Raw genomic sequence first — 48,020 nt, 5'->3', positions numbered from 1 at the left:
ACTAAAGACCATCGAAACGCGACGCTTGCTTCACCGCAAATCCGCCGCATAATCACATGAACCAGATGCGCCAGACCCTCTCTTAGCTCACGCCGTCACCTGTCCCAAAATCCCTGACGACGGACAGAACAGGGTTCAATGTGATCGTTGGTCTTCCAAATGGAACCGAACTACGAGTTCACAGCTGCGAGCAGACCGGTGGCACTCGTTGGTGCCGCGTTTCATTGGAGCGTGCTCGTAAACTGAACCACTACCGACTGGCGTCGGTAGGATCGGCGATGTGATTTTCGAGGTATTGCAGGACGATGTTTTCGGTAATGGCACCGTTGGTGGTGGAGAAGTATCCTCTTCCCCAAAACCTGCGGCCCCAGAAGCGCCTGCGCAGCACGGGAAACTCCCGCTGCACTTTGTGAGACGAACGGCCCTTCATCCTGCGCACCAGATCGGAGATGGCGATCTTCGGTGGCACCGACACAAACATGTGGACGTGATCTGAGGACAGTACCCCGCGCAGGATATCGACCTCGTTCTCGCGGCAAACTTGACGAATAATGTCGCGCACCCGCAGGCGCACCCCGCCGGTCAACACCTTGTAGCGGTATTTCGTCGACCAGACGATATGATAACGGTGATAGAAAACGCAGTGCTTACCGCTGTCATACTGCATGACCTTACCCTCTGGAAAATGAGCCTTCCGAGCAGCTTCGGCTCATTTTCCAGAGGGTAAGGTCATAACACGATTCTTTCACGCTGAAGCAGATCCGACTGGAAGTCGGAGGGTTTCCTCCAATACGTGGAAACTAAAGGGGTATGTCTCTTGGGCATACTTGCGGAAAATCTAATACGACGATGATCAGCGATGCCATCTTACTGTAACAATAGAATGCTGGCAGAAAAGGCCGCAGTGAAGCTTTCTTGTTGCCGGTGATGGGATCAAGCGGGAAACCACGATCGTGTTTCCGGCCCAAAGCTGCCCTTCACCGACGTTCCTAGATGCTGCGGTCGCAGTCCGCGGTCCAGACATTCGCTGCACTAGCGAATTGCAATGGCCCTCAAATGTAAAGGGTTGTGACCTGAAAGTCGTTCGCGAGCCAGCATTCGTCAAACCTTGGACGGTTCCTGCGTCGACCGATACTCACTCGGTGACTTACCATACCTTTCACGAAACGCGCGGTTGAAAGGACCGAGGGACGCAAAGCCCACATCGTAGGCGATTGACAGGATCGGCGTGTCGGCGCGTTCAGGATCGGACAGGATCGCCCGAGCCGCTTCGACCCTGCGTTCGTTGACAAACTGCGCGAAGTTTCTGTACCCGAGCCCCTTGTTGATCGCTCGCCGAACGCGATGCTCCGGTGCATCCACACTGGCCGCAAGTTGGGCGATCGAAAGCCCTTCCTGCTTCCAGATGTCCTTCGCCATCGCTGCCTCGATCCTTTGCAGGACCGCGGCATCGGCGGACGAAAGGTCTGCAGCCAGTCTCGCCTTGATTGCCGGTTGCCGCGGCCAGAGATCATCCGTGATCCGGGTCGCCCAGTTGAGAAACAGGATCGTCAGAAGCAAAAATACCGAGGCATGCAGCGGGTAGACCACAGGGGGCAGGTCGGCATCGAGTCGCAGCAACTCGACCAGCGAAATCCCCAGACCGGTCAGTGCCATCAAAGCCACGAACCAACGTCGGAACCGCCGACGGCTTTCGACGAGGTCATCGGCGGCGGTAGAGAGCGCAATGTAAAGCAGGCCCATGTAGAGCAGGACGACAAGGACGCCCCTGACGGTTGCTACGAAAAGATGAGCGGGAGCAAACCACGCGCTTGCTGCGACAAGCGTGGCTACCACGCCGTGCCAGGGACGGTAATCGGGCTGGTCAAAGAACAGCTCCGCACCGGCCCAAACCGCCAGGATCGGCACTACTCCAGCCATCATGACGAGGATTACTGCCGGCGAGGTCCCAGAGAGCCCTATGCTTGGTGTTGAGACGAGCAAGTAGGCACCTAACCCCACGCACAGTGTGGGCACCGAGAGGCTTCTTGGCCACTGGGTACGGTCGGCCAGGAAGATGACCGCGCAGATGGCGAGCGCGGTCACCGCACCGCCTCTCAAAACGAGGTCCAGTCTTACCAGCAGGTCATCCATGAGCCCAGCGAACCCCAGACAGGCAATTCGGTCAACGAAGTCGACGCACCGATTTCCGAGAATTCGCGCCGATTCCGGAAACTTCGCGGTGCATTTCGAAAACGGCGCGAGTTCGTGCTCCGGTTCCGCAATGTGGCCTGAAGCAACTCAGATCAGGAGCAGACCATGCCGGAGCCATGCCTTTTCACTCACCTCGCCGGGGTCTTTTCCGGCGTCCTCGCTACAGATTTCCTGCGTTATGCGATTGGCGCAGGCGGCGTGTACCTGATCGTCAACCTCCTTCTCGCTGCCCGGCTCAGGGCCTGGAAGATCAGGGCCGGCGATCCGCCCGGCGGTCAGATTCGGCGCGAGGTCCTGGCCAGCCTGCGCACGGTTCTTGTCTTCTCGCTGAACGGGACGCTGATCGTGTTGGGGGCCGAAGCAGGGATCGTCCCGATCTATACGGAGATCGGTGCTTATGGCTGGGCTTATTTGGCCTTCAGTACTGCCGTTCTTATCGTCGCGCACGATGCCTGGTTCTACTGGTCGCACCGGCTGCTGCATTATCCGCCGCTATTCCGGCGCTTTCATCGGCTGCATCATCGCTCGCACAATCCGACGCCCTTCACATCCTACAGCTTCGATCTAGGCGAGGCGATTGCGAATGCCATCTTCCTGCCATTGATCCTGCTTCTACTGCCCGCCCATCCGGTCGCGATCCTCATATTCGTCACGCATATGATGCTGCGCAACGCGATCGGGCATTCGGGGTACGAGCTGTTCCCGGCCAACCGCCACGGCAGACCGCTGTTCAGATGGATGACAACCGTCACACATCACGACCTTCATCACGCCCATGCCGGATACAATCTCGGCCTCTACTTCACCTGGTGGGATCGCTGGATGGGGACCGAGCACCCGAGTTACCACGAAGAATTCCGGCGGGTCGCGCGGCCGCTTTCGACACCGGAGGCGCGCGCCATGCTTCTCGCCGCAGCCATTATCGTTGGTCTCGGCGCCAGTGAGGCTCGTGCCGACGCTCTAACCGGTGCATATGCCTCGCCGGGTCTCGGGATCGTCGTGGAATTCGCGCCCTGCGAGATCGAAACCGCGGCGACCTGTGGCCGGATGGTCTGGGCCTGGGACCCAGCCGATACCGCATACGCGCAACCGGGCGATGTCATCGTCACCGACCTGCGACGTTCTGGAGAAAGCTGGTCGGGACGACTCCTTAGCCCAGAGGACGGGCGCACCTATCGCGGTTCGATCACGCGGCAGGGACCGGATGCCATTTCCCTGAGGGGCTGCGCCGGCCCTTTCTGCACCACGCAACGCTGGCACTCGGTTCATGCGCTCCGACGCGTCTTGAGCAGCGTTGATTGATCCCGGATGTCGAAACGAGGAGCCTCACATGACCAAACCTGAATTCATTGCCCGCCAGGGGCGCCGCCCGACAGGACTGCTGGGTGCCATCGTTGCCCGCGTCATGGCCCGCGAAACGCGACCTGAGAATGACCGTGCCCTCGAATTGCTTGATCTCGAGTACGGCGACCGCCTGATCGACATCGGCTGCGGCCATGGCGAGACGCTTTTCAAGGCGGATCGAAAGGTGCGTTTGAGGGAAAGCGCCGGCGTGGATTTCTCCGAGGTCATGCTGAGGCGCGCGGGTGCACGCAACCGCGAGGCTGTCTGGGACATGCGGCTCACGCTGCATCATGCAGACACCGCGTCGCTGCCCTTTGACACCAACCGGTTCGACAAGGCGCTTTCGGTCCACACAATCTACTTCTGGCCGGATCCGGTTGCGCAACTCACCGAAGCGTTCCGCGTCCTGTGCACCGGTGGCCGGTTCGTGCTATGCTACCGGTCGACGGCGGATCAGCGAGCCGTGGACAGGTTCCCTGACACGATCTACCGCTTTCCGAGTGTGCCGGAGGTGGAAGACACGCTGCGGCTGGTCGGCTTTGATCCGCCCGAGACGTTGACCGCAAATCTTGCCGGGCGTTTGACGCATTGGACCATCGCCTTGAAACCCGTGGATGGGGTTCGTCAACCGACTGGCGATGACAGTGCGCCCTGTCGCGACCTCGAGATTACGAAGGAGCCTTGAGATGACCGGCTACAACTATGAAACGTTTTCGTCCGACGAGGTTGATTTTCATGCCCGCGGAGGTCCGGAGATTGGTGCGAAGGCCCCGGACGCCCGCGTGTTTGATACGACGGGCGAGCCTTGTCAGTTGCTGGATTTTGAGGGCGACTTTCTGGTCCTTGAGATCGGAAGCATCACGTGTCCTCTGTTCCAGAGCCGACGCAAATCCATGGGTGGACTTCGTGATGTTGCGAGCGTTGTTCTGTACGTCCGCGAGGCGCATCCCGGTGCGGACATTGCCGCGCACAGGACACTTGACCACAAGATCGCGAGTGCCCGCTGCCTTGTCTACGAAGATGGTGAAACGCGCCGCGTTCTGGTCGACGATCTGGATGGCACGGCTCATCGGGCCTATGGCGGGCTGCCCAACTCGGTCTTCATCATAAACCGCAACGGCTGTGTCGTGTTCAAATCAGACTGGAACGACCCGACAGCCACTGCGAAGGCCTTGCAGGCGTTGCGAGGAAGCCGGCCGATCCGCGCCAAAAGCTTCTTCCGCCCGGCAAGACCCTCGGTCGCAATTCATACGCTTGGTCGCGCGGGCAAGGGGTCAGTCCGCGACTTCCTCAGGAGCTTTCCCAACCTCGTCTGGAAGAATTTGATAAAGCGCAATCTGCGTGTGCTGCTTGGCCGTCCGTTGGACGTGGCGGGCGACATCATCTGTTAGGGGTGGATCGGGTTACGCCGATAGGCTGGTCGCCACCTCGCGCCCGTCCCCGCGCCAGTCCGGCAAACCGCCTTCCAGCCGTCGCGCGTTGAAGCCTCGGCTCCGAAGGGCTGCGACAGCCAGATGCGCGTAGACGCAATAGGGTCCACGGCAATAGGCGACAATCTCCTCGTCCAGCGAGAGCTTGGGGAGGATTTCCTCCAGCTGCGCCAACGGGACGTTCAGCGCGCCGGGAACGTGCCCCGCAGCGTATTCGTCCGTTGGTCTCACATCGAGCACGGTGACGGAGCCTTCGGCAAGCCGTTCGGCCAATTCGGCGCGGCTGACCAGTTCGGGGGCGTCTTCGCCGCCCGAAAGGCCCCGCAGGATGCGCGCGACCTGCGCGAGGTTCCGTTCCGCGACGATGCGCAGAAGGTCCATGAGCATGAGCGTCTTCGCGTCGGTCAGCCGATAGATCACCGCCTTGCCGTCGCGGCGGCTGGTGACGAGGCCCGCGCGGCGGAGTTGCTGGAGGTGCTGCGAGCAGTTGGCTATGTTGAGGTCGGTCTTTTCCGCCAGCGCCTCCACGCCACGCTCTCCTTGCGCGAGTTGTTCGAGGAGCGACAGCCGGGCCGGAGCCGACAGGGCGCGGGCGATGAGCGCGTATTCCTCGAGCAGAGCCAGCTTGGGGCTGATTGACACGGGACGTCTCCAGACGTTAGATCATTCAAGCAATTACTTGAATGATAGCGATTCCCTCGCACCCCACAAGCGCGAAGTCCGAGATTTATGTCCGAGACTATCCTCGCAGCCGAACCGACCATCCGCCTTGCTGCCTTTCTCGGTGTCCTGGCGGCCATGGCGCTGTGGGAGGTGGCGACGCCGCGGAGACGTCGGGACATCCCACGCGTGATCCGCTGGACGAACAACCTGGCACTTGTGGTGCTCGATACGGTGATCCTGCGGCTCAGCTTCCCGATCTTGGCCGTCGGCCTCGCGGTGATGTCCGAAGAGCGCAGCTGGGGCTTGTTCAACAACATCGACATTCCGGTCTGGCTGGCCATAGTCGTCTCCATGCTCTTCCTGGACCTCGCGATCTACCTGCAGCACGTGATGTTCCACGCGGTGCCGGGCCTCTGGCGCCTGCACAGAATGCACCACGCCGATCTCGATTTCGACGCTACCACGGGGCTGCGGTTCCACCCGGTCGAGATCCTGATCTCGATGGGGATCAAGCTGGCAGTGGTGGCCGCGCTCGGTCCACCGGCGATCGCGGTTCTGTTGTTCGAGGTCATCCTGAACGCCACCGCACTCTTCAACCATGCCAATGTCGATCTGCCTCGCCCAGTGGACCGAGTGCTGCGCCTCTTCGTCGTCACCCCCGACATGCACCGCGTCCACCATTCAGTCGATCCGCGCGAGACCAACTCGAACTACGGGTTCAACCTACCGTGGTGGGACCGGCTGCTCGGCACCTACATCGCCCAACCCGCCAAGGGACACGTGGAGATGGAGATCGGCATCGAGCAGTTCCGCACGCGTCGTGACCTCTGGCTAGACCGGATGCTGATCCAACCGCTGCGCGGTCCCGCCATAGGCGGGGCGCTGGACCAGAGACGCTTAGCAAGGAAAATATCCGAATAACCCAAGGCGACGTAAGCTCGGGATTGGCGCTACTCCGTGCGTTTGTAAAAAGAACCAATGGCTAATGCGGCTCCGGTCGGCCCATACCAGTCATCCAACCTGTCCTGCAACGACGCAGTGCAGCATCGCCAAAACGGACGTTGACCAGCGATCAGAAAATTGTCACGGCTTCGAAATCAGAGGCTGATGTTCTGCGCGATTATGGTTTCGGCTGATTACGATTCAACGTTCATTTTGCATCGTGGAAAATGATGCCAAGTGTGTGGCGATGCCCTTCCTCTAGGCGAGAAACCCCGTGTCGCGTCGTGACGCGATAATCCCCACGTGTGCCTTTGACTGGTCGCGTGTTTACCGCAAAAACCACCGCATCACCTTGGCCAAGTGAGACAACCTGCGGTCGGCTCTGCATTCGCGGCCGCTGTTCTGTCAAAACAAACTCACCGCCCCTGAAGTCACGCCCGGGCTCCGAAAGCAGGCAAGCGACTTGAAGAGGAAAGAACAGGTCCCCATACAGGTCTTGATGGAGGCAATTGAAGTCGCCTTCTACATATTGAAGGAGCAAGGGGGTCGGACGCTCCTGCCCACTTCTATGACACATATCCAGATAATCGGAGTGCATTTCTGGGTACTGAATGCCCGTCCCCATTCGCACAGCCCATGTGTTGGCGATCGGCGCGAGCCGCGCATAGAGCGTGCTTCTAAGCTGACTGACGACACCAGGCAACGGGTAGGAATAGTACTTGTACTCTCCTTGCCCAAAGCCGTGACGCTTCATGTGAATATGGCTGCGAAAGATGTCCTCTTCGTTGTATTGCCTAGCGATCGCCGTGCATTCATCTCTACTGAGCAGTGAAGACAGTACGGCGCATCCGTCACGGTCAAGCTGCTCGTGAATGGCCGCCCAGTTGTATTGGGCCACCCGCTGTTCCGGTCTATCAACCATTTGATCACCCAATTCATGAGTTTTGTGCTTGTTCATGCCGCAGCCCCCAACTGAAGGAGTTGCTTTTTACGGCCTAATCCCCATCTGAATCCTTTGGATGTACCGTCGGCACGTAAAACCCGGTGGCACGGCACCAGTACCGCAAAGCGGTTGGCGCCACAGGCCGCTCCGACGGCGCGGGCTGCGTTCGGCTTCCCTATGGCGTTGGCAATTTGGGCATAGGTCGCGGTCTGGCCAGCAGGAATTTTTCTGAGCGCATTCCAGACGTTCTTCTGGAAACGCGTGCCCTGAAAATCCAAGGGGATCGCATGAGATGATTTCGGGTTTTCGACGATCGCAACTACGTTCTTTATGATCCGCATAGCCGCGTGGTCGGTCCGTAACTCAACAGCATTGGTGTATTGGGCACAGAATGCTTCGCGCAGGGTGTCTGGACTGTCTCCGAGCTCGACCGACATCACGGCGCGTGGCCCAATTGCAACCAAGCAGTATCCGATTGCGGTCTTCTCAATCGCGTATCCGACAAGTTCTTCGTGTGGTTTTCGAGGCGCTTGAATACCACCGCAGCGCTTGCATGCCCTGAATCCGGCAGCTTCTGCCTGTTCCGGCCCATCGAAGAAAGCGGTGTTTTCCCGCTTTGGCAGTCTCGAGGGACAGGAAGGGCGGCAATAGACACCAGAAGCTCGGACCGCATAGACAAAACGACCGTCCAGAAAGGAGGTCGTTGTTTTTGACCGCGTTCCATCTGTCATCATCGCTCAATGCGGATTCAAATGACTGCGGATAATCTGATGTGTGCATCTTCATCGGGCAAATCTCCATTAGTTTCTGAATGGGGCGATGTTTGGGACCCAACGTTAGTCTCAGGTCAAACTCGCCTCGTCTGCCTTAGGGATATGTTTGCTCTTGGAGCCACACGACCCGTTTCTTGCGCTTCCTGAAGACTTCCCGCGCCGCACACTCAGCGCTTGAACGAGAGCTTTCGCCTCGGCTGGCGGCTCCTGTTCGACGCGTCGGTAATCGGTACCGTCGTTTCGGCGCGTAAGGAGCCCGGCAGAAATCATTGTGCGCCGCAGGGTTGCTGGGTCTTTGAACATGTGTTCGAGATTTAGACGCTCGTTGACTTCCTGCTCCATCATCGACTGTGCCGGTGGAAGTCTTGCCCAGAGCGCCCAGAGAGCAAGCGTTTGCACGTTGCGCTTGGACGGCCAGCGAACGAGCCAGCCATTGGCATCGAATTGATGCAAGGCGCGCTCTACCATCCGCGCGTCAACTGGTGGCCCGTCAGCTACGCGGGCAAGCCTTTGGCCTGCAGCGTGGACCGAGCGCATGTGTTGAACGTTTTGAAAACCTGCGGCACGCGCAGCCATATTCATAAGCACGAGGTGCGGTGGACTTGCGTCGCCGAGTTGCTTGGCGAGGGATCGCACAAACAAGGTCAAGTCGTCCGTGTGTAACGGCAAAGGGATTTTAGGCATGGGACTTCCACATCAAGCGCCGATGCTGGATCGTCGGTCGCTGGCTTAACGAAGCGGCGCTCTCAACTGTGTAAGTGAATGCTATGCCGTTCGATCTGTTTGGCAGGTTTAGCTCTCCCAGAGGAGCAGCGACGCCTCGGTGTCTGCCGACCGTGCGAAAGAAATAGCAAACGAAGCGACCAATACCAAGTCCATCTTTGTTTGGCCTGCCCAACGAGACGGCTGCCGTCATTCTTCTCTTCCTGGTTCGCTCTGACCGCTAGAGAATAGTGCAATCTTGTTGCCTTGAGGATCGCGTAGGTAGGCGACAAAAAAGTTCGGACCGTAGGCCTCTCTGAATCCTGGCGCTCCATCGTCTCTTCCACCCGCCTCAAGTGCGGCGGCATAAAGATCACGGACCTGTTTTTGGCTGCGCGCCTCGAACGCGACCATCGTGCCATTCCCCGTTGATGCGGGCTGCCCGTCAAAGGGCGATTTGACATAGAACTCAGGCGGGTTTGGTGCTTGCCCCGGCTTTGTTGGAAGCGCGTAACTCAGGTCACCGTGATAGTGTTCCAGCTGATATCCGAGATCCGGCAGAAACGCGGAATAGAAGCGCTCAGCGCGCACCATATCATCGGCACCGATTGTGATGTAGGCAATCATCGTTCAGCATCCTTGTTGCTTTTTCCTATTTGTCGCTTGGCGCATTTAGTCGCGGCAGTTCGCGCATGTGATTAGAGGAACCAGTATCGCCTCGCATGTTCGGCTTTGGCCTCTTCGATTGTCATGCGTTCTCCACCAGTCGGATCAATTGACCGAAGATCGTTGGGTCGTGCTGAACCGCGCAGACTACTGATGGCAAGAATGGCTGCGCCGCCAGCAAGTCCCGCAGAAAGTCCAAACATGGCACCCCAGGATATGCCAGCGGCAATCCCGGCCAGAGCCGCGCCAACTGCACCTATGCCGTCCAGCAAAGTGAAAGCGAAACCGAGGGTCGTGCTTTCATTGCGATCCGAGTGATCAACCGTCGCTGCGAGCATTACCGCTCGTACGGCGTCCAGCGAAGCGACCCCAAAAGCCATCGCCGCAATCATGAACCAAAACGGGGGTTCGAGAACCAGCATCCCAATGGCCAAAGTAGCAAGCCCGTTTCCTGTTGCGAGGACCGAAATGCGGCCGAGCTTGTCGGAAATTGCTCCGACCCAGGGCTGAGCCAGTGCCCCTACAATTAGCATGACGGCGAAGATGATCCCGATTTTCGCCGGGGACAGGGTGTGAACCTTCGCCAGATAGAGAGGAATCATGCTCAGGAGAGCGATCATTGCCATGTTGTAGAGTGAGACCATGGCAATCAGGCGGACGCCCTTTCGACCGCGCCATGCCTTCAGAAGCAGCACGAGGTCCTTACGATTGATACGTGGAGATTTGGATACGGGAACCGCTCGCACGACCCATAAGAAGCACACGCCAATCAAAACGGTTGGAAGCACCGACAGGGCCAAGGCACCGCGCCAATCGAGGGCCGACAGAAGCAACCCGACCGACAGTGGCGCGAAGACCTCCGCAAACGACCCTCCAACCGCATGCATTCCCAAAGCGCGGGCGCGGGTTGCCTTATTGGTACTCGTCAATATTCCAGTTGCGATCGGATGCCAGGCCGCGTTGCCCATCCCAGCGAGCGCTAGAAGGATAGCGAGGCTCCAAAACCCTGGCGCCACTGCTGCGAGCGCATATCCCACGACGACCCAGGAGAAAGTGCCGACAAAAAGACGACTGCGGTTCGAAACCCGATCTGCGATGAGGCCTGCTGGCAGATAGGCCAAAGCACCACCAACGCTGAACAGCGTGAACAGTAGACCGACCTCGGCGGGAGAAAGGCTCATGGATAGGCCAGCAGCCGGCACGATCAACCACAGCGCCGCAATTGGCCAGTCGATGGCGAAGTGTCCTGCGGCGAACCAGGCCATTAGGGATCGTTCTGTCATGGTGGCTGACCCATCGAGTACGAAACATTGGGCACGGTGCCCGGCTGATTGGCGATTGATAGCGAAGGGTGATATGTCTGTCTGTCGACAGGGAGACGACTGTTATCGAGGATTCGTCATTGACGGACAGCACACCGACTACATCTGACCGCCCCCGTTATCTTGGGGAAACGATTGAGCCAGCGTCAGGCGAAAGCTACGACTGGCATTCCCACGATTTTGGTCAACTCATCTCCGCAGCCTCAGGGTCGATGTACGTCGGTACACCAGACCGGGTCCTGCTGCTCAGTCCGGCCATGGCGATCTGGATTCCCCCGGACAAAGAGCACTGGATGCGCTATGGGGCGAACAACGTCATGCACTATGTCGATGTCAATCGCGATGAGGCAGAGTGGCTTGGGCCTGATTGCCGGGTCGTGGCCATGACACCGCTTCTGGATGCATTGTTTGTTGCAGCGATGCCAGAAGCTACAAGCACGCGAAAAACCAAGCACAACACAGCGCTGCATACCTTGCTTCGACAGGAGCTACTCGCCGCGAAGGACGTGCCGCTCTCACTTGTTTTGCCGAAAGATGTACGGCTTCTCGATGTCGCGCGTAGTGCGCTCGACGACCCAGGCAGCATTCGCTCGGTCGAAGCCTGGTTGTCAGACGTCTCTGCGAGCAGAAAGACCATCGAACGACGGTTCATCGCCGAAACGGGCATGCCGCCCTCGAAGTGGTTGCGACATGCACGGGTCTTGCATGCCGTAGCGCTGCTTGCGTCGGGTGAGAGCGTAACCTCGGTTGCCTTCGACATGGGATACGAGTCTACGAGTGCGTTCAGCTATATGTTTCGACAAACTCTGGGCGTCAGTCCGAGAGAGGTTTTGAGGAACCGGTAAGTTGTACCAAAAAAGGGTCAGATGTTTTCTGCGGCCCTTACCAGCCATTCGTCGTGTCAGACTGCGCCGCAGTGCAGCTTCACCGAACCCGCCATTCGCTGCGCCCGCGAAAATGCTGTGTGGCCGAGGCCAGAAGTGCGGGACTTCGCTGCCGTTGCTGTCTCACTTTTGAACGGCTGCTCTCATACACAGACCTGACACAAAGATCAGAAGATTTTGCCCTCAGATCAACAAACATAATTTGAAGCAAAAAACACTTCAGATTGCTTCGTCAGACATTAAATGGAAGTTCAACGAGCCGCGCGTCGATTAGAGTTTTACCTCTCCTGACTTGAACGATGTCACCAGCCTGCGCGTCAACGGATACCAGGGCGTAGCCGATCATTCGCTTCAAGCGGTAGGACCACGCCTTGTTTGTCATGTGCCCGACAATCCGGTTGTCCAGGTTAATGTCCAGCCAGATTGATTGATCCTCGTCCTCTTGGTCGCCTTCAAGAATGACGCCAAGTTGATGGCGCTTCACGCCGGTTTCCTTAATCTTCCGTAAGGCTGAGGCGCCTATGACGTCCCTGTCCAGATCAAGGTCGACAAACTTTTTCATCCGCACTTCAAACGGATTGGTCGCATCATCTGTATCTGTGCCGTAGTTCAAAAGACCGCTTTCCGTGCGCTCAGATGGGTTCGGGTATCCGGGACCGATGTCGAAGGGGCGTCCTGCCTCTTTGACGATCTGCCAAAGCCGGTCGCCCTTGGATTCATCCATCAAAAACAACTCGAAACCGCCCTGTTTCGACCAACCCGCACGGACCAGCTGAAGTGGTATACCTTCGACCTCTGCGCCCTGGAACCAGAAATAGCGCAGCTCACGCACCCAATCTCCGAATATCGACGCTACTACGTCTTCAGCCTTTGGTCCCTGCACAGCCATCGGGGACACGTCCGGCTCGCTGACTTCGACGTTGAGGCCTCGCTCGCCCGCGACGCACCGCGCCCAGAACCAGATGTCGGAATTGCTGATAGACAACCAGTAACAGTCATCCGCGACTTTCATCGCGATCGGGTCGTTGATCAGGATACCACGGTGATCGCAAACCGCCACGTATTTGCCTTGCCCGACTTTCTGATCGGAAAGGTCGCGGACACATAAAATCTGGGCCAGTTGGGCCGCATCAGGTCCTTTCAACTGAACCTGCCTTTGGACGGCCACGTCCCACATGGACACGCCGTTTATCAATCGCCAGTATTCTGCTTCGCGATCCCCATAACCACGCGGGACAAGCATGTTGTTGTAGGTCAGGAGTGTTTCGGCGCCTTCATCAATCGTTGACTGGTAATAGGGCGACTTTCTCAAACGCCCTGCGGATACGATACGCGCCATGATGCTGTCCTATCTGTTTTAAGCGCCACGACTGAGGATCGGGGTCGGGCCTTGACTTTCTAGCTTGAAAATTTGACCGGCCGAATTGAATTGATCTTAGTCAGGATTTAGCAAAACTAACTTCATGACAGATTGGATCCCTTCTTTGAATGCGCTTCGGGCCTTTGAGGCCGTAGCCCGGCATCTCAGCTACAAGGCAGCGGCAGAAGAGTTGAACGTGACCCCGCCCGCCGTAAAGCAAATGGTTGTTAAGCTTGAGACGGCCATTGGGCACAAGCTGATCGAACGCAACGGTCATCGCCTGATGCTATCGCACAGAGGGTCAGAGGGCTTAAATGACATGCAGCTGGCAATGCGCCATATCACTGATGCTGTTAGAAAAATGCGCACTGACACGCATGGCTCACGGCTTATCGTAAGCGTCGAGTCTTCGATTGCAACTACATGGTTGGTGCCCAGGCTCGAGCGGTTCAGAGCGGACAGCCCTGGCATCCAGATCCTGATCGATTCGTCTCAGCGCGTCGTCGACCTTCAACGCGAAGACGTGGACGTCGCCATCAGATATGGCGTCCCTTCCGCCGACGGGCTGATCTCGACCCGATTGTTTGAAGATCTGGTGTTGCCGACTTGCAGCCCCCGGATGCTGAAAGACTCAGTAAACCTTAGGTCCGTCGAAGACCTCTGCCATGTCCCCCTGATCCATTGGGAAATGTCGCAGATGCCCTGGGCCCGGAACGCACGTTCATGGTTCGACTGGCAGACCTGGCTTGAACGTCGACGTATCAAAGGGGTCAACACAAGTAACGGGCCCAGGTTCAGCGACTACGGACTGGCCGTTCAGGCGGCCATTTCCGGGCAAGGCGTTCTGTTGGGCGGTTGGCCGGCATTACAGGACCCCATGGCAGCTGGTCTCCTTGTCTGTCCGTTTCCTGACCAAATTCAGACCACCGACATCGGATTTGACGTCGTCACGACGCAGGACGCGGCGGCCAGAGACGAAGTTGGATTGTTTATCAATTGGCTCGTTCAGGCAGCGGCCGAAAGCTCCAGTTCAATGGTCTGTAGAACCTCGCGGTAAGCCCAATGAAAGAGGGCAACACTTCAGGTATCCGAGCATTCCTGGATTTTCTGTGTCAGGTAGGTAAGCGTTTGCGCCATCTCGTCCTTTTGGCGGTCGTTCAGACCTTCCATCAATTTTGCCAAATGATCATGCTGTATTTTTGCGGCACTACAAAACGTACTGTCGCCCACGGTGGTCAGCGAAACCAGAGTCGAGCGTCGGTCTGTCGGATGCGGGGTTCGGCTGACCAGACCGTCCTTTTCCAAGCCGTCCACAAGAGACGTGATGTTGCGCTTGGTGACTGTAAGTCGTTCCGCGAGTTCCACCATCGAAAGAGCGCCATCTAATTTCAGTGCCTCTAACACCTGAAACCGGGCAGGAGATATCGGCACCTGCGCCAGGCCCTCGCGTAGAAATCGCACAAAGGGCGGAACAAACTGACAAATTGCGCGTGCTGCGGACTGTGACATTTTCTATTTCCAATAGTGAATATATACACTATGTATGAATTCACGAACCTACCATTCCTGTCGAACAGGCGTAACAAATGATATCTGACGTTGCAAACTGGACCGTCATCACCGGGTCAACCGGCGGAATAGGAGGCGCAATAGCGCAAATTTTGGCGTCACGTGGCGACCCTCTTGTTTTGCTGAACCGAAGTGAACCCAAAGCTAGGGCGCAGCGCGAGCAGATACTTGCCGAGTTTCCGGACCAGAAAATCGAATTGATTACTGCAGACCTGATGGAGACGGAACAGGTCTTTGACGCGATCGGAAAAATCAACGCACTACCCGGCCGCGTTGCGACGCTTTACAACAACTCAGGCGTCTTGACCGGAGAAAAGGTCCTGAATGATCAGGGGATCGAGATGCATTTCGCCGTCAACGTCCTTGCCCCGTATCTTCTGACACTTGGCCTTCGGGAAAAAATGGCGCGACCATCCGGAGAGGTGCCGGCCATGGTGGTGAACATGTCGTCCAGCGCTGTTTCATCGGTCAAATCCCTGAACCTAGAAAATATCACAAACCCAGAGACCGTCAGCGGTCTGATGGGTACATATGCGCAGACGAAACTTGCCGTTACCGCGCTGGCTCCGGCAATGGCCGATGAGTTAAAGCAGCACAATATCCTGATCCGTGCCATCGATCCCGGCGCGACAAAAACCGCTATGACCACCACCGGGAACTCGGGGATGCCAACGTTTCTACGATGGCTTGCGCCCATCCTGTTCAGCCCCGCAGAAAAGCAAGCCGCAAAGGTCATTGCCGCTGCTGATCCGGCCGAGTTTGGCGGCGCGACCGGTATCTTTGTCGCCAACTTAAAAGAGAAAAAAGTGCCGAAATCCGCTGCTGATCCGAACATTCAGCGCGCACTTCTGGCCTTGCTCGAGGCATTTCGAAGCACGGCATAACGCCTTGACTTTGAAGCTTTCATTTGCGGCCAAAGTCTTTGAATACTTGGGGAAGGGACTGACATGAGGGATAGTGTTCTGCTTTCTACAAGACGTGTCGTGCATTTGGGTTCGCTTGCCCTGTTGCTTGCCGCGTGTCTGCCAGAAGAAGATACCGGGCAAACCCAGCAGCAGGAAACAGTACGGGGCCTGATCACGACGCTGGTGTCTGACGCAGAAGATGTCGCCGTACGCCGGTATCCGGGTGTTCTGGAACCTAGCGAGGTCAACCTGCTGTCTTTCGAAGTTGGCGGTCGACTGGGGCGCCTCAGTCTTGATGTGGGCGAACGCGTTGCAGAAGGTCAACTACTGGCACAATTGGAGACGGACCAATTCGAAACAACTATCGATAACCGCAAGGCTGTTGTCGAAGAGGTACGCGTCACCCTGGCGCAGGCGGAAAGGGATCTTGCACGTTCAGAGACGCTGTTGGAGCGTGGCGCTGTTACCGTGGTTCGACGGGACGAAGACGCCACAACGGTCGCTCAGGTCAGGGCGCAGTTGACTCAGGCGGAAAAGGATCTGGCTGCGGCCGAACAGGATCTGTCGGACAGCAAGCTGTTTGCCCCGTTCGACGGGATCGTTGATGCGCTGGAAGTGGACAGTTTCGCAACGGTGTCGTCCGGTCAGACGGTGCTTTCGCTATATCAGCAGGAAGAGTTCGAGGTTTCGTTTTCGGTCAGCTTCGATGTGGTTGGACAACTGGTTGTCGGCACCCCCGCCACCATCCGGCTTGCTGACGACCCCAGCATTTCCCTGAGCGGGGTTGTCAGCGAGTTGGGTGAACGCGCAGGCCAGGTTTCCTCTTTTCCAGTGGTGGTTCGCCTGAAGGAAATCGCTCCGATCATCAAGGCAGGGATGGCGGTCGAGGTCGCGCTGGAGTTTCCCCTGCTCGCTGCGCGTGGGCATCTGTTGCCGATGTCTGCGGTTATCCCGGGAACGGAAATTCCCAAGGACACCGGGCCAAACGATGCAATCAATCTGGAGGTCTATGTTTTCGAACCTGAAACCAACACGGTCCAGCGCAGAACCGTGACTATGGCGGGCATTCGCGAAAACAGCTTTCTGATCATCGATGGGTTGTCGCCGGGCGAGCGGGTGGCGACCAAGGGGGTCGCTTTCCTGCGCGACGGTATGGAGGTTGCGCTTCTACCCAACGACGGGGACGGTAAATGGAAGCCTTAACTCGCTTTGGTCTGCTCAAGAACCGCCTGACCCTGCTGATGATGGCGTTCATTCTGAGCCTGGGCGCGATATCCTATCTGGGCATTCCCAAACGCGAAAACCCCGAGATCACCATTCGCACCGCGGTCGTTGCGGCCAGCTTTGAGGGCATGGCCCCGGCGCGGATGGAACAGCTGATCGCCATTCCGATTGAACGTAAAATCCGCGAAATCGGTGATGTCGAGGATATCGAGACAATTATTTCCGATGGTCAGGTCCTGATTTACGTTGATCTCTTCGACACGGTTTTTGGCACGGATATCGAGGCCGCATGGGAAGACCTGCGCAACAAGATGCAGGAAGTTACAGGTGAATTGCCGGAGGGTACCAGCACACCCGCTGTGAACTCGGACTACGGTGATGTGGCTATTGCAACAGTGGCCGTCATAGGCGACGGGTTTTCGCTGGCCGAGATCGAGGACGTCACCGAAGACTTGCGCACAGAGCTTTTCCGCGTGGAAGGGATCACCAAAGTCAGCTTCTTTGGTGTGCAGGAAGAGCGTATTTGGCTTGAGGTCGATGTCAGAAAGCTCGCAGCTGTCGGTGTGCAATTGGACCAGTTGCTGGCAGACCTTCAGGCACAAAACGTCATTCTTCCGGCAGGCGAAATTGACGCGAACGGAAACAAGATCACGCTGGAGGCCAATGGCGATCTTCGGACGCTTGAGGAAATCGGCGCGGTGCTCACCAAAGTCAGCGGTCTGGCCGGATTTGTACGCCTATCTGACCTTGTTGACGTAAGGCGAGGCTACGAGGATCCCAAAAACGCCCCGGTGTTTTTTAATGGTGAGCCGGCGATTGTCGCGGCAATAGAGATGTCGCCCCAAACGGACATTCAGGACCTTGGGAAACGACTGGATATTGCCCTGCGCAGTTTCGAAGTCAGCCAGCCGATTGGCATTTCGCTCAGCGTGTCAACCTTTCAGGAAACGGTGGTTACGGACAGCGTGAACAACGCGCTGGAAAACGTCGGGCAGACCTTTGGGGTCGTTTTTCTGGTCATGCTCGTTTTTCTTGGTTTGCGGTCAGCCATCGTGATTGCCTGCATTGTTCCGTTCACCATTTGCTTCGCGCTTGTGGCGATGGCGGGTATCGGTGTTGACATCGAGCAGGTATCGATTGCTGCCGTTATCATTTCACTGGGATTGCTTGTCGACAATGGTCTGGTTGTGGTCGAAGACATCGGCAACCGCATTGATACCGGTATGGAGCCGCAGGAGGCGGCCCTCTCCGCTGGCTCGCAGTTTGTCGTCCCACTTGGTGTGGCATCGATCACAACGATTTCGGCATTCCTGCCGATGCTTATGATGAATGGCGTCGAAGGTGAATTCGCCTTTTCCCTCGGCGCGGTTGTCGCGTCGATGTTGCTGGGCTCATGGCTGACTGCGCTCTACATCCTGCCATATCTGTGCACCAAATTGCTCAGGCCAAACACGTCGTCCGGCGGGCCGGGGTTGTTGGCACGGTCCTATGCGCGGGTGATCCGGGTCTTGCTCCCTTTCGGCATCCCAATTACGGCTTTGGCCCTGGCTGCGGTGGTTTGGAGCGGTAGTCAGTTTTCCCTGTTGAAATCCGAGATGTTTCCCTTCAGCGAACGGGCCGATTTCCTGATCTACATGGACATGCCAAAAGACGCTGCAATATCAGAGACCGAGCGCATGGCACTGCGGGTGCAGGATTGGCTGACCGACGTTGAGACCAACCCTGAGGTCCACAATACAACGGCCTTTGTGGGTGACGGCGGGCCGCGGTTCAATCTGGGGCTCAATCCGAACAACCCTGATCCGACCAAGGCCTTCTTCCACGTCAACGCAACGGATCTTGAAGCCGCCGAAAAAGTTGTGAAACGCGCCCGGGATGCCTTTCTCGCCCAATTTCCCGAAGCACGGTTTCGCGTTACGCGTTTGCCGCAAGGCGGATCGGAATCCGGAATTGTGGACGTGGAAATCTTCGGACCTGATGCGGAGGTATTGTTGACTGCCGCCGAAGAGATTTCCGCCGCGTTTGCGGCCATGCCAAATGTGGTCAAGAATGAAACGGACTGGGGTCACAAGATCATCAAGATCGTCATCGACATCGCCCAGGACAAGGCACGCGAGTTCGGCGTCACCTCAGAAGACATTTCAGGTGTTATGGCAGCCTATTTTTCGGGCACCGAATATTCGACATTTCGCGAGGGTGACGCTCAGATTCCAATCGTGATGCGGGCGCAATCCGCCGGTCGGGACAGTGTGGAAGACCTTGCTAACATGACCATATCCGCCGAAGGGCAACTGATCGCCATCGATCAGGTCGCCACGTTCCGACCTTCGCTGGAATACTCTGAAATCCGGCGTGAAAATCAGGTTCGACGCATTGTGATCTCAGGTAAAAGTGCCTCTCAAAGCGCGCAGGAGACGTTGAGTGCCTTGCAACCAACACTGGCTGCGCTCGATCTCGGTCCGGAATATGAGATCTCAATTGCCGGCGAGCTAGAAGACAGCGCGGATGTAAACGACCAGATGGCGGCAAACTTGCCTTATGCGCTTGCGGTTATGCTTGCGGCGTTGGTCTTTCAATTCAACTCAATGCGGCGCGCGATGGCCACGTTCCTGACCATACCCCTTGTCGTGATTGGAGCACCGTTCGGCATGCTCCTGATGCACCAGCCGATGTCTTTCTTTGCCATGCTGGGGCTGATGTCGTTGATGGGCATTATTATCAACAACGCCATTGTTCTGATAAACCAGATCGACATCGAACTAAAGACGCGTCCACTTGCTGATGCAGTCGTAGTTGCTGCTCAGGCGCGAGCGAAACCGATTATGTTAACGTCGTTGACGACGGTCTTTGGCTTGATCCCCATGGCCCTGTCCGGAGGCGCCCTGTTCGAACCGATGGCCACCATGATGATCGGCGGTCTGCTCGTGGCTTCACCCCTAACTTTGTTGGTCGCCCCTCCGCTGTGTTTTTCCCTTTTGCGCGTTGGCAGGACCTTTGTATTCCCCGAGGTAAAAAGTAACGCGAAACGGCCGTCGTGATTTTTAGCGGCTAAGGACCTTTGGAGTAGGTTTGCAAAGCCAGCTATGCTGCGCTTTGCTGTCATTAGGGCAGCACGCAGAATCTTGCACTTTGGGCTCAGCGCTGACCTTGGAGAAAACGCAGCATAAGACCCTGCCGTGATTTCTACGACATACCCAACGGCCCAGAGCCGACTTTGAGCACAGCAGCCGAATTCTGCGTCTGAGGCTACTTAGCGGCCATTCGCTGCGCTGCCAAAATTTGTGTCTGTTCCAACTCCCAGTCTGCGGACAAACCGGACCTTCAATCTATGATTCTGAACGTCCGCCCTCCTATTCCTGAGCGTGTAAGTGTTTCGCCCATTCCTTACTGAAGTCTCCGAGCGGGCAGAGATGATCATAGAGGTGTTTTCCCAGATCAGTCGACGCATATCCTTCGGCAACGCGATGAACAAATCCCGCCGCTTGAAGCTCTTTCAGTCGGGTGTTGAGTGCCGCAGGTGAGATTGTTTCGCATTCTTCTTGCAGCTTTCGGAAAGTGCATGGGCCAGCCTCGCTCAGCGTCCAAAGGACTCCCATAGCCCAGTGCCGTCCAAGCAGGTCGAACAGAGCCATAATGGGCGCGCCGCTTTTTGAACCACGGACAGGCTGACCTGGTATCGGTATCTTAGTCACTTGCTATGCTTTCTGTAGCGTACTATATTGCTATGTAATTTGTAGCAACCCAAGCCAGTATTGCCAATGACCAAGACTGACACTTACGAAATCCGTGATGATCGGTTCAAACGCAGCATCAAACTGGATGAGCCGATCGACCAAATCTGGACAGGCGGCAAATGGACAGAAGGACCGGTGTATTCTCCAACGTTCAGATGCCTGATCTGGAGCGACATTCCCAATGATCGACGGCTCCGCTGGGACGAACTGACGGGAGCAATCGGAGACATCCGCTCAGGCCTCGGATACTACACGAATGGCTCAACGCTCGACCGGCAAGGGCGGATCGTGGCTTGCGAGCATGGGACGCGCAGTGTCACCCGGATTGAGCATGATGGGTCGGTTACGACTCTGGCCAGTCATTTCGAGGGAAAGCGGTTCAACAGCCCCAACGATGTTGTAGTGCGATCAGATGACACGATCTGGTTCAGTGACCCTGCCTACGGGATCGAGTCTGACTACGAAGGGTTTCAGGCAGACCCAGAGCTTGACGGTGAACATGTCTATCGTCTCGATCCAGCCACCGGCGATGTCACGCAAGTGACTACTGACTTCGCCTGTCCGAATGGACTTGCATTTTCGCTAGACGAGCAAACGCTGTATATCGCTGACAGTGGTGGCACGCGTTACGCAAGCGGAGAGCATCATATCCGCGCATTCTCCGTTAGCGCAGACGGCAAGCTCTCAGGCGGGGATGTCTTTGCTGAATGCGAAGAAGGCGTCTTTGACGGATTTCGACTCGATACCCAAGGCCGTATCTGGACAAGCGCAAAGGACGGCGTTCATTGTTACCACCCGGATGGCACGCTGCTGGGCAAGGTTTTCGTCCCAGAAGAGGTCTCGAATGTTTGCTTTGGCGGGCCGAAACGCAATCGCTTGTTCATCACCGCCTCCACAAGCGTATATGCGGTCCTCTTGCCGACAACTGGCGCTATGCTGTTCTGATGGCAGAGACTATTGTATTGAAGGCCCGCACGGGCCGCGCGTTTCGTCTTGTGCAAGGCGCACAATTGAGAGTTACCAATACCTTCGGGCCTCAGGTAATCGACGCGTGGGCGTTCATGGTGGATGACATCGCCGGGTTCATGTCGATGGAACATACCCGCGTCCATTCCGACACTCCGACGACGGTGAAGGGAACGATTTTTCGGTCTAACCGTCGGTGTCCCATGCCGGAGCAAAGTGGAACTGCGTTAAACTTGTACCAAAGTCAGATTTGAGATTTTTAACCCACTTGAGGATGCCGTTATAAACAATGGACTGCGAACCTTACGACCGAGCATCAAATCTGGACGACACAGCACAATGCGCCAGCTGCATCGCAAACCAGACCCTTCTCAATAGTGTTCTTAGTATTCTGATAACGAGCAAGCACGGAACCTGGGCCTGAGTTGATCTTGTTCAGTGCGTTTTCGAGAAAGTCGGCGCGAACACCGGGCACCCACGCCACGTTGTTGTTGGGAACTGCAGGTTCCGCTGCACATATCGCCAACACTTCGTCTTTTAGACTAATTTGTCTCTGTGACGCAGGTACGTTTCTAGCAGGTGAGAGATTCCACCCGAACATCTGGTGGTAGAAGTTGTCCGGGAATGCGCCGCTACGTGATAGGTAGTGTTCGTGCGTAAACTGACGAGCGGGGACAGGATAGTCGTGCCGCGAAACTGATACACCGAAGAATGCGCCAAGCGGATCACGCAAGAGGCAGTTCCGGCCAACCCCAGGAACTTCAAAGGGAGGTTTCACTACCGATCCTTTGAGATTGGCGGCCAGTTTGGCAGCCTGATCTACGTCTTCGACCTCAACATAAGGAATCCATCCTTCAAAGAGCACCTGATTTTGATAAACGAACCCGGCCCCTGCCTCTCCATCAAGAGCGGCCAGGACAATATCTTTATGGCCGCCGCCCCATGCGAAATCTGTGGCGTGCTCGACAATATAGCTCCAGCCCGCCACGCTTTCGTAAAATGACCTAGAAGCGGCCACATCAGGCGTGAAAAGATCGTGCCAGACTATTCGGCCCACTTTTTCTTTTGTCACTGCGACTTCTTCCAAACTGCTTCCGTTCGCCATATCTCGCGCTTGCGGCTCAAATATTGATGCAGATCAATTTGCGCGGTTTTCGCCTGTGTAGTCACTTCCATTAATGGCTCCGTTGGCGGTCAGCCACTCTGCAAACTCGCTCATAGCTTCCGTTGCGTGACGATCCGAAGGCCAAGCAATGTAGAATCTACCGGCGTTAAAGGCTTCATTGAAGGGTTTTATAAAGCGGCCTTGTTCGATGTAGCGTTCGAACATGGGCACGGGTAACAAGGCCGCCCCGTTCCAATGGTGGCCAACTCGGCAAGGGCCACGGAACTAGCCAGAATTGGTCCTTTAACAGACGAACAACTCGCTCCAACTGCACCGGACCAACCTTGCCATTCTGCACCCTGAAACACGACGGTACCGCGTCGGGTGCTTAAAGGTCTCGTCCATGTGCCATGATCTCAGCGTTGGACGTTTCTTCGATTGCGCACGTGCTGCGATCATCGGTGAATACTTCACAACCCACCTATTGAGAGTGGCGTGGTCAACTCGAACACCGCGTTCGGCCAGGATTTCTTCCAAATCCCGATACGACACTGTGTACCGCAGATAGAAGTGCTCGGCATACAAAACCGCATTCTTGGGGAAATGACAGTCCTTCAATGAGATCGTGCTCAATTAACCTGTTCGAAAACTACTCTACGAGTACAAACCTCAGATCACGCATGCTTATCAACTAGACCTCAGAGTTTGTGACATAACCGTGTTCCGGGCCAGCAAGGCAATACGGTTCCCGTCCCGTGCAAACCGGCGGGCAAGCGATGCTCCGGTTCTGTCACCGACACCTGTAATCAGACAGACTTGATCGTTCATGGCGGCTCTCCTTTGGGAAGGATCAGCTTGTATCAAGCTGCTCTAAATCAAAGATTTCATATCCGCGGCGAAGGTCGGAAACGCATAAAGCGAGGACTTGAGATCGCTGGCAGAGATGCCGTGACGTATGGCCATCGCAAAGAGATGAATCAGTTCGTCACCGTGATGGCCCAGAATATGAGCACCCAAGACTTGATCGGAACTCTTGTCGACCAAAACTTTGGACCAGGCTGCCGTTTCCGCGTAGGTCTTGGTGGAAAACCACGCGGACATATCAGAAACCGTAACTGAGACATCGAGAACCTTTTCCCGCGCTTCGGCTTCAGTCAGGCCCACGGTGCTGAGCGCTGGAACGGTGTAGACGGCGCTGGGGATCACGCTGTAATCCGGCCTTTTAGTTGGTCCATGCACGATGTTGTGGCCGACAATCTGACCCTCATACGTTGCGATGGGGGATAGTTGAGCGGAACTGGTGACAGCATCGCCCGCAACCCAGACTGAAGAGTTGGAGGTGGACCGCATCGTATCGTCGATCAGAATGCGAAGTCCGTCATGCCCGACACCGGCGGCATCGAGGTTAAGCCCGTCGATATTGGCGACGCGGCCTGCGCCGTTGACGACCCGCTCGGCTAAAAGACTTTGGTTTCTGCCGTCATGCTCGAATTCAACACGCAACCCGTCAGCAGTCTTCTCGATTGCCGTCACCGATACTCCGGTTTTGACCGCTACGCCCAGTCGTTCGGTTTCCACTTGCAGAGCCGATACGGCGTCACTGTCCATACGTGGCAGCAACTGTGGCAGCGCTTCAAGGATTGTCACCTGCACTCCGGCTCGCGCGTAGATATGACTGAACTCCATGGCAATGACGCCGCCGCCAATGAAGACAACTTCTTTCGGCAATGTCGCATCGGAAAGAACTTCGTCGGACGTGATCATGTGCTCGCTGCCGGGAATAGGCAGAGGCCTTGGCTTCGATCCTGTTGCGATAACGATGTCCTTGCCATGTATAATCTGACCGTCGACCTCAACCTCGTTCGGCCCGACAAATCGCGCAGTGCCTCGAAAGACATCCCCGCGTTTTTCGGCCAGCCCCTGCATGGCTTCAGGGATGAAACCAACCAAATTCTTCTCTCGCTCAATCAGTTTCGCCCAATTGAGCTTTGGCTTGCTGACTTCGATCCCGTGGATGGGCGCTTGTTCGATCTCGTGCATCGCATGGGCAGCTGCCACAAGAACTTTTTTTGGCGTGCAGCCGCGATTGGGGCAGGTCCCGCCAAAATCGCGCGCTTCGATAAAGGCAATGGATTTTCCGGCTTCATGTGCCATGGAGGAAACACCGAACCCTGCATTGCCCCCACCAATAATGATCACATCATATGACTCGCGCATATTGTTACTCCTCTCGTTCTAATTTCCGATTGCAGATCTTCGTCTATAGAGATCACATGGCGGAACCGAAACTTTCGGCGTGGATCTACTCGGCGGGAACGCCTTGGCTTTCCAGGTCAGCCTGCACGTCGCCCATGAAACTGACTGGTACGCACAAAAGTAATGCGCGTCAGGTTTTTCGATCAGTCGAGCAAGCAACGCTCCGGTGAAGCGTCCCCGGGAATTGTATTCGTGGCCATAGACATCTCCAGTTGCCGGTCTGCTAACGGTTAGGCAAGCTCACGCGCAATATGACGTGCCTGAGCCTGAGCTGTGGCAACCGAAGCTTTGTGACGCTCATCGGCAAATTCCTGATACTCGGCCGCAGCTTCGAACATGCGTTCTGCGCCCAGGTACTTGCGCAATGTGTTGATATGCGCAGAAAGGTGACCCGAGTCATTGCGAATCCCACCGTTCTCAAAGCCGAATTCGCCAGCCGATGTCAGCAGCACCAGTGTTTTTCCGGACATGATCGGTTCCAGAGGGAAGTCGCCGCGCGCCAAATCAAACGTAAATGTCTTGTTGATCCGGATGATCTGATCAAACCAAGCCTTCAGGGCTGCGGGCATGCCATAGTTGTACATGGGCGTCGATATCAGCAGGATGTCGGAGCGGTCAAGTTCATCAATCAGCGTGTCAGACAAGCTGACCAAAGCGCTCTGTTCAGGAGTGCGTTCTTCTTCTGCTGTAAAGACAGACGCGATCCAATCGTTGGAAATGAAATCTGGTGGTGCCATTCCGACGTCACGCAGAATAATTTCGACGTCCGGATCAACCGTTTTCCATTCTTCTACGAAACTGTCCGCCAAAGCACGGGAAATGGAGTTATAGGCCGCAACAGGGTTGTCGGTGCGGCGCACGCTGGCGTCAATTCTCAGGATTGTGGTCATCTTGTCACCTAGTCAGTTTGCAATGAACCATTCAAAGGTGAAGCCAGAGACGCCCAGGTACAAATGAAGAGAATTCTGAATAGAGTGAACTGACCTCAGCCATCTCTAACCGCTGAAAAAATCTTCTCCAGATGAGACGCCGTCGCAAGTACATCCGCGTCCCTGTTTGCGCCGCCGCTCAAGGATAGGCTGACCCCCGGTCTCCGATCCCCAAATGGAACGGAAATTGTTGGAGCATTGAGAAAAGCGGCTTTCATCGATACCGACAGGATAAGGGCGTTTTCCCGTGCAAAGACCCCTTTATCGCGGGTCACAGCCAGAACAGACGGCGGGTACGACGGCAATGTCGGATAAAGCAGCATCTTCCCAGCCAGTTCCCTGCCAAAGTCCAGGATGAGGGCCCGCCGGATTTCCAGCAATGCTTGCAGATCTGTGCCAAGGATTGAAGCCGCCTGAGCAAGGCGATCCTGCACATTTGGGTCCAGTCTGGCCTGCTGGTCTCCGACCAAACTTGGCAGAAGACGAAAGGCTTCGGCGCTCACCAGCGTTCCATAGGTTTGGAAGATCTCCGTGACACGAGTGAAACTACGGATATCAACCCTTTCCAATTCGACGCCATGATCGGGCAAATGCTGCTGGGCCTGTTCGTACATAGCCCTGATTTCCGGGGTAAATCCCACCAGGGCGTCTTCCCTCAGGCACAGAATATGACGGCAGGCGTGCCCGGTTTCTTTGCAATCCGACAAAACGCGATCTACAGCGCAAATCTGACTGACGTTAAAAGCGAGTGAGCCTGGCGTATCCAGAGAAGGCGCCAGTGGTAAAATCCCGGCGCTTTCATAGCGGCCCATAGTTGGGCGAAACCCCACCAAGCCCTGACAGGCGGCAGGAATGCGCACGGAGCCGGAGGTATCTGTGCCCAATGCGATGTCGGCCAAGCCCAAGGCAACGGCTGACGCCGATCCGCTCGAGGACCCTCCGGGCACCAGTGTGCTATCCAACGCATTCAGAGGGGTGCCGAAATGCGGATTAACTCCGAGCCCGGAGAAGGCGAACTCCGACATGTTCACATGACCCAGAACGATCGCGCCCGCAGAACGTAGCTTGGCCACGATCGGGGCGTCAGTGTCTGCTGGTTGAGGATCGATGGCCAAAGATCCCGCATTGCTGCGGAGTGCATGCACGTCGATATTGGCCTTCACCGCAAGAAACTGGCCGTCCAACGAGCCAAGCAGCCTCCCTGCGGCCTGCCGCGCGGTGGCGGATCGGGCATCCTGCAACACTCTATCTGGCGCAACGCCAAGGAATACCTCGCGCTGCGCGTCGAGCGAAGCCAGGAAGTCGCGCGCCCGTTGAAGGATATTCATGTCGTCAGGACCGGAGCCTGATAATAGGGCAGTTCTTCAACCCGTACGCTTTGCCGGTCTGCCTCATATTGAGTGCGCACGTGCTGCGCGATCTCTCCGAGAGTGGCGAACCAGACGTCACCCCTGTTCAAGACGGTTTCCATCCAGTCTTCCACCTGCCGCCACCGCGCCAAACGCCCGGTCAGGAAGGGATGCCAGATGCCGATCCAGAAGCCACCTTCTTCGTATTGGGCTTCGAATTCCTCCCAAAATGGGGTCAGCCCGGCGCGTGGCCCGGCGACGGGCATCATGTAGCCAATCTCCTCAAAATGTGCAAATTGCGGCCAGTCGTCGGTTCCCCAATGCGATGGTAGTTCGACCAAAGTCCGCCCGCCGGATCGCAAGAGATATGGCACATCATCCGCCATCAGCGAACTGTCATAGTCGAAGTCATGCTTGTTCAGCAGGTCGATGACGGTTTGCGTCACATTATAAACCGGTGCGCGATAGCCTTTTGGCACATTGCCCAGAACCCGCTTATGCGACTCCAGCCCGCGTTCAAACCAATAGGCTTGTTCAGACGCGCTGTGGCTTGTCGGGTCTTCGTGCAAATAGCCATGATGGCCGATTTCATGACCATCTTTCAGGATGGCTTGCATAGCATCCGGATATTGCTCCACGACCCATCCGGGGGCGAAGAAGGACTGTTTCAGCCCGAGACGTTTGTAGGTTTCTAGAATCCGAGGGATGGCAACCGTTGGCCCGTAGCGCCCCATGGAGATCGGATAGAGGCGATCATGCCCGTCGACCGGCTTTGCGATATGGATCAGGCTGTCCGCATCGATATCAAAGGTGATCGCGCAGGCGCATCGCGCGCCGTTTGGCCAGATTATCTTCTTCTGCATGGTCTTGCTCCTCTGTCACAATTGCGGGGTATTGTTCGTCAGCCAATCGTCATACCAGCGCTGCAATGCGGATTTGACGACGGCATATTCACTGGCGCTCAGCCTTTGATCCGCGGCGCACTGCATGCTGTCGGTGATGTTTTGAAGAATTAACTTTTCGTCGCACCTTTGGGCCTCGCCGTGCGAAACGGCCAGTTGTCCGCCGGTGAAGACGCTCTGGATGTCCGTGGATTTTGCCGAGCTGACCAATAGCTCAACCGGATCAATGCCAGGGTCTAACCAGGGACCTTCAAGACGGTTCAGGCGCAGGATCACAAAGTCGGCGCGTTTGCCGACGGACAGGCTTCCGATGCTGTGATCCATACCCATCAAACGCGCGCCACCCAAAGTGGCCATGTCGAAAACATCCTTCGCGGTCAGGCTAGGGTTCGCTCGATCACTCGACCAATAAAGGCTTTGCGCCAGACGCATTTCGGTGAACATATCGTCATCGCCTGCCAGGCTGGTCCCATCCATCCCCAGTGCAAGGTTGATGCCCATCCGCTTCATCAATGGCGCGGGTGCAATGCCGGACCGCAGCCGCAAATTGGAGCTAGGATTGCACACGATATGCGCGCGCACCTCGGCCACTCGCGCCAGATCTTTTTCGTCCGCCCAGACCATATGCGCCAAAGACAAGCCGTCAGTGAGCAGGCCAGCTTTGCCCAATTCTGCGATGGCACCCTGAAAACTCCAGGCTGAAGCCGACAGGTGCTGCAGCCGAGTCTCCTCGGCATGTGTGTGAATGCGCTGGCCGCTTTCGCGAACCTCCCTGGCAATGTCGCGAAGGATCTCTCGGCCCGTCCAATGCGGTGCCGTGGGGCCAAACCACACATCAGCGCATTCAGATGCCGCGTATTCGCCATGCATCCGGGACAGAAGCCGCACAAAGCTTTGCGGTGCAATACGTGTACGCGCAACGTGTTGGCGTTGCAGTTTGCATCGCAGAACCTCGGGCAAGGTGGTCAGAAACGACTGGCTTTGCCCATATGGATGCACAAGCTGGTTGCGCCATCTCTCGCCCGGCGCGATGGCACAGGACAGGCCAAGCCCATTATATACGGCGATTTTGTCCCTTATCTTCGCTTCGGCAATGGCCGCTGTCTGACCCGCGGTGCCAGCATCCACAACAGCCGTTACCCCATTCTTCAGCAAGCGCATTGCCGCGTATTCGGTGGCGAGGCGCGGCGCAATGTCGGCTGCGCCAGCGGAGGCGAAAATCCAAGGCTCTAACAGGTCATCCCGTATCCCTTGGTTGATCAGGTTCACCCCATAGCAATGGTGATGCGCATTCACAAACCCGGGCAGGATCGCCGTGTTTGTGTCCGAGTGCACCCTTGCGCTGGGATAACGTGACTTTATTTCTGCCAGAGGCGCCAAGCCACCTATTCTGCCGTCCAGAACATAAAGTGCGAAGTCGGTGTGACTGTGAAAGGCATCTTCGATGATCCAGCGGGCAGAAAATATGTCGCCGCCATCAGCCGTCATGAACAACAAATTCCAGCTCGCTCGGTTTGCCTTCGTCCCCGTTGACCGGAGTGATATCTTGCGGGCAGGCTGACATCACAGCGTAGACTGGCATCTCAGCTTTGAAGGTCATGCTGTCCCCCGGCTTTGACACTGGCGCAGCCCAGGCAAGGCTGCCATCAGGGTGAACTGGTACGTTCATCCACAGATTGAAGGGCGCTGGCACATGCGGCGCTTTTTTCCCGATAGCAAGCAAGGCCTGCCTCAAGTTGTCGGCGCAATTGTCGTGATAATCAGTGACGCCCAATTGCTTGTACCGGTTGGCATCGCAAGCGGCGATCGTTGTGTCATGAACACCCGGCGATGTGTCTTGGGTTAGTGTCAAAAGAGGATTGCGCAGATTGCTGACCAACCTGTCACCGATCTTTGGGAAAACAGACAGAAGATCCGTATGCACATGCGGCATAGACAAATATTCATGCAGCTCTGCCGCATTGAACGCCCAGAAATCGCAGACTTGCCAGCCGGTCGGATTGGTGATGGTCAAAGTCTGCCCGGCTGTCAAACGCACCGCGACACCGCAACGTGCTGGCACTGTATACCGTTCTGCAATGACCGGGACGCCGTCGGCAGAGACCGTGCTGTCCAGAGTTTGATTGAAACCATCGGGTTGGGAAGGGTCAAAACTTTGCATGCGCAAGAACTCCTGATTGTGGGTTCAGAAACGCATGCTTCGCGGCAATTTAGAAATGACAAAAATTCAAGCGACGGATTAGATCGTTGCGGACGCGCTAATCTTCAAAAAACCTTTGACCGACGGCGCTGTCACGAAACTCATCTGCTTGGTCCAATAGCCATTCCCGGAACACACGAACGCGTGCACGATTGGCGTAAGTTTCCGGGCAGACGAGAAAATAGCTCTTGTTCTTCAATGCCGTGTCAAAGGGGGCGACCAGCATATTACGTTCCAGAAAACGCGCGGCGGCCAAAAGGCTGACCAGGGCCACACCATGACCATCGCTTGCCGTCAGCAGGCAGATGTGTTCCTCGGAATAAGTGACATAGGGCTCGACATCACCAGTCTGCAAGCCAGCCGCGCCCATCCAGCGCTCCCAACTCGGATCCGCATCGGAAAACCCGCTCCATTGGTATTCGATCAGACGAGACTTCAGAAGCTCTTCGGGGGAACTCAGTGACTTCGCCTTTTCCACGCTGCAGACAGGGGCTACCCAGTCATTCAAGACCCAAGCCACATTACTGTCAGGATAATCGCCAAAGCCATACCGAATGGCCACATCCACATCGCTGGATTTGAAATCCACCAGTTGATCGCTTGACAGAACCCTTACCGAAATCTCCGGGTATTTCTCGTAAAAGCCTCGCAGCCGCGGGCTAAGCCAGTTGGCGGCAAAGGACCCGGTGGTTGAGATTGTCAATGTGCCCGCAAGGTCGTCTTCCTCCAGCGCGAGAGAGGCGGCTTCGATGTTCTTGAAGGCCTCAATAATGTGGGGCGCGTAATTGGCCCCATCCTCCGTCAATTTCAAGGCGCGGGTCAACCGGTGGAACAGGGGTACCCCAAGTTGATCCTCCAGCGATTTGATCTGATGGGAAATGGCAGTCGGAGTGACGCATAATTCATCGGCGGCATCCTTGAAACTCAGATGCCGGCAGGCTGCTTCGAAGGCCTGAATGCTTTTCAACGACGGTATCTTCGCCATGACGCGCGGCTTTGCTCTCCTGATGCGATGCTATTTCGTCGCTCCACTCTAACCCGATTGCCAGTTCTCATGTGGACGAATTTCTCAGCTGTGAGGTGAAAACATCTAATTTGAGAAGATAGGGCATTCTCTCTTGAATTTGCGTGAAAGTTGGGAGGTTGTCTTGGATCCATTTTTGAAAGTCACCGGCATCGACAAGTCGTTTGGCGCCGTTCGTGCATTGCACAACGTCAATCTGCTGGCCTCGAAGGGCGAGTGCATTGCGATTTTGGGCGAGAACGGAGCGGGGAAAACAACTTTCGCAAGCGTTTTGATCGGTCTGTATCAGCCCGATAACGGCGAAATCAAACTGGGCGGAACACCTGTTTCGGTGACCAGCCCAGCAAAAGCTATTGAGCATGGGATCGGCATGATCCACCAGCATTTCAGCCTGGTCGGCGCAATGACTGCCGAAGAGAACATTCTGATCGGCTTGCCCAGCACAAAGAGGGGTGCCGAAGCGCGGGCACGCATTCGGCAGCTTTGCAGCGACTTTGACTTTAACGTCGATTTCGACATCCGCGTCACGGAAATGCCTGTGGGCATGAAGCAAAGGGTGGAAATCCTTAAGGCGCTGTTTCGCGATGTATCGATCCTGATCCTGGATGAACCCACCAGCGTTCTTGCCCCAACCGAAGTCGCTCCGTTTCTCAAGGGGGTGCGCAAGCTGGTCGCCAACGGCTGCCTCGTCTTTTTCATCAGTCACAAGCTCGATGAAATCCGCGAAATTGCCGATCGTGTCATGATAATGCGCCATGGGCGTGTCGAGGGAGTTCTTCCGGTTGCGACCACGCCCATGACCCAGATGTCAGCGCTTATGATGGGAGAAAAGTCGAACGGCGAAACGGTCGAGACGCCCAAGACCACAAAGCCGCGCAACGACACCAGATCAGCACCGGACGCTCTGGTTGTCTCTGATGTTTGCCTGACCAATCCAGGCGGCACGGAAATCCTGCAGGATGTGACTCTCTCCGTGAAGGCAGGCGAAATCCTTGGAATCGCTGGGATTGACGGCAATGGCCAGACGGAGTTGAGCGAGGTGATCACCGGGCTCAAAAGGCAGACCAGCGGCGCCATCCACCTCAATGGCACGGAGATTTCAAGCGCCTCCATCGCTTCGCGCATTGCAGATGGCATAGGCTTCGTTCCCGAAGACCGCCATGCCGAAGGCTTGGTCCTGTCGCTCAGTGTCGAAGAAAATGTGGCCTTTCGATCCATCGGCGAAGACAGGTTCATGTCTGGCGGTCTGATTTCCCGGCGCGCGATGCACAAGATCGCATGCGACGTGGTCGCGGCCTTTGACATTAGGCCCCCTGACCCGAAATTGAACGCCTCGGCTTTATCCGGCGGCAATCAACAAAAAATCGTTCTGGCCCGTGAAGTGGCCCGGGCGCGCAAACTCTTGGTCGTCGTACAGCCGACAAAAGGGCTTGATGTCGGCGCAACGGAATTTGTTCAGAACCAGATCCGTGCCGTCGCCCAAAGCGGCGTGGGGGTTCTCTATATCTCCACTGAACTTGAACATGTGCTCGACATCTCTGACCGCGTCGCCGTGATGGCCTTTGGTCGGATGACGGGTGTTGTCGATCCAGAAAACACAACTCTTCAAGACATCGGGCTCTTGATGACCGCAGCGCCGGAGGAGGTACAATGAACAGATTTACCATGCAACGCCGGATTGCGATTGCTTTACTTTTAGCGCTGAGCGTTGGCGGCGTGCTGATCCTGCTCGACGGGCACAACCCGTTTGAGGCTTATAGGATTCTGTTTCTGGAATCCTTCCTGAATTACTGGGGTTTCTCCAATACTTTGGTCAAAGCCTCGCCGATGCTTCTAGCCGGGCTGGCCGTGATCATTCCGATGCGCGCCGGTGTGTTCAACATCGGTGGCGAGGGGCAGATCTATATTGGTGGGTTGTTCGGTGCCGTCTTTGCTTTGGCGATCCCCGATCTGCCCGGTCTATTGGGCGTGCCGCTGATATTTATCGCCGCCGCCGCCGGCGGGGCGTTCTGGGCAGCAATTCCTGCGTATCTCAAAGCCTATCGGGACACGAATGAGGTCATCGTCACGCTGTTGATGAACTTCATTGCGATCCACATCGTCAGCTATGCCGTGGCTGGGCCGCTATTGGCTGAAGGCGCGCCATATCCCTATTCGGAGGAAGTCTCAGAAGCCTATCGCCTGCCAATTCTGATGCCGCAATCTGATACCCATGCGGGCTTTGTATTCGGGCTGGGCATGACGATCATCTTGTATTTCTGGCTGCGCTTCACGCCATCGGGTTTCCAACTGGACCTTGTGGGGCGTAATGCGCGCGCTGCGGCCTATGCCGGTGTGGACCAGAAAAAGACCATCATTCGCGCCATGTTGATTGGCGGCAGCCTTGCCGGTATGGCCGGCGCAATCGAGGTGATCGGGTTGAAGTACCGCCTGTTCCACCTGTTTAGCGATGGCTACGGCTACGACGGAATTGTCGTCGCCTTCCTTGCGGCTCTTAACCCAATTGTCGCGCCTTTGACCGCGCTGTTCCTTGCCGGGCTCTCTGCCGGGGCGGGAACGATGCAACGTGCCGTCGGGGTCGACAGTTCTGTTATCGAAGTGGTTGAGGGGCTCGTCGTGGTTTTTGTCGCTGCCGCCCTCGTGACTCCGCGAACCACGTCAAAATCCATTCTGAAGTCATTATCAGAAAACCTGGGACTGCGCAGTCAAACACAACGCCAAAAGAAAGAGGCATAGGCTATGATTGATCTTGTTTTACTGGGCGACATCCTTGCCGGAACCGCCCGATTGGGCACGCCAATTGCTTTTGCTGCCCTTGGCGGGGTGATCGCGGAACGTGGCGGACTATACAACATCGGCCTCGAAGGTCAGATCATTGCCGGAGCGCTTGGCGCTGCTGCTGGCTCTTTCGCAACGGGCTCCGCCGTGATCGGGCTCGGATGTGGGATCATTTGCGGCCTGATCTCTGGCCTTCTGCTTGGGTATATGTCGATCCGGCTGCGCATCAACCAGTTGGTTGGCGGTATCGCGCTCAACCTACTGCTGGCCGGACTCACAGCTTTTCTGTCCCGTCAGATATTCGGGGCTCAGGCCGGAGGGGCGCGGGTAAACGGGTTCTCGCAGATCGATATTCCCTTCTTGTCTGATCTTCCCGTCGTTGGTCCGTCCCTGTTTTCCCAAGATCCGCTGTTTTACCTATTGATCGGATTGGCAATAGCAGCCTGGTTCTGGCTGATGAAATCCCACAAGGGTCTGGACCTACGCGCCGTTGGCGAACACCCGAAGGCCGCGGACTTGGCCGGGGTTCCTGTCTTTCGCATACAATATCTCGCAATTGCAGTCAGCGGTGCCCTCGCGGCGCTGGCCGGAGTGCATCTGGTCTTGTCGCAAGTCTATGTGTTTGCGGAAGGCATGAGCGCGGGCAAAGGCTTCATTGCGCTTGCGGCAATCATCTTGGGACGTTGGTCGCCCATCGGCGCGATCTGCGCGGCGCTTTTCTTCGGCTTCTGTGATGCGGTGCAATTCAAACTGCAATTCACCTCGCCAGAGATTCCCTATCAGCTCTTCCTGATCTTGCCTTACCTCGCATCGCTCATCGCACTTGTGGTCCTCGGAGCCAAGGCCAGCGCACCTGCAAACGTCGGACTGCCTTACGACCGAGAGCATCGATAAATCTCAGCCGTGACGTGAGAAACCATCGTTTTTCACGTCGCGATCCTCCCGTCACCCTGACAACACATATCCAATATGGGAGAACAACAATGCAATTGAAATCCAAACTATTGGCAGGGCTTGCGGCACTGATATTGGCAGGGTCTTCGGCTGCTGACGGAATCGAACGCGCCGCGATCGTTATGCCCGGATCCATTTCTGACAATGGCTGGAACCAAGCCGGATTCGAAGGGCTCACTAAGGCAGGTGAAGCGCTTGGCTTTGAAGCCGCCTTTTCTGAAAGTGTGCATCAGCCGGAACAAATCGAAGTTCTAAGCGACTACGCACGCCGGGGATATGACCTTGTGATCGGCCACGGCGGAGAATTCCAGGACGCAGTGGAACGTGTCGCTGCACGCTTCCCGGAAACCATGTTCATGGTGAACAACGGACTGGGCACCAAAGACAACATTGCCAACGCGGATTTCTATTTCAGCCAAATCGCTTATCTGATGGGCTACGTTGCAGGCTCCATGTCAGACACAGGCACCATCGGCATCATCGCCGCGCAGCAGTTCAAATTCACGACCGACACGGTCGCCGGCTACGAAGCGGGCGCCAAAGCGGCCAATCCGGAGGTCAGAGTTCTGGTTACCTGGACCGGTGACTGGGATGACATCGCCAAGGGCAAAGAAGCTGCCTTGAACCAAATTTCCCAAGGCGCCGATGTCGTCTGGCCGACAATGGACAGTGCCACGCTGGGCTCCATGCAGGCCGTTCAGGAAAAAGGCGTCTATGGTATCGGCATCTATCGTGATGCGATCAACGAATGGCCGGAAATCCTGCAATCCGCTATTCTGGATGTCCGAGGCAACATGCGGTCCTACCTGGAACTGGCAGCTGCTGGAAAACTGGAAGGTGCACTCTACCGGGCGGATATGGGCAATGAATTGGCCATGCGGATCGGGTCGTTCCATTCAGATATCCCGGTGGACGTTGTGGATGAAGTCAACAATCTGATCGACGCCATGAAGTCAGGCACTTTGGTTGTAAATCCACAATAACGCGTCCCCAATAATCGCTACTCCTTTTACTCTCGCCTCCAAGTCTGGGGGCGTTTTTTTTGTCAGGGAAATCAATGATTGAAGCCTTTCGCTTGTGCCGCGTAGGACTATGTTTCCCCCGATTTCGTCGGAGTCGCTGTGCTTTCTATTGATGGTTTTTAGTTCTGCAATGTCCGAGAACAAACAACTCCAGGGCTGCCTAAGATCCAACCATGCAAAACGCTCAATCAACATCGTCCTTGCAAATTCTGCGACCCGACATTCCTGCGCATTGCAGTATCGGTCGAACTGGGCTCAGAACGGATCTCTACGCAATTGCGGCAGGGGCCCTCTACCCCGCTGTCAGCCGATCAGGCAGGCGGCCCTTTCCAGACCTTCACCCCATAGTCTCCATACTGCGGCGCGGCCCCTCGAACCTGCCGTTCGCTGCGAGCGCAAAATACAAAGGCTGCCAGAATTCGCGAAATGCGGACAAAGCCGTCTCAGGCCGGCGCTGCAGATTTCACATTTCCACCGACAACCCACAAACACAACACCGCAAGAAAAACCTCTATCGCAAATGCGGCAAGAATGCTTTCGGATGGCCAACCATCGAGGACAAAACTGATTGTCCTGCCCACGGCGAAAGCTGAGAAAACCATAGCCCCGAGCAAGGCTGAGGTCTGGACCAACTTTTGGTAAAAGGCTCCGCACAAGATAATTAGGCCAAGTGCCGCAAGATTGGCAGCCGGTGCGCGCAACTCGCTCATCAAGTTCGGCTGCGGTGGAAGCACGATGCCGTAACTGGAGTAAAAAGACTGTGGGTCCAGCGTGATGGCCATACCTATAGCGAATGCCGTCAAACCGGACATGCCCAAGGCAAATCTGCGTTTAAGATCGAGGCTCATGATTGTCTCCAATGTCTTTTGGTCTGGCTCAAGCGGCGCTGGTCCACGCGCCAGAAGTTGCGGCTTTGCGTGCGAATTCGGCGAAGTCGCGTGGCGCCCGTCCAAGCGCCCGCTGGACACCGCCCGCGAGGTTCGCGTTGCGCCCGTCCAACGTTTCACGCGCGATGTCCGTGATCACATCAGCGATCATTTCGCCATTCGCCTTCGCGATTTCCGCGTGGAAGTCTTCGAATGAAATCGGCAGGTACTGCACGGGCCTTCCCACGGCGCGCGAAAGCTGGGCAGCCATGTCCGCAAACGTCATGAGGCGCGGGCCGGTGACCTCGTACAGCTCGCCGGCGTGCCCATCTTCTGTCAAAGCGGCTACGGCAACGTCCGCGATGTCGTCCACATCAACGATGGGTTCGCGCACATCGCCCGCAGGCATTGGCAACACACCTGCCATGACCGGACCAAGCAATGCCCCTTCGGAGAAGTTCTGTGCAAACCACGCAGCACGAACGATGGTGAACGGAACTCCGGAATTACAAATGACTTCTTCCGCTCGTTCGGCATGAAACTCGCCACGTCCGGTCAACAACACAAGACGCTGTAATCCACTCTCCCTTGCCAACGCTGTGAACGCTTCAACCTGCTCAACCGCGCCCGGAAACGCGATGTCGGGAAAGTAAGAAATGTAAGCAGCCGAAACACCTTCCAGGATTTCGGGCCAGGTCTGCGGGTCATTCCAGTCGAATGGCGTTTCACCATTCCGCGATCCGCGCCGGACTATTTGACCTTTTTCTTCCAGACGTGTCGCGATCCGTGATCCTGTTTTGCCTGTTGCGCCAAGTACGAGAATGGATTGCTGTGTCATTGGTCATCTCCATGAGTTCATTTGATGACCCGAAATTAGGCGATCAGAAGAGATGTTCTATTCTTCAAAATCCCGTATTCTTATCCAATCGTCCAAAATGAATAGACGAACAGGTGAAATTCGTACAATCTCATGACATGAACCAGTTTGACCCACATGTCCCCGACCCCGATGCACTGGCGCAGCCGATTGGCGATCCGCTGGGAGAAATCCTTCATCTTCTGAAGCTCACAGGCACATTCTACTGCCAGTCTCGCATGACTGCACCGTGGGGCGTGTCCATACTAGGCTTTCCCGACATACTGAGCTTTGCGGTCATTACGCACGGGCGTTGCCTCATGAAGATTGGTGATGACGACCCGTTCGAGGTCGAAAAGGGTGATCTGGTTTTGATGACCAACGGCGCTCCCGTCAGTTTTTTCAGTTCGGAAGACACCCCGCTTTTGACGCTGGAAGAGTTACCCATTCGCAAGGTGACTGAGCTCTATGAAACACTGGAATACGGCGGTGGCGGCGCGGAGACGGGCATCATGTACGGCTTGGTCCGAATAGATCACGCCGCCAGTGATATGTTGATGCGCTTGCTTCCGGATGTACTCAAAATCGACCCGTGGGAGGAGGACGCCGGAAGCTGGTTACAGGCAACTTTGCAATTCATCGCAAAAGAGGCGCGGGAATTGAGACCGGGCGGCGAAACCGTGATCACACGACTGGCCGATGTGGTTGTCATTGAGGCCATTCGTCGTTGGCTGAACAGCGCACCCGATGCGGATCGAGGCTGGTTAAAAGCTGCGCGAGACCCGCAGATCGGGCGCACGATAGTCGCAATTCACCGTGCGCCTGCTGCGGCTTGGACAGTCGAGTCACTCGCGGAGGTTGCTGGTATGTCCAGATCCGCTTTCGCGGCGCGGTTTACTGAGTTGGTAGGTGTTCCGGCAATCCAGTTTCTTGCAACGTGGCGTATGCACCTGGCCAGAGAAAGGTTGGTGTCCACCGATCAACCTATCTCGCAGATTGCCGCTGACATCGGATACTTGTCAGAGCCTGCGTTCAACAAAGCCTTCAAACGGGTGTATGGCGCACCACCGGGAAAAATCAGGAAGAACGGAGTTCACTCCGTATCCAGGCGAAACTTGAGAAACTGAGCATCTTCGTATTCGATCTCGCCTATGTGTTTGGCGCCGAGTTTCCGGAGCGCACCCAGATTTTTTCGACTTGGTGGCAGCAGAAACGTGACAAAGGGGATACGTTTGTCAGCAATCGCAAAGTCGATTGCCATTTTGGAAATCCGTTTCCCAAGACCAAAGGCGTCGGGCCGCAAAACCAACCCAAAATCCCACTCGCCATCTTCTTTTTGAAAGCCCCCCCAACCAACATACCGACCGCGTGACAAAAACGCCCAATGTCCAAGACCGTCCCGTGCCCAATAGCTTTCCTTCTTAGCGATAAACTCTCTTGCGACCTCAACAGTCCATTTGAACGTCAAAAGCGGCATATGCTCTGCTACCCGGGGGTCGGACATATGAACCGCAATGTCATTCGGATCGATTTCCGAAAGGCGTGCAAATGAAATCCCATCTTTCATCATTATACTCGTTTGATGGCCCGAGCTGTCCCTCGCATGCAAAGCAATTATGGCGCGAATACTGTTTCACAGCTTTCTCGCGACAATGTACCGGCTCGGCAATAACCCGGCTTGATCCGCTGTCTCGACGATATCGAAGCCCGCACTTTCAATAGCGTTCTGGAGTTCAGCTACGGACACAAAATTTACGAACGGAGCTTTCCCGAGCGCCTGCATAATCGGGATCGCTATTCGGCTGATTATGCCGTATTTGAACCCTCCACTTTCTGGGGCGCAAACGGTCTTGGAAATGAATACCCCACCGGGTTTTGTAAGGGTCGCAATGTGTTCAAGTGCGTGGCCCAGATCGGGAACAAGGTGCAGCAGATTATGTGCGAGGACAGCGTCATAAAAACCGTCGTTAGGATCGTGCTGCAGAACCTCGGCCACTTTGAACGTTACATTCTCCAACTCTTCTTCAGCGAGTTTCTCGTTGGCGATTTCGATCATCCCCGGTGCGAGATCGGAGGCAGTGACTTGAGCCACATGTGGTGCCAGTAGCAACGCGGTTGACCCCGTCCCACACCCGATTTCCAGCACGCTGTCTTCGGCTTTCAGGTAGGACTTTGTACGTTCGAGCGTGTTCAGATACCCTTCCATATTTCGGATAGGATCAGCCGCATATTTGCGCGAAATCTTGCTCCAAAATGCGGCATCTTTGGACAATGCAGCCATATCGTTTCTCTTTTCCTTTGGTGTCACCGCAGCCAATATCTTAAAACGCCGATTTATTAAATTGCCAGATATTGCAGAACTGTTATGCATTAATGCATGAATTGGAAGGCTATCAATTTCGATTGGAACCAAGCTCGATCCTTTCTTGCAACGGCAGAAGAAGGCTCGTTTTCCGCCGCGGCGCGCGTGCTTGAGCAGACCCAGCCAACCGTCGGTCGTCAGGTCGCCGCGCTGGAACAGGCGCTTGGCGTCACCTTGTTTGAAAGGGTTGGCAAGTCGCTTAATCTGACAACAGCCGGTGCTGAGCTTTTGGTGCATGTCAGTGAAATGGCAAATGTCGCGAACAGAATTTCTCTGACCGCAACAAGCCAGTCACAAGCAGTTGAAGGGCAAGTCAGGATCACTGCGTCCGACGTGATGTCAGCCTATCAGCTACCGCCTATTCTCAAACAGATCAGGCTTGCGGCACCGCGGCTTGAGATCGACGTTGTCGCAGCAAATGACATACGAGACATACAGCGGCGTGAGGCAGATATCGCAATTCGGCATGTGCGCCCGACACAGCCGGACCTGATTGCAAAGCTCGTGGCAGAAGCGACGGCACATTTTTACGCTGCCCCTTCATACCTCGAACAGGTTGGGCGACCACGAAATGAAGACGAACTTGCTAAGTTGGATTTCGTCGGCTTTGGCGATATTGACACGATGATTGGATTTCTCAATCCGGCTGACATCGAAGTAACCCGCAAGAATTTTCGGATTGGATCGCAGAGCGGGATAGTGTCATGGGAGCTTGTGCGCCAAGGTTTCGGCATTAGTGTTATGTCAGACGATGTGGCGGCCCTTACACCCGGTGTGGAGCGTGTTCTGCCCGAACGCGAGCCATTCAAATTTCCTATCTGGTTGGCCACACACTCTGAGTTACAAACAGCGCGAAGGATCAGGTTGGTTTTTGATCAGCTTGCAGACCATCTCGGCTCGCGGACAATTCTCTGAACCTGAGGTCGTCTGATGTCACGAACTGGAGTCTGCTTCGGGCTCGGAGCCGACTTGCGGCAGTGCAGAGGTTTCCCCCAGTTCAGGGAAAACCGAATGTCTGCTTCCGCCTTTCTGATGTGATTAGCTTGCGCCTGCAAAGAAGGTCCGGTTTCCGCCTAACTTACAAAAACACCCGGATATTCCCCTAACTTGAAAGTCAGAAAAAAGTACTATATTTTCTGACAAGGAGAAAGCTATGATCACCTCATCGATTAGACAACGCATCATCGGAAAAGGCCGGGGCGCAATCTTTGCGCCAACCGACTTTCTGGATATTGGCTCCCGCGCAAGCGTGGATCAGGCATTGTCGCGTTTGGCGGATCAAGGGATGATCCGACGGTTAACGCGTGGGCTTTATGACTATCCGAGAAAGAGCGCCCGATTAGGGCTGTTGTCTCCGTCAGCCTATGACATTGCCAAAGCGATTGCACGCAAAGACAATCAGGTTCTACAGCCCTCCCCTGCCATGGCAGCCAACCAGTTGGGGCTGTCGACCCAAGTGCCGTCCAAGCCGACTTATATGACCGACGGCCCGACCCGCACCAAGACAATTGGTCGACAAGTCATCCAGTTTCGAAATGCATCATCCAAAACGCTAGTTGGTGCAGGCCAGAAAACCGGCGCCGTATTTCAGGCGTTACGCTATGTTGGCAAAAACCGGGTGGATAGCCGTGTTGTCGACACGCTGGCCCGCAATCTGGATATTAAGGACCGCGCATTGCTCGCAAAACAATGTAGATATGTACCGGCCTGGATGCACCCGGTAGTGCAGCAAATCGTGGCGCGGAACTGATCGTGGACCAGTTTGCCAACGATACTCCAAAGAACCGTGACGAGGCGTTTCAGGAATCGGCCGCACAGCTTGGTTTGTCCAAAGCAATCGTCGAGAAGGATTTCTGGGTCTGTTGGTCACTGAAACATCTATTCGCTCTGCCCTCTTTTGGCGCTCACATGATCTTCAAGGGCGGGACATCGCTATCCAAGGCCTATGACATCATCCATCGATTCTCAGAAGACGTGGATTTGTCCCTCGACCGGGCGCAGCTCGGGTTCGAGGGCGAGCGTGACCCCGAACACCCTGCCCTTTCCGGCAAAAAGCAAAAGCAACTGCTGCAAGAGCTTCAGGATACGGCCACCAAAGTGGTCTCAGGTCCGCTTCTGAGAGAAACACGGATCAAATTTAGCGCCGTGCTGGATCAGAACTTTTCCCTGTCGGTCGATCCTAGTGATACACAAACTCTGCTTTTCGCCTACCCATCCAAGACAAGCGCGGCCAGCGGGTACATTCAGCCGGTGGTGCGGTTCGAATTTGGCGCTCGTGGGGTTCACCTTCCAGCCGAGTCCCGCAGGATATCACCTTACGTGCATCAGGCCTTTCCAAACCTTTTGGGGGCGGGCGACGTCGATGTGAAGGTCTTGGGTGTTGAACGCACATTCTGGGAAAAAGCCACGATCCTGCATATGCTATATCATCAGGACATCACCAAACCTCTGGCTGACCGTATGTCGCGCCACTATTACGACATGGCTCAGTTGATCACACACGAGTCCCATTCTCGCGCTATCGAACAGATCGACTTGCTGGATCAGGTCGCACACCATAAGTCCGTCTTCTTCAAAGCGGCTTGGGCTAACTACGAGAATGCCAGGCCCGGATATCTAAGATTGCTTCCGAACCCTGAGCTGAAAGCAGCGCTGCGCCGGGACTATGTGGGGATGCAAGAAATGATCATCGGGGATACCCCCATGTTCGATGACATTCTGAAAACTATCGGGGGGTTCGAGACAAAACTCAACGGTTGAAATCAGCTAGTTCGGCGGTCTTAAGGCAAAGCGTGCGACCTTCAAATCTGGATTGCTAGCCGAGCAGACACACTTTCTGAATTCGCCCGAACTCGAGCTGGACCGCTCCAAGTAAAGGTTTCAAATGGTGAGACTGAATGTACTGTGCGATGAACTTGCTGGGTGCGCGCAAGGTGATTGTCTGATCTTGCGTTTCAACAAATTTGAGTTCGCGATACCAACTTTCAAACAATAATGCTTCAGATTCTGATAGGCGCCGAAGCGCCCTGCCCCATGGATCCTGAAGGTCTTGTCCCTCATGTTCAATAGCCACTGGTCTTTCTTGGCCAAACTGAACATGAACAACCTTTTCAGTTGGTTTTGGGCTTTGTGTCTCCATACGCGATACAAAATCTGAACCAACATTTTGCCAAACCGGTTCGCTCAGACGGTAAATTTCCGCGTAGTTGAGTCGATACGCTGCAACGCGGCCTCTAACCCCAGGCCTAAGCTGGAGAAGTATATTAGAATCCGTCAACCGTTTAATTTCTCGCTTGACGGTTCGTTCGTCCACGGACCAGAGGCGGGCCATTTCTTTTTGACCGACCGTCAGCTCATCAGTGCGCCAGTTGTATCGGGCCGTTATCAGCGCAATGAGCCGCATCATCGAACATTGAAAACCGGGTGTGCCATTCAATCCCGCAACAGAGATTGCAGTCAAAAGATCGTACTTCTGAGAACCGGCCTGATATCCTGTAAATCGTTTTATTTCCATTTTGATACTGCCACTGTGCCTCGAGCGGATCGGTTTCGCCGACCGATTCCATCAATTGGGTTCAGTGTGATGAAATCCCGTAGTTTGTCAACGGGCTTTGAAAAACAGGATGGCCGCCTCTTTCTTCAAGATCAAAAGAAAATTCGGTTAATAGGTTATGGGTGACACTAGGCTGTCACCCTATTGGAGGTCTAGTGTCACCATATATCTGGTAATTGATCGCTGCCTGTCACCAAAACATAGCTTCACCTTTGAAATACCTCCCGTTTTTACCGAGTCGAAGCCGAAAAAGCGGAAATTCTATTCTTTACGTTTTGCAGTTTTCCAAAATCGCGTTATTAGAAGACAATCGTGATATAACAAGAGCAGCATCATGCGTGACCACACCGACCTTCAAGCTATGAACGAACGAAGCCTGGCTCAACAGGCTGCCGTCCGCCGCGCTACTTTCTCGCCCGCTGACGAGAAAGTGCTTCGACCATTCTCTATCTGGGAGATTAGCCAGTTCATGTTTGATGTCCCGGCGGACACCTTGAGAAAGAAGTTGGCCGAAGACCCGTCTCTTCCGCAAGGGGCGACTGAAGATGATGGGCGGCAAAGATGGTTTTCTCTGACTGAGATAAATGAGTTGAGAAGGCGCCTGAGATTTAGAGGTAAAAGCCTCCTGCCTCAAAGGCCGGCAGGCCGAGCTATGAGAGTAGCGGTTTCGAACTTTAAGGGTGGTGTCGGCAAAACCGTCGTTGCCCAGCACTTGGCGAATGCGGCCGCGCTTGATGGTTACCGTGTTCTGGTGGTGGATTTCGACCCCCAGGCGACACTCACGCATTCAATGGGTCTGGCTGAAGTTAGAGAGTGGAATACTGTCTGGGGCATTATGTGCCGCGATCTCTGCCGTGAGGCGAACCGGATCGCGGACGAATATGATGATCCCGCAGATTGCCCCTACCCTACTGCCGACGAATTGCCTGAAGATGTTCAGTCGATTGGCGCACAACGTGTACAAGACTTCATTCAAAGAACTTCATGGTCGACGATCGACATCATCCCGAGCTGTGCGAACGCGGCCTTCGTTGAATTTGCGTCCGCTCAGTACAGGTCCATTCATAAGGCATGGAGTTTTTTTGGATGCGTAGCAAGATATCTGGATGAGTTGCCTGACGACCAATATGATTTGATTGTTTTCGATTGCCCGCCGGCAATTGGATACCAGTCTTTGAATGCGGCCTTTGCTGCTGACATCCTCTATATTCCGTCTGGTCCTGGTTATTGGGAGTATGACAGCACAACGAGTTATCTTGGTCAGCTTGGCGATGCCTTGGAAGACATAACCAGCGGGTTCGAACGTATTGCACAGGATGCCGGTATCACGCTTCCTAAAAGGTTCGATGACATACGTGTTCTCATGACTCGCTTCGAGGCCAGCAACTCTTTGCATGTCGCGATGATGGATGCTTTCAAAAATGTCTTCGGCGCCGATGTCTGTCAAAATCCCATCGAAATGACACGTGCGGTCGAGCAATCTGGTAGGTTCCAGATGTCTGTTTACGAGCAGGACTACAGACAGATGACTCGGGACACATGGAAGCGAGCGCGTCAGTCCTTTGATAATGCATACAGCGAATTTAAGGATGTCGTCCTACGGGCCTGGGAGGCGCGTACTAAAGTTGAGGAGCGGGTAGAATGAGCGGTAACAAATTTGGCTTCACTCCGATTGATGAAGATGACCTCAAGAAAACACGCCGCCGCGAAGTGGGTCCAATGGGGGCTGCAGTACGGGAAGCAGCAAACAGCTTAAATGAAAGCACTGAGAACCGTGTCGAACAGAGACGGCAAAATGCCTCCGATGCAAAGGAGTATCGCAAAGCTCGTGATGAGGGGCGAGTTTTGGTTGCGGTCGGCATCAATGAAATTCATACGACAGACCTGCCAAGAGATCGTTTGGATCTTTCGTCCGTCGCAAGTTCCGATGAGATGGATGAACTCAAGGCTTCTATTCAGGAACGCGGCCAAAAAGAGCCCATAGAACTTTATAAGGATTCAGATGGTCGCTTCCAGCTCAAAAAAGGTTGGAGACGAGTTACTGCTCTTAAGCAGCTTTTTGAGGAGACCGGTGATGAACGGTTTTCCAGTGTTACAGCGCGAGTTGCCGAATCCCATAGCGATCGCATCGACCTCTACATTGACATGGTCGAGGAGAACGTTGTTCGGGAGGACCTGACTTTTGCTGAGATGGCGCAAGTCGCAATTCTTGCTTCCAAAGATTCAGAGTTGGGGGCAGGGGATGCAGAAGCTTTGGTCGGAAGGCTGTACTCCTCCCTACACAAGATGAAACGCTCTTACATTCGCAGCTTTGTTTATCTGCTCAATGAACTTGAGGGTGCTTTGCCGTTTCCAAAGAGTGTCTCCAGAAACCTTGGCGTTGAGGTTGCGCGCAAACTTCGAGCGTCATCGGATTCAGCTGCTGGGTTAAGAGATGTGTTGGTGCGCGCATCCACAGCCGGTGAGCAAAACGAGGCACTGGATGCCTTCTTGGCAGATACTGATGCTGAACCGGGTAGTGGCAAGCGACGTGAGAGAGCCGAGAGCGTGAAGTATGAGTTCCACGTGGGCGGCTCAAAAGTCACTGCGCGAAAGGGAGAGTGCAGGATATTGTCTGGTCAGGACTTCAGTTCGATTGACAGGTCAAAGCTCCAGAGAGCGGTTGAAGCTTTCGAAGCTGTTTTGAACGAGTAGTAACCCGCGGGTTACCCATGCTCAGATTTCTTTATTTCAATGGCGGTAACCCACGGGTTACCGCCTTCTTCGTTTAGCGCCAGCTCACCCCAGTAGATCCGCTGCCGGGTTTTCGGCGATATCGACGTCATCATAATATTTCTGTGCCTGGGCCATGGAGCGGTGCAGCGACAGGCGCATGGCAGCCTGGATCGGAGCGCCGTCCAGTGCGGCTTGGGTCAGGAACCCAGAACGCAAACCGTGCGGCGAGGCGAAGTCCTCCGGCAACCCTGCCAACCGGAGGCGATGTTTGACGATCTGGTAGATGGCATCCGGGGACAGCTTGCGTTTCAGCACACGATCCGCTTTTGAGACTGGTCTGAACAGTGGCCCGCTCTTTATCTGTCCAACCTCTATCCAATGGAACAGCGCCTGTGCAGCGCGGCTCTTCAGAACCAGCCGCGGCGTTTCACCTTTGGTTGTCGTTTTGGTTTCCAGCAGTGAGACCCAGACCAAGCCTTTCTCGTCGAATTCCTTCAGCGAGACGTCTTCAAACATCAACCCGGTGATCTCCGAGCGCCGTCTACCACCAGAAGCCCAACCCAGCATCAAGATGGCGCGGTCGCGGCAATCCCGCCGGGACCCCCGACAGGTGGCCAGCAGTTGTTCCAGCACATCCCGGGTGATCGGGTGTTGCGATTTAGGGGCAGGGGGCCGGGCGGCGGCACGGCGCGCCTTGGCACGGGCCTGCTTCACCTGCGGCGCGCCGAAAGGGCTGGTCAGGTTCTTCATTCGATGAAAGGCCAGCCAGGAGGCGATGCGCCGGTCCAGCGTCGACGGGGCCGGGCAGGCGAGGGACTTGCGCAGCCCCTGAGCAATCAGCGCTTCTGCGGTTTCGCGGGCCACATCCGTTTCTGGTGCGTCATTCAGATTGCGGGCGTGATCGAGAATGAAGGCGAGGGCGGTGGCCTCAGATTCCGGCCAGTCCAGCGTCGCTGCGAACCGCGCGGACTTCCAGGCAGTGACATAAAGCAGGTCCCGTTCATATGCTCGCAGCGTGTTTTCCGGTGTGCCGCGCACATAAAGATCAGTGAGCGCCTCCTGATCCGTGTCCGAGAGGGCAGGGGAGGCGGCGGGGAGGTATGGGGACGGGGGCTTCATAGCAGCCATTCTGCGACAAATCCGGTCAAATCTCAACATACATGATAAGGGATACTTATCGAGTATGATGGCGAATTAGTGGTGTGGCTAAAGTAAGGTTCATAAAGTCGTTATTTTGCGCATAATCGGGGAAGGGAGCTAAAAATAATGCGGATCACAGGCATTTCACCATTGCATAGCGTAATCTGGAACTCCGACTTCAGTCTTCCCAGTATTTGTCATGCTTTTGACTAACCCTGACGCTATTTTGCGATGGCGGTTAAACCGTGAGTGAGTGTTTTCAGGTTCTGTCGCAAACTTATTGGATGGCAGAGCATCAATGGGGTTGGTGGGCAGTTTAGCCTGCCAGTTGAACAAACTGCTGAAACGGGCGGAGTCCGGGCGTGAATTGATCTTTGCGGATCATATTG

At 55.5% G+C, this 48,020-nt stretch carries 48 protein-coding genes and 1 pseudogene; 21 read left to right on the top strand and 28 right to left on the bottom strand.

Annotation, left to right across the window (positions count from 1 at the left end; translation table 11 throughout):
• Positions 1-250: 250 nt before the first annotated feature.
• Positions 251-667, bottom strand: coding sequence for an IS200/IS605 family transposase (gene tnpA / locus J7394_RS20910; protein ID WP_209255909.1), 417 nt, complete (start codon positions 665-667; stop codon positions 251-253).
• Between the two features lie 434 nt (positions 668-1,101).
• The gene (locus J7394_RS20905) at positions 1,102-2,133 is read right to left on the bottom strand and encodes an AraC family transcriptional regulator (RefSeq protein WP_209255908.1); all 1,032 of its coding nucleotides are present in this window, start codon (positions 2,131-2,133) and stop codon (positions 1,102-1,104) included.
• A gap of 165 nt (positions 2,134-2,298) precedes the next feature.
• Here J7394_RS20905 and J7394_RS20900 point away from each other — a divergent pair, with 165 nt between their 5' ends.
• The 3 genes from J7394_RS20900 to J7394_RS20890 are packed head-to-tail and all read left to right on the top strand — an operon-like array spanning position 2,299 to position 4,928.
• Positions 2,299-3,495, top strand: a complete 1,197-nt coding sequence (locus tag J7394_RS20900; RefSeq protein ID WP_209255907.1) for a sterol desaturase family protein — start codon at positions 2,299-2,301, stop codon at positions 3,493-3,495.
• 28 nt (positions 3,496-3,523) lie between these two features.
• Positions 3,524-4,222 (top strand): class I SAM-dependent methyltransferase, encoded by a 699-nt coding sequence (locus J7394_RS20895; RefSeq protein WP_209255906.1) that lies wholly within the window; start codon positions 3,524-3,526, stop codon positions 4,220-4,222.
• Position 4,223: 1 nt separating this feature from the next.
• Positions 4,224-4,928 carry a deiodinase-like protein gene (locus J7394_RS20890; RefSeq protein WP_209255905.1) on the top strand — a complete coding sequence of 235 codons (705 nt, stop codon included), beginning with the start codon at positions 4,224-4,226 and terminating at the stop codon, positions 4,926-4,928.
• A gap of 12 nt (positions 4,929-4,940) precedes the next feature.
• Here J7394_RS20890 and J7394_RS20885 read toward each other — a convergent pair whose 3' ends face one another.
• A complete protein-coding gene (locus J7394_RS20885; RefSeq protein WP_209255904.1) occupies positions 4,941-5,609 on the bottom strand; it encodes a metalloregulator ArsR/SmtB family transcription factor in 669 nt (222 codons plus the stop codon).
• A gap of 87 nt (positions 5,610-5,696) precedes the next feature.
• On the opposite strand from J7394_RS20885, the gene J7394_RS20880 reads away from it, so the two are divergent.
• Positions 5,697-6,551 (top strand): sterol desaturase family protein, encoded by an 855-nt coding sequence (locus J7394_RS20880; protein WP_209255903.1) that lies wholly within the window; start codon positions 5,697-5,699, stop codon positions 6,549-6,551.
• Positions 6,552-6,780: 229 nt separating this feature from the next.
• Here J7394_RS20880 and J7394_RS20875 read toward each other — a convergent pair whose 3' ends face one another.
• The 5 genes from J7394_RS20875 to J7394_RS20855 form a co-directional block, all read right to left on the bottom strand.
• Positions 6,781-7,530, bottom strand: a complete 750-nt coding sequence (locus tag J7394_RS20875; RefSeq protein ID WP_209255902.1) for a 2OG-Fe(II) oxygenase — start codon at positions 7,528-7,530, stop codon at positions 6,781-6,783.
• The gene (locus J7394_RS20870; RefSeq protein WP_209255901.1) at positions 7,527-8,246 is read right to left on the bottom strand and encodes a methylated-DNA--[protein]-cysteine S-methyltransferase; all 720 of its coding nucleotides are present in this window, start codon (positions 8,244-8,246) and stop codon (positions 7,527-7,529) included. Before J7394_RS20870 ends, J7394_RS20875 begins: the two co-directional genes overlap by 4 nt.
• 111 nt (positions 8,247-8,357) lie before the next feature.
• The gene (locus tag J7394_RS20865) at positions 8,358-8,972 is read right to left on the bottom strand and encodes a DUF2087 domain-containing protein (RefSeq protein WP_209255900.1); all 615 of its coding nucleotides are present in this window, start codon (positions 8,970-8,972) and stop codon (positions 8,358-8,360) included.
• Positions 8,973-9,200: 228 nt separating this feature from the next.
• Complete coding sequence (locus tag J7394_RS20860; protein WP_209255899.1) at positions 9,201-9,617, bottom strand: VOC family protein; 417 nt, start codon at positions 9,615-9,617, stop codon at positions 9,201-9,203.
• 71 nt (positions 9,618-9,688) lie between these two features.
• The gene (locus J7394_RS20855) at positions 9,689-10,939 is read right to left on the bottom strand and encodes an MFS transporter (RefSeq protein WP_209255898.1); all 1,251 of its coding nucleotides are present in this window, start codon (positions 10,937-10,939) and stop codon (positions 9,689-9,691) included.
• 119 nt (positions 10,940-11,058) lie between these two features.
• Here J7394_RS20855 and J7394_RS20850 point away from each other — a divergent pair, with 119 nt between their 5' ends.
• The gene (locus tag J7394_RS20850; protein WP_209255897.1) at positions 11,059-11,823 is read left to right on the top strand and encodes a helix-turn-helix transcriptional regulator; all 765 of its coding nucleotides are present in this window, start codon (positions 11,059-11,061) and stop codon (positions 11,821-11,823) included.
• Positions 11,824-12,094: 271 nt separating this feature from the next.
• Here the strand turns inward: J7394_RS20850 and J7394_RS20845 are convergent, their stop codons facing one another.
• Positions 12,095-13,201, bottom strand: coding sequence for a glycine cleavage T C-terminal barrel domain-containing protein (locus J7394_RS20845; RefSeq protein WP_209255896.1), 1,107 nt, complete (start codon positions 13,199-13,201; stop codon positions 12,095-12,097).
• 124 nt (positions 13,202-13,325) lie between these two features.
• On the opposite strand from J7394_RS20845, the gene J7394_RS20840 reads away from it, so the two are divergent.
• Complete coding sequence (locus J7394_RS20840) at positions 13,326-14,279, top strand: LysR substrate-binding domain-containing protein (RefSeq protein ID WP_209255895.1); 954 nt, start codon at positions 13,326-13,328, stop codon at positions 14,277-14,279.
• Between the two features lie 23 nt (positions 14,280-14,302).
• Here the strand turns inward: J7394_RS20840 and J7394_RS20835 are convergent, their stop codons facing one another.
• On the bottom strand, positions 14,303-14,731 hold the full coding sequence (locus tag J7394_RS20835; RefSeq protein ID WP_209255894.1) for a MarR family winged helix-turn-helix transcriptional regulator: 429 nt from the start codon (positions 14,729-14,731) through the stop codon (positions 14,303-14,305).
• 77 nt (positions 14,732-14,808) lie between these two features.
• Between J7394_RS20835 and J7394_RS20830 the strand changes: the two genes are divergently transcribed.
• The 3 genes from J7394_RS20830 to J7394_RS20820 all read left to right on the top strand — a co-directional run bounded on the left by J7394_RS20830 (position 14,809) and on the right by J7394_RS20820 (position 19,958).
• The gene (locus J7394_RS20830) at positions 14,809-15,675 is read left to right on the top strand and encodes an SDR family NAD(P)-dependent oxidoreductase (protein WP_209255893.1); all 867 of its coding nucleotides are present in this window, start codon (positions 14,809-14,811) and stop codon (positions 15,673-15,675) included.
• Between the two features lie 63 nt (positions 15,676-15,738).
• Positions 15,739-16,899 carry an efflux RND transporter periplasmic adaptor subunit gene (locus J7394_RS20825; protein WP_209255892.1) on the top strand — a complete coding sequence of 387 codons (1,161 nt, stop codon included), beginning with the start codon at positions 15,739-15,741 and terminating at the stop codon, positions 16,897-16,899.
• The gene (locus J7394_RS20820) at positions 16,887-19,958 is read left to right on the top strand and encodes an efflux RND transporter permease subunit (protein ID WP_209255891.1); all 3,072 of its coding nucleotides are present in this window, start codon (positions 16,887-16,889) and stop codon (positions 19,956-19,958) included. Before J7394_RS20825 ends, J7394_RS20820 begins: the two co-directional genes overlap by 13 nt.
• A gap of 312 nt (positions 19,959-20,270) precedes the next feature.
• Here the strand turns inward: J7394_RS20820 and J7394_RS20815 are convergent, their stop codons facing one another.
• Positions 20,271-20,552 carry a helix-turn-helix domain-containing protein gene (locus J7394_RS20815; RefSeq protein WP_209255890.1) on the bottom strand — a complete coding sequence of 94 codons (282 nt, stop codon included), beginning with the start codon at positions 20,550-20,552 and terminating at the stop codon, positions 20,271-20,273.
• Between the two features lie 126 nt (positions 20,553-20,678).
• Between J7394_RS20815 and J7394_RS20810 the strand changes: the two genes are divergently transcribed.
• Positions 20,679-21,599: an SMP-30/gluconolactonase/LRE family protein gene (locus J7394_RS20810; protein WP_209255889.1), complete on the top strand. Its 921-nt coding sequence runs from the start codon at positions 20,679-20,681 to the stop codon at positions 21,597-21,599.
• Positions 21,599-21,874, top strand: a complete 276-nt coding sequence (locus J7394_RS23170) for a DUF1989 domain-containing protein (RefSeq protein WP_209255888.1) — start codon at positions 21,599-21,601, stop codon at positions 21,872-21,874. Before J7394_RS20810 ends, J7394_RS23170 begins: the two co-directional genes overlap by 1 nt.
• 62 nt (positions 21,875-21,936) lie before the next feature.
• Here J7394_RS23170 and J7394_RS20800 read toward each other — a convergent pair whose 3' ends face one another.
• The 11 genes and pseudogenes from J7394_RS20800 to gcvA all read right to left on the bottom strand — a co-directional run bounded on the left by J7394_RS20800 (position 21,937) and on the right by gcvA (position 31,346).
• Complete coding sequence (locus J7394_RS20800; protein WP_209255887.1) at positions 21,937-22,725, bottom strand: VOC family protein; 789 nt, start codon at positions 22,723-22,725, stop codon at positions 21,937-21,939.
• A gap of 33 nt (positions 22,726-22,758) precedes the next feature.
• On the bottom strand, positions 22,759-22,965 hold the full coding sequence (locus J7394_RS23165; protein ID WP_371812117.1) for a hypothetical protein: 207 nt from the start codon (positions 22,963-22,965) through the stop codon (positions 22,759-22,761).
• 150 nt (positions 22,966-23,115) lie between these two features.
• Positions 23,116-23,358: pseudogene (locus J7394_RS20790) on the bottom strand (IS6 family transposase); the annotation flags it as partial.
• Between the two features lie 54 nt (positions 23,359-23,412).
• On the bottom strand, positions 23,413-23,553 hold the full coding sequence (locus J7394_RS20785; RefSeq protein WP_209255885.1) for a hypothetical protein: 141 nt from the start codon (positions 23,551-23,553) through the stop codon (positions 23,413-23,415).
• 42 nt (positions 23,554-23,595) lie between these two features.
• Positions 23,596-24,942, bottom strand: coding sequence for an NAD(P)/FAD-dependent oxidoreductase (locus tag J7394_RS20780; RefSeq protein ID WP_209255884.1), 1,347 nt, complete (start codon positions 24,940-24,942; stop codon positions 23,596-23,598).
• A gap of 269 nt (positions 24,943-25,211) precedes the next feature.
• Entirely contained in the window at positions 25,212-25,871 is a 660-nt protein-coding gene (locus J7394_RS20775) for an FMN-dependent NADH-azoreductase (RefSeq protein WP_209255883.1), read from the bottom strand.
• 95 nt (positions 25,872-25,966) lie between these two features.
• The gene (locus tag J7394_RS20770; RefSeq protein WP_209255882.1) at positions 25,967-27,238 is read right to left on the bottom strand and encodes an amidase family protein; all 1,272 of its coding nucleotides are present in this window, start codon (positions 27,236-27,238) and stop codon (positions 25,967-25,969) included.
• Positions 27,235-28,122, bottom strand: a complete 888-nt coding sequence (locus J7394_RS20765) for a polysaccharide deacetylase (protein WP_209255881.1) — start codon at positions 28,120-28,122, stop codon at positions 27,235-27,237. The genes J7394_RS20770 and J7394_RS20765 overlap by 4 nt, the downstream gene beginning before the upstream one ends.
• A gap of 15 nt (positions 28,123-28,137) precedes the next feature.
• Positions 28,138-29,649, bottom strand: a complete 1,512-nt coding sequence (locus tag J7394_RS20760) for an amidohydrolase family protein (RefSeq protein WP_209255880.1) — start codon at positions 29,647-29,649, stop codon at positions 28,138-28,140.
• The gene (locus J7394_RS20755; protein ID WP_209255879.1) at positions 29,639-30,322 is read right to left on the bottom strand and encodes a DUF1989 domain-containing protein; all 684 of its coding nucleotides are present in this window, start codon (positions 30,320-30,322) and stop codon (positions 29,639-29,641) included. The genes J7394_RS20760 and J7394_RS20755 overlap by 11 nt, the downstream gene beginning before the upstream one ends.
• A gap of 97 nt (positions 30,323-30,419) precedes the next feature.
• On the bottom strand, positions 30,420-31,346 hold the full coding sequence (gene gcvA, locus J7394_RS20750) for a transcriptional regulator GcvA (RefSeq protein ID WP_209255878.1): 927 nt from the start codon (positions 31,344-31,346) through the stop codon (positions 30,420-30,422).
• Between the two features lie 163 nt (positions 31,347-31,509).
• Here gcvA and J7394_RS20745 point away from each other — a divergent pair, with 163 nt between their 5' ends.
• The 4 genes from J7394_RS20745 to J7394_RS20730 all read left to right on the top strand — a co-directional run bounded on the left by J7394_RS20745 (position 31,510) and on the right by J7394_RS20730 (position 36,100).
• Complete coding sequence (locus J7394_RS20745) at positions 31,510-33,039, top strand: ABC transporter ATP-binding protein (protein ID WP_209255877.1); 1,530 nt, start codon at positions 31,510-31,512, stop codon at positions 33,037-33,039.
• A complete protein-coding gene (locus tag J7394_RS20740) occupies positions 33,036-34,121 on the top strand; it encodes an ABC transporter permease (protein ID WP_209255876.1) in 1,086 nt (361 codons plus the stop codon). Before J7394_RS20745 ends, J7394_RS20740 begins: the two co-directional genes overlap by 4 nt.
• 3 nt (positions 34,122-34,124) lie before the next feature.
• Positions 34,125-35,057: an ABC transporter permease gene (locus J7394_RS20735; protein ID WP_209255875.1), complete on the top strand. Its 933-nt coding sequence runs from the start codon at positions 34,125-34,127 to the stop codon at positions 35,055-35,057.
• Between the two features lie 89 nt (positions 35,058-35,146).
• On the top strand, positions 35,147-36,100 hold the full coding sequence (locus J7394_RS20730) for a BMP family protein (protein WP_209255874.1): 954 nt from the start codon (positions 35,147-35,149) through the stop codon (positions 36,098-36,100).
• Between the two features lie 482 nt (positions 36,101-36,582).
• On the opposite strand, the gene J7394_RS20725 is transcribed toward J7394_RS20730, so the two are convergent.
• Positions 36,583-36,987 carry a DUF4345 domain-containing protein gene (locus J7394_RS20725; protein WP_209255873.1) on the bottom strand — a complete coding sequence of 135 codons (405 nt, stop codon included), beginning with the start codon at positions 36,985-36,987 and terminating at the stop codon, positions 36,583-36,585.
• A 28-nt stretch (positions 36,988-37,015) separates the two neighbouring features.
• On the bottom strand, positions 37,016-37,843 hold the full coding sequence (locus J7394_RS20720; protein ID WP_209255872.1) for an NmrA family NAD(P)-binding protein: 828 nt from the start codon (positions 37,841-37,843) through the stop codon (positions 37,016-37,018).
• Between the two features lie 113 nt (positions 37,844-37,956).
• On the opposite strand from J7394_RS20720, the gene J7394_RS20715 reads away from it, so the two are divergent.
• Positions 37,957-38,988, top strand: a complete 1,032-nt coding sequence (locus J7394_RS20715; protein WP_371812116.1) for an AraC family transcriptional regulator — start codon at positions 37,957-37,959, stop codon at positions 38,986-38,988.
• Here the strand turns inward: J7394_RS20715 and J7394_RS20710 are convergent.
• Entirely contained in the window at positions 38,955-39,428 is a 474-nt protein-coding gene (locus J7394_RS20710) for a GNAT family N-acetyltransferase (RefSeq protein WP_209255871.1), read from the bottom strand. The two genes, J7394_RS20715 and J7394_RS20710, sit on opposite strands and share 34 nt — an antisense overlap.
• A gap of 66 nt (positions 39,429-39,494) precedes the next feature.
• Positions 39,495-40,142: a class I SAM-dependent methyltransferase gene (locus tag J7394_RS20705; protein ID WP_247748339.1), complete on the bottom strand. Its 648-nt coding sequence runs from the start codon at positions 40,140-40,142 to the stop codon at positions 39,495-39,497.
• A gap of 96 nt (positions 40,143-40,238) precedes the next feature.
• Between J7394_RS20705 and J7394_RS20700 the strand changes: the two genes are divergently transcribed.
• The 3 genes from J7394_RS20700 (at position 40,239) to J7394_RS20690 (ending at position 42,983) form a co-directional block, all read left to right on the top strand.
• Positions 40,239-41,138 carry a LysR family transcriptional regulator gene (locus J7394_RS20700; RefSeq protein ID WP_209255870.1) on the top strand — a complete coding sequence of 300 codons (900 nt, stop codon included), beginning with the start codon at positions 40,239-40,241 and terminating at the stop codon, positions 41,136-41,138.
• Between the two features lie 238 nt (positions 41,139-41,376).
• Entirely contained in the window at positions 41,377-41,973 is a 597-nt protein-coding gene (locus J7394_RS20695) for a DUF6088 family protein (RefSeq protein WP_209255869.1), read from the top strand.
• Positions 41,974-41,975: 2 nt separating this feature from the next.
• On the top strand, positions 41,976-42,983 hold the full coding sequence (locus J7394_RS20690; protein ID WP_209255868.1) for a nucleotidyl transferase AbiEii/AbiGii toxin family protein: 1,008 nt from the start codon (positions 41,976-41,978) through the stop codon (positions 42,981-42,983).
• Between the two features lie 55 nt (positions 42,984-43,038).
• On the opposite strand, the gene J7394_RS20685 is transcribed toward J7394_RS20690, so the two are convergent.
• Positions 43,039-43,737, bottom strand: a complete 699-nt coding sequence (locus J7394_RS20685; RefSeq protein ID WP_209255867.1) for a DnaA N-terminal domain-containing protein — start codon at positions 43,735-43,737, stop codon at positions 43,039-43,041.
• Between the two features lie 373 nt (positions 43,738-44,110).
• Between J7394_RS20685 and J7394_RS20680 the strand changes: the two genes are divergently transcribed.
• Together J7394_RS20680 and J7394_RS20675 are read left to right on the top strand one after the other, a co-directional pair.
• The gene (locus J7394_RS20680; RefSeq protein WP_209255866.1) at positions 44,111-45,421 is read left to right on the top strand and encodes an AAA family ATPase; all 1,311 of its coding nucleotides are present in this window, start codon (positions 44,111-44,113) and stop codon (positions 45,419-45,421) included.
• Entirely contained in the window at positions 45,418-46,470 is a 1,053-nt protein-coding gene (locus J7394_RS20675) for a ParB N-terminal domain-containing protein (RefSeq protein WP_209255865.1), read from the top strand. Before J7394_RS20680 ends, J7394_RS20675 begins: the two co-directional genes overlap by 4 nt.
• A gap of 84 nt (positions 46,471-46,554) precedes the next feature.
• Here the strand turns inward: J7394_RS20675 and J7394_RS20670 are convergent, their stop codons facing one another.
• Complete coding sequence (locus J7394_RS20670) at positions 46,555-47,610, bottom strand: tyrosine-type recombinase/integrase (protein WP_209255864.1); 1,056 nt, start codon at positions 47,608-47,610, stop codon at positions 46,555-46,557.
• Between the last annotated feature and the right edge of the window lie 410 nt (positions 47,611-48,020).

This window comes from Ruegeria sp. R13_0 (genome assembly GCF_017743995.1).
Taxonomy (GTDB): Bacteria; Pseudomonadota; Alphaproteobacteria; order Rhodobacterales; family Rhodobacteraceae; genus Ruegeria.
This window is presented reverse-complemented; position numbering and strand designations above follow the sequence as displayed.

What these genes read in the sequence shown, in the direction of transcription:
- J7394_RS20730 (WP_209255874.1), top strand. Translation starts at nt 35,147, where the DNA reads ATGCAATTGAAATCCAAACTATTGGCAGGGCTTGCGGCACTGATATTG.
- J7394_RS20820 (WP_209255891.1), top strand. Translation starts at nt 16,887, where the DNA reads ATGGAAGCCTTAACTCGCTTTGGTCTGCTCAAGAACCGCCTGACCCTG.
- J7394_RS20670 (WP_209255864.1), bottom strand. Translation starts at nt 47,610, where the DNA reads ATGAAGCCCCCGTCCCCATACCTCCCCGCCGCCTCCCCTGCCCTCTCG.
- J7394_RS20725 (WP_209255873.1), bottom strand. Translation starts at nt 36,987, where the DNA reads ATGAGCCTCGATCTTAAACGCAGATTTGCCTTGGGCATGTCCGGTTTG.
- J7394_RS20895 (WP_209255906.1), top strand. Translation starts at nt 3,524, where the DNA reads ATGACCAAACCTGAATTCATTGCCCGCCAGGGGCGCCGCCCGACAGGA.
- J7394_RS20710 (WP_209255871.1), bottom strand. Translation starts at nt 39,428, where the DNA reads ATGAAAGATGGGATTTCATTTGCACGCCTTTCGGAAATCGATCCGAAT.
- J7394_RS20700 (WP_209255870.1), top strand. Translation starts at nt 40,239, where the DNA reads ATGAATTGGAAGGCTATCAATTTCGATTGGAACCAAGCTCGATCCTTT.
- J7394_RS20815 (WP_209255890.1), bottom strand. Translation starts at nt 20,552, where the DNA reads ATGGCTCTGTTCGACCTGCTTGGACGGCACTGGGCTATGGGAGTCCTT.
- J7394_RS20905 (WP_209255908.1), bottom strand. Translation starts at nt 2,133, where the DNA reads ATGGATGACCTGCTGGTAAGACTGGACCTCGTTTTGAGAGGCGGTGCG.
- J7394_RS20870 (WP_209255901.1), bottom strand. Translation starts at nt 8,246, where the DNA reads ATGACAGATGGAACGCGGTCAAAAACAACGACCTCCTTTCTGGACGGT.
- J7394_RS20705 (WP_247748339.1), bottom strand. Translation starts at nt 40,142, where the DNA reads ATGGCTGCATTGTCCAAAGATGCCGCATTTTGGAGCAAGATTTCGCGC.
- J7394_RS20835 (WP_209255894.1), bottom strand. Translation starts at nt 14,731, where the DNA reads ATGTCACAGTCCGCAGCACGCGCAATTTGTCAGTTTGTTCCGCCCTTT.
- J7394_RS20785 (WP_209255885.1), bottom strand. Translation starts at nt 23,553, where the DNA reads ATGAACGATCAAGTCTGTCTGATTACAGGTGTCGGTGACAGAACCGGA.
- J7394_RS20675 (WP_209255865.1), top strand. Translation starts at nt 45,418, where the DNA reads ATGAGCGGTAACAAATTTGGCTTCACTCCGATTGATGAAGATGACCTC.
- J7394_RS20830 (WP_209255893.1), top strand. Translation starts at nt 14,809, where the DNA reads ATGATATCTGACGTTGCAAACTGGACCGTCATCACCGGGTCAACCGGC.
- J7394_RS20860 (WP_209255899.1), bottom strand. Translation starts at nt 9,617, where the DNA reads ATGATTGCCTACATCACAATCGGTGCCGATGATATGGTGCGCGCTGAG.
- J7394_RS20775 (WP_209255883.1), bottom strand. Translation starts at nt 25,871, where the DNA reads ATGACCACAATCCTGAGAATTGACGCCAGCGTGCGCCGCACCGACAAC.
- J7394_RS20880 (WP_209255903.1), top strand. Translation starts at nt 5,697, where the DNA reads ATGTCCGAGACTATCCTCGCAGCCGAACCGACCATCCGCCTTGCTGCC.
- J7394_RS20845 (WP_209255896.1), bottom strand. Translation starts at nt 13,201, where the DNA reads ATGGCGCGTATCGTATCCGCAGGGCGTTTGAGAAAGTCGCCCTATTAC.
- J7394_RS20840 (WP_209255895.1), top strand. Translation starts at nt 13,326, where the DNA reads ATGACAGATTGGATCCCTTCTTTGAATGCGCTTCGGGCCTTTGAGGCC.
- J7394_RS20890 (WP_209255905.1), top strand. Translation starts at nt 4,224, where the DNA reads ATGACCGGCTACAACTATGAAACGTTTTCGTCCGACGAGGTTGATTTT.
- J7394_RS23170 (WP_209255888.1), top strand. Translation starts at nt 21,599, where the DNA reads ATGGCAGAGACTATTGTATTGAAGGCCCGCACGGGCCGCGCGTTTCGT.
- J7394_RS20875 (WP_209255902.1), bottom strand. Translation starts at nt 7,530, where the DNA reads ATGAACAAGCACAAAACTCATGAATTGGGTGATCAAATGGTTGATAGA.
- J7394_RS20810 (WP_209255889.1), top strand. Translation starts at nt 20,679, where the DNA reads ATGACCAAGACTGACACTTACGAAATCCGTGATGATCGGTTCAAACGC.
- J7394_RS20695 (WP_209255869.1), top strand. Translation starts at nt 41,377, where the DNA reads ATGATCACCTCATCGATTAGACAACGCATCATCGGAAAAGGCCGGGGC.
- J7394_RS20755 (WP_209255879.1), bottom strand. Translation starts at nt 30,322, where the DNA reads ATGCAAAGTTTTGACCCTTCCCAACCCGATGGTTTCAATCAAACTCTG.
- J7394_RS20720 (WP_209255872.1), bottom strand. Translation starts at nt 37,843, where the DNA reads ATGACACAGCAATCCATTCTCGTACTTGGCGCAACAGGCAAAACAGGA.
- tnpA (WP_209255909.1), bottom strand. Translation starts at nt 667, where the DNA reads ATGCAGTATGACAGCGGTAAGCACTGCGTTTTCTATCACCGTTATCAT.
- J7394_RS20855 (WP_209255898.1), bottom strand. Translation starts at nt 10,939, where the DNA reads ATGACAGAACGATCCCTAATGGCCTGGTTCGCCGCAGGACACTTCGCC.
- J7394_RS20770 (WP_209255882.1), bottom strand. Translation starts at nt 27,238, where the DNA reads ATGAATATCCTTCAACGGGCGCGCGACTTCCTGGCTTCGCTCGACGCG.
- J7394_RS20825 (WP_209255892.1), top strand. Translation starts at nt 15,739, where the DNA reads ATGAGGGATAGTGTTCTGCTTTCTACAAGACGTGTCGTGCATTTGGGT.
- J7394_RS20685 (WP_209255867.1), bottom strand. Translation starts at nt 43,737, where the DNA reads ATGGAAATAAAACGATTTACAGGATATCAGGCCGGTTCTCAGAAGTAC.
- J7394_RS20780 (WP_209255884.1), bottom strand. Translation starts at nt 24,942, where the DNA reads ATGCGCGAGTCATATGATGTGATCATTATTGGTGGGGGCAATGCAGGG.
- J7394_RS20765 (WP_209255881.1), bottom strand. Translation starts at nt 28,122, where the DNA reads ATGCAGAAGAAGATAATCTGGCCAAACGGCGCGCGATGCGCCTGCGCG.
- J7394_RS20740 (WP_209255876.1), top strand. Translation starts at nt 33,036, where the DNA reads ATGAACAGATTTACCATGCAACGCCGGATTGCGATTGCTTTACTTTTA.
- J7394_RS20735 (WP_209255875.1), top strand. Translation starts at nt 34,125, where the DNA reads ATGATTGATCTTGTTTTACTGGGCGACATCCTTGCCGGAACCGCCCGA.
- J7394_RS20865 (WP_209255900.1), bottom strand. Translation starts at nt 8,972, where the DNA reads ATGCCTAAAATCCCTTTGCCGTTACACACGGACGACTTGACCTTGTTT.
- J7394_RS20800 (WP_209255887.1), bottom strand. Translation starts at nt 22,725, where the DNA reads ATGGCGAACGGAAGCAGTTTGGAAGAAGTCGCAGTGACAAAAGAAAAA.
- J7394_RS20760 (WP_209255880.1), bottom strand. Translation starts at nt 29,649, where the DNA reads ATGACGGCTGATGGCGGCGACATATTTTCTGCCCGCTGGATCATCGAA.
- J7394_RS20900 (WP_209255907.1), top strand. Translation starts at nt 2,299, where the DNA reads ATGCCGGAGCCATGCCTTTTCACTCACCTCGCCGGGGTCTTTTCCGGC.
- gcvA (WP_209255878.1), bottom strand. Translation starts at nt 31,346, where the DNA reads ATGGCGAAGATACCGTCGTTGAAAAGCATTCAGGCCTTCGAAGCAGCC.
- J7394_RS20680 (WP_209255866.1), top strand. Translation starts at nt 44,111, where the DNA reads ATGCGTGACCACACCGACCTTCAAGCTATGAACGAACGAAGCCTGGCT.